General features: G+C 68.9%; 53 protein-coding genes. 18 read left to right on the top strand and 35 right to left on the bottom strand.

Annotated features, from left to right (window positions below; genetic code table 11):
• The 4 genes from O4U47_RS21985 to O4U47_RS21970 form a co-directional block, all read right to left on the bottom strand.
• The coding region (locus tag O4U47_RS21985; RefSeq protein WP_270679823.1) for a tyrosine-type recombinase/integrase at positions 1-940 on the bottom strand (940 nt) is incomplete at its 3' end.
• A gap of 37 nt (positions 941-977) precedes the next feature.
• On the bottom strand, positions 978-1,292 hold the full coding sequence (locus O4U47_RS21980; protein ID WP_270679822.1) for a helix-turn-helix domain-containing protein: 315 nt from the start codon (positions 1,290-1,292) through the stop codon (positions 978-980).
• A gap of 189 nt (positions 1,293-1,481) precedes the next feature.
• Positions 1,482-1,979: an XF1762 family protein gene (locus O4U47_RS21975; protein WP_270679821.1), complete on the bottom strand. Its 498-nt coding sequence runs from the start codon at positions 1,977-1,979 to the stop codon at positions 1,482-1,484.
• Positions 1,976-2,827, bottom strand: coding sequence for an adenine nucleotide alpha hydrolase family protein (locus O4U47_RS21970; RefSeq protein ID WP_270679820.1), 852 nt, complete (start codon positions 2,825-2,827; stop codon positions 1,976-1,978). The genes O4U47_RS21975 and O4U47_RS21970 overlap by 4 nt, the downstream gene beginning before the upstream one ends.
• Positions 2,828-3,093: 266 nt before the next feature.
• Between O4U47_RS21970 and O4U47_RS21965 the strand changes: the two genes are divergently transcribed.
• Positions 3,094-3,795: a hypothetical protein gene (locus O4U47_RS21965; RefSeq protein WP_270679819.1), complete on the top strand. Its 702-nt coding sequence runs from the start codon at positions 3,094-3,096 to the stop codon at positions 3,793-3,795.
• Positions 3,796-3,857: 62 nt separating this feature from the next.
• Here O4U47_RS21965 and O4U47_RS21960 read toward each other — a convergent pair whose 3' ends face one another.
• Complete coding sequence (locus O4U47_RS21960) at positions 3,858-5,207, bottom strand: hypothetical protein (protein ID WP_270679818.1); 1,350 nt, start codon at positions 5,205-5,207, stop codon at positions 3,858-3,860.
• Positions 5,208-5,603: 396 nt separating this feature from the next.
• Here O4U47_RS21960 and O4U47_RS21955 point away from each other — a divergent pair, with 396 nt between their 5' ends.
• From O4U47_RS21955 to O4U47_RS21925, 7 genes are all read left to right on the top strand, one after another.
• On the top strand, positions 5,604-5,954 hold the full coding sequence (locus O4U47_RS21955) for a pilin (RefSeq protein ID WP_270679817.1): 351 nt from the start codon (positions 5,604-5,606) through the stop codon (positions 5,952-5,954).
• A gap of 215 nt (positions 5,955-6,169) precedes the next feature.
• Positions 6,170-7,666, top strand: a complete 1,497-nt coding sequence (locus O4U47_RS21950) for a hypothetical protein (RefSeq protein ID WP_270679816.1) — start codon at positions 6,170-6,172, stop codon at positions 7,664-7,666.
• Positions 7,667-8,593, top strand: coding sequence for a PrgI family protein (locus O4U47_RS21945; RefSeq protein WP_270679815.1), 927 nt, complete (start codon positions 7,667-7,669; stop codon positions 8,591-8,593).
• Positions 8,593-10,374, top strand: a complete 1,782-nt coding sequence (locus tag O4U47_RS21940) for a VirB4 family type IV secretion system protein (RefSeq protein ID WP_270679814.1) — start codon at positions 8,593-8,595, stop codon at positions 10,372-10,374. Before O4U47_RS21945 ends, O4U47_RS21940 begins: the two co-directional genes overlap by 1 nt.
• Positions 10,374-12,689: a type IV secretory system conjugative DNA transfer family protein gene (locus O4U47_RS21935; RefSeq protein WP_270679813.1), complete on the top strand. Its 2,316-nt coding sequence runs from the start codon at positions 10,374-10,376 to the stop codon at positions 12,687-12,689. The genes O4U47_RS21940 and O4U47_RS21935 overlap by 1 nt, the downstream gene beginning before the upstream one ends.
• Before the next feature lie 13 nt (positions 12,690-12,702).
• On the top strand, positions 12,703-13,584 hold the full coding sequence (locus O4U47_RS21930; protein ID WP_270679812.1) for a replication-relaxation family protein: 882 nt from the start codon (positions 12,703-12,705) through the stop codon (positions 13,582-13,584).
• Positions 13,577-14,659, top strand: a complete 1,083-nt coding sequence (locus tag O4U47_RS21925) for a C40 family peptidase (RefSeq protein ID WP_270679811.1) — start codon at positions 13,577-13,579, stop codon at positions 14,657-14,659. Before O4U47_RS21930 ends, O4U47_RS21925 begins: the two co-directional genes overlap by 8 nt.
• 225 nt (positions 14,660-14,884) lie before the next feature.
• On the opposite strand, the gene O4U47_RS21920 is transcribed toward O4U47_RS21925, so the two are convergent.
• Together O4U47_RS21920 and O4U47_RS21915 are read right to left on the bottom strand one after the other, a co-directional pair.
• Complete coding sequence (locus O4U47_RS21920; protein ID WP_270679810.1) at positions 14,885-15,445, bottom strand: hypothetical protein; 561 nt, start codon at positions 15,443-15,445, stop codon at positions 14,885-14,887.
• A 207-nt stretch (positions 15,446-15,652) separates the two neighbouring features.
• Positions 15,653-19,411 carry a CHAT domain-containing protein gene (locus O4U47_RS21915; RefSeq protein WP_270679809.1) on the bottom strand — a complete coding sequence of 1,253 codons (3,759 nt, stop codon included), beginning with the start codon at positions 19,409-19,411 and terminating at the stop codon, positions 15,653-15,655.
• Between the two features lie 424 nt (positions 19,412-19,835).
• Here O4U47_RS21915 and O4U47_RS21910 point away from each other — a divergent pair, with 424 nt between their 5' ends.
• Positions 19,836-20,225, top strand: coding sequence for a hypothetical protein (locus tag O4U47_RS21910; RefSeq protein ID WP_270679808.1), 390 nt, complete (start codon positions 19,836-19,838; stop codon positions 20,223-20,225).
• Here the strand turns inward: O4U47_RS21910 and O4U47_RS21905 are convergent, their stop codons facing one another.
• From O4U47_RS21905 to O4U47_RS21815, 19 genes are all read right to left on the bottom strand, one after another.
• A complete protein-coding gene (locus tag O4U47_RS21905; RefSeq protein ID WP_270679807.1) occupies positions 20,226-21,107 on the bottom strand; it encodes an N-6 DNA methylase in 882 nt (293 codons plus the stop codon).
• Positions 21,108-21,188: 81 nt separating this feature from the next.
• Complete coding sequence (locus tag O4U47_RS21900; protein WP_270679806.1) at positions 21,189-22,382, bottom strand: DNA polymerase III subunit beta; 1,194 nt, start codon at positions 22,380-22,382, stop codon at positions 21,189-21,191.
• A 17-nt stretch (positions 22,383-22,399) separates the two neighbouring features.
• Positions 22,400-22,912, bottom strand: coding sequence for a hypothetical protein (locus tag O4U47_RS21895; RefSeq protein WP_270679805.1), 513 nt, complete (start codon positions 22,910-22,912; stop codon positions 22,400-22,402).
• Between the two features lie 44 nt (positions 22,913-22,956).
• On the bottom strand, positions 22,957-23,289 hold the full coding sequence (locus O4U47_RS21890) for a hypothetical protein (RefSeq protein WP_270679804.1): 333 nt from the start codon (positions 23,287-23,289) through the stop codon (positions 22,957-22,959).
• A 118-nt stretch (positions 23,290-23,407) separates the two neighbouring features.
• Entirely contained in the window at positions 23,408-24,094 is a 687-nt protein-coding gene (locus tag O4U47_RS21885) for a hypothetical protein (protein ID WP_270679803.1), read from the bottom strand.
• A gap of 111 nt (positions 24,095-24,205) precedes the next feature.
• Positions 24,206-24,571, bottom strand: coding sequence for a hypothetical protein (locus O4U47_RS21880; protein WP_270679802.1), 366 nt, complete (start codon positions 24,569-24,571; stop codon positions 24,206-24,208).
• A 34-nt stretch (positions 24,572-24,605) separates the two neighbouring features.
• Entirely contained in the window at positions 24,606-24,845 is a 240-nt protein-coding gene (locus O4U47_RS21875; RefSeq protein ID WP_270679801.1) for a hypothetical protein, read from the bottom strand.
• 659 nt (positions 24,846-25,504) lie between these two features.
• The gene (locus O4U47_RS21870; RefSeq protein ID WP_270679800.1) at positions 25,505-28,003 is read right to left on the bottom strand and encodes an OmpA family protein; all 2,499 of its coding nucleotides are present in this window, start codon (positions 28,001-28,003) and stop codon (positions 25,505-25,507) included.
• Positions 28,004-28,017: 14 nt separating this feature from the next.
• Positions 28,018-28,416, bottom strand: coding sequence for a pilus assembly protein TadG-related protein (locus O4U47_RS21865; RefSeq protein WP_270679799.1), 399 nt, complete (start codon positions 28,414-28,416; stop codon positions 28,018-28,020).
• Positions 28,413-28,844: a TadE/TadG family type IV pilus assembly protein gene (locus O4U47_RS21860; RefSeq protein ID WP_270679798.1), complete on the bottom strand. Its 432-nt coding sequence runs from the start codon at positions 28,842-28,844 to the stop codon at positions 28,413-28,415. Before O4U47_RS21860 ends, O4U47_RS21865 begins: the two co-directional genes overlap by 4 nt.
• On the bottom strand, positions 28,841-29,224 hold the full coding sequence (locus O4U47_RS21855; protein WP_270679797.1) for a TadE/TadG family type IV pilus assembly protein: 384 nt from the start codon (positions 29,222-29,224) through the stop codon (positions 28,841-28,843). Before O4U47_RS21855 ends, O4U47_RS21860 begins: the two co-directional genes overlap by 4 nt.
• The gene (locus O4U47_RS21850) at positions 29,221-29,397 is read right to left on the bottom strand and encodes a hypothetical protein (protein WP_017626876.1); all 177 of its coding nucleotides are present in this window, start codon (positions 29,395-29,397) and stop codon (positions 29,221-29,223) included. The genes O4U47_RS21855 and O4U47_RS21850 overlap by 4 nt, the downstream gene beginning before the upstream one ends.
• Before the next feature lie 13 nt (positions 29,398-29,410).
• A complete protein-coding gene (locus O4U47_RS21845) occupies positions 29,411-30,301 on the bottom strand; it encodes a type II secretion system F family protein (protein ID WP_270679796.1) in 891 nt (296 codons plus the stop codon).
• Entirely contained in the window at positions 30,298-31,179 is an 882-nt protein-coding gene (locus O4U47_RS21840; protein WP_270679795.1) for a type II secretion system F family protein, read from the bottom strand. The genes O4U47_RS21845 and O4U47_RS21840 overlap by 4 nt, the downstream gene beginning before the upstream one ends.
• Complete coding sequence (locus O4U47_RS21835; protein ID WP_270679794.1) at positions 31,167-32,477, bottom strand: CpaF family protein; 1,311 nt, start codon at positions 32,475-32,477, stop codon at positions 31,167-31,169. Before O4U47_RS21835 ends, O4U47_RS21840 begins: the two co-directional genes overlap by 13 nt.
• Positions 32,474-33,208 (bottom strand): hypothetical protein, encoded by a 735-nt coding sequence (locus tag O4U47_RS21830; protein WP_270679793.1) that lies wholly within the window; start codon positions 33,206-33,208, stop codon positions 32,474-32,476. Before O4U47_RS21830 ends, O4U47_RS21835 begins: the two co-directional genes overlap by 4 nt.
• Positions 33,205-33,846 (bottom strand): hypothetical protein, encoded by a 642-nt coding sequence (locus O4U47_RS21825; protein WP_270679792.1) that lies wholly within the window; start codon positions 33,844-33,846, stop codon positions 33,205-33,207. Before O4U47_RS21825 ends, O4U47_RS21830 begins: the two co-directional genes overlap by 4 nt.
• 38 nt (positions 33,847-33,884) lie before the next feature.
• A complete protein-coding gene (locus O4U47_RS21820; RefSeq protein WP_270679791.1) occupies positions 33,885-34,337 on the bottom strand; it encodes a hypothetical protein in 453 nt (150 codons plus the stop codon).
• Between the two features lie 404 nt (positions 34,338-34,741).
• Positions 34,742-35,299, bottom strand: coding sequence for a hypothetical protein (locus O4U47_RS21815; RefSeq protein ID WP_270679790.1), 558 nt, complete (start codon positions 35,297-35,299; stop codon positions 34,742-34,744).
• A 560-nt stretch (positions 35,300-35,859) separates the two neighbouring features.
• On the opposite strand from O4U47_RS21815, the gene O4U47_RS21810 reads away from it, so the two are divergent.
• The 7 genes from O4U47_RS21810 to O4U47_RS21780 all read left to right on the top strand — a co-directional run bounded on the left by O4U47_RS21810 (position 35,860) and on the right by O4U47_RS21780 (position 41,054).
• Positions 35,860-37,101: a helix-turn-helix domain-containing protein gene (locus tag O4U47_RS21810; RefSeq protein WP_270679789.1), complete on the top strand. Its 1,242-nt coding sequence runs from the start codon at positions 35,860-35,862 to the stop codon at positions 37,099-37,101.
• Positions 37,102-37,158: 57 nt separating this feature from the next.
• Entirely contained in the window at positions 37,159-37,419 is a 261-nt protein-coding gene (locus tag O4U47_RS21805; RefSeq protein WP_270679788.1) for a hypothetical protein, read from the top strand.
• Between the two features lie 56 nt (positions 37,420-37,475).
• A complete protein-coding gene (locus O4U47_RS21800; protein ID WP_270679787.1) occupies positions 37,476-37,787 on the top strand; it encodes a hypothetical protein in 312 nt (103 codons plus the stop codon).
• 275 nt (positions 37,788-38,062) lie between these two features.
• Positions 38,063-39,184 (top strand): radical SAM protein, encoded by a 1,122-nt coding sequence (locus O4U47_RS21795; protein ID WP_270679786.1) that lies wholly within the window; start codon positions 38,063-38,065, stop codon positions 39,182-39,184.
• Positions 39,181-39,312, top strand: coding sequence for a hypothetical protein (locus O4U47_RS21790; protein ID WP_270679785.1), 132 nt, complete (start codon positions 39,181-39,183; stop codon positions 39,310-39,312). The genes O4U47_RS21795 and O4U47_RS21790 overlap by 4 nt, the downstream gene beginning before the upstream one ends.
• Before the next feature lie 74 nt (positions 39,313-39,386).
• Positions 39,387-40,244 (top strand): GNAT family N-acetyltransferase, encoded by an 858-nt coding sequence (locus O4U47_RS21785; RefSeq protein ID WP_270679784.1) that lies wholly within the window; start codon positions 39,387-39,389, stop codon positions 40,242-40,244.
• Between the two features lie 12 nt (positions 40,245-40,256).
• Positions 40,257-41,054, top strand: coding sequence for a phosphotransferase family protein (locus O4U47_RS21780; protein ID WP_270679783.1), 798 nt, complete (start codon positions 40,257-40,259; stop codon positions 41,052-41,054).
• Positions 41,055-41,260: 206 nt separating this feature from the next.
• On the opposite strand, the gene O4U47_RS21775 is transcribed toward O4U47_RS21780, so the two are convergent.
• The 3 genes from O4U47_RS21775 to O4U47_RS21765 form a co-directional block, all read right to left on the bottom strand.
• On the bottom strand, positions 41,261-41,527 hold the full coding sequence (locus O4U47_RS21775) for a hypothetical protein (RefSeq protein ID WP_270679782.1): 267 nt from the start codon (positions 41,525-41,527) through the stop codon (positions 41,261-41,263).
• A gap of 63 nt (positions 41,528-41,590) precedes the next feature.
• Entirely contained in the window at positions 41,591-41,980 is a 390-nt protein-coding gene (locus O4U47_RS21770; protein ID WP_270679781.1) for a hypothetical protein, read from the bottom strand.
• 102 nt (positions 41,981-42,082) lie between these two features.
• Positions 42,083-42,322: a BldC family transcriptional regulator gene (locus O4U47_RS21765; protein ID WP_270679824.1), complete on the bottom strand. Its 240-nt coding sequence runs from the start codon at positions 42,320-42,322 to the stop codon at positions 42,083-42,085.
• 414 nt (positions 42,323-42,736) lie between these two features.
• Between O4U47_RS21765 and O4U47_RS21760 the strand changes: the two genes are divergently transcribed.
• Both O4U47_RS21760 and O4U47_RS21755 read left to right on the top strand, forming a co-directional pair.
• Positions 42,737-43,594, top strand: coding sequence for a helix-turn-helix domain-containing protein (locus O4U47_RS21760; protein ID WP_270679780.1), 858 nt, complete (start codon positions 42,737-42,739; stop codon positions 43,592-43,594).
• A gap of 28 nt (positions 43,595-43,622) precedes the next feature.
• The gene (locus O4U47_RS21755) at positions 43,623-43,826 is read left to right on the top strand and encodes a DUF397 domain-containing protein (RefSeq protein WP_270679779.1); all 204 of its coding nucleotides are present in this window, start codon (positions 43,623-43,625) and stop codon (positions 43,824-43,826) included.
• A gap of 491 nt (positions 43,827-44,317) precedes the next feature.
• Here O4U47_RS21755 and O4U47_RS21750 read toward each other — a convergent pair whose 3' ends face one another.
• From O4U47_RS21750 to O4U47_RS21725, 6 genes are all read right to left on the bottom strand, one after another.
• Entirely contained in the window at positions 44,318-45,652 is a 1,335-nt protein-coding gene (locus tag O4U47_RS21750) for an AbiJ-related protein (protein WP_270679778.1), read from the bottom strand.
• Between the two features lie 150 nt (positions 45,653-45,802).
• A complete protein-coding gene (gene cas6e, locus O4U47_RS21745; RefSeq protein WP_270679777.1) occupies positions 45,803-46,513 on the bottom strand; it encodes a type I-E CRISPR-associated protein Cas6/Cse3/CasE in 711 nt (236 codons plus the stop codon).
• Entirely contained in the window at positions 46,513-47,241 is a 729-nt protein-coding gene (gene cas5e, locus O4U47_RS21740; protein ID WP_270679776.1) for a type I-E CRISPR-associated protein Cas5/CasD, read from the bottom strand. The genes cas6e and cas5e overlap by 1 nt, the downstream gene beginning before the upstream one ends.
• Positions 47,238-48,431, bottom strand: coding sequence for a type I-E CRISPR-associated protein Cas7/Cse4/CasC (gene cas7e / locus O4U47_RS21735; protein ID WP_270679775.1), 1,194 nt, complete (start codon positions 48,429-48,431; stop codon positions 47,238-47,240). Before cas7e ends, cas5e begins: the two co-directional genes overlap by 4 nt.
• Positions 48,428-53,674, bottom strand: coding sequence for a type I-E CRISPR-associated protein Cse1/CasA (gene casA, locus O4U47_RS21730; protein WP_270679774.1), 5,247 nt, complete (start codon positions 53,672-53,674; stop codon positions 48,428-48,430). Before casA ends, cas7e begins: the two co-directional genes overlap by 4 nt.
• A gap of 128 nt (positions 53,675-53,802) precedes the next feature.
• Positions 53,803-53,970, bottom strand: a complete 168-nt coding sequence (locus O4U47_RS21725) for a hypothetical protein (protein WP_270679773.1) — start codon at positions 53,968-53,970, stop codon at positions 53,803-53,805.
• Between the last annotated feature and the right edge of the window lie 493 nt (positions 53,971-54,463).

Here is a 54,463-nt window from a genome sequence, read left to right as displayed (position 1 = left end):
TGAAGGTGAACCCCGGCAGGACCGGCCCCCGCAGCCACACCTGGTCGTGGCCGGGCTCACCATCCCAGGCTGGCCGCCAGAACCGGGCCCGGAAGTTTCCTCTCCGCATCCGGCCGCCCTGCGCCCCGGCGAACACCGGCACCCCGGGCTCGGTCCGCGTGAGCAGGTCGACATAGAGCGCGTTGAGGAAGCCGGGCAGCTGGATCCACCTTTTGCCCGCCGGGGTCTTGGGCCGCTTGGACTTGGACAGGCGACCTGAGGTCTCCTGCAGCGGGGTGCGCACCGGGACCGCGTGGTTGACCTCGTCGTACTCGTGGGCCTCCAGAGCGACCAGCTCCGACCACCGCGCCCCGGTGTACCCGTTGAGCAGGCACAGCACGAACCCGCCATAGCCCGCACTGCGGTGGAGCCGCATCGCCGCGCGCAGGATCTGAGCAGGGGTGGCCACGTGGCGCTCGGCGTCGTAGTCACCGGAGGTGATGCGGAGGCCGTTGCAGGGGTTGGCCGGGAGCCTGCGGGCGCGCACCGCGCTGTTGAGGACGGTGGAGAAGAGGGCGGCCACGGAGGCCACGCTGGGCTCGGACAGGTCCTCGTGGAGCTCGGTGACCCACTCCTGGATCTCGATGTGGCTGTTGAAGATGCCGATCAGCGGCCACTTGCCCCACCGCGGCAGGATGTGGGTCCTGAGGTAGGACCGGTACTTGGCCCTGGTGTTGACCGACAGCCGCGCGGCCGCCATCCACTGCTCGGCGAAGTCACCGAAGGCCATCTCGCGGTCCTCAGGGGCGATCCAGGTGCACGCCCGGACTTCGGCCTCCTGCTCCTGTCCCCAGTTCAGGGCCGAGTCCTTGGTTGCGAACCCGGACTTGGAGGCCCAGGTCCCGTCAGGCTTCTTGTGGCGAACGCGCCAGCTCTTCGGCGTTCGTTCGGCGTACGCCATGCACTTCCTCCCTTTACGCCATAGACCACTACAGGGATCATCGGCGCGGGCGGCGCCCGGTGACGGGCGCCTGCCCCGCCTCCCGCACGATCCGGTGCAGATCCTCAGCGCTGAAGCGCAGGTGCTTGCCGAGGAAGGTGCACGGCACGGCCCGCTGGGCAGCCTTCTTCCGCAGCCAGGACTCGGGCACCTTGAGAAGCTCGGCAGCCTCGGCCGGGGTATACACCTGGGGCGGCGCGGGATTCGCGCCGCGCTCAGCTCCGGAGGGTGCGGGAGCTGCAGGGTAGGCGTCACCGACAGCGTTGTCATCACGTTTCAGCTGGTCAGAGCGCTTTTCTTGCCTGCGCGCCACGGAGGCCTCACCTCCAGGCCAGGGCCACTTCGGCGCACGTCCGCAAGCCCGATAGAGAACGTTCCACGTCCCCGTCGGCGCCGCTCGTCGAAGCGGTACCGCCCATCCGGTCACGCCCCTCCGGCCAACGGCAACGACCGGCAACCCAGGACCGAATTCGGCAGCGAGGCGGTGGCTCAGGCGGCGTCCTCATGGCGCCTCCCACCGAACGCGCGCCGGACCGAGGCGCCCCGGTTGCCGGGGCGGATGCCAGTCCCCGCGCGGCGGCAGCTCCGCCGCCCGCCGCCACCCGGCAGCGCGCAGCGAGGTGCCGGGCTCGTCAGCTCGGGTGTAGGTGACCATGCGCCGGTACCCCAGCGCCTTTGCCGCCCGCCACGACGCTGCCAGGAGTCGGGAGCAGGCGTTCGGGGTGCCGTCGGATGCCAGGCGGGTGACTTCGAGCGTGCGCCCGTCGTCCAGCCCGCGGGCCACCGGCCGCCCCACGATCGCCACCGCCACCAGGACCCCGTCGGCATGCCGCAGCCCGAGGCTGAACTTGTGCCCGCGCGGCGGCCCCAGGTGCCGGTGCCACACCTCCACGAACGCCTTGGCCTCTGCCAACGGGACCGGCACCAGCTCCATGTCCTCGTGCCGGCGCCGGTTCGCAAGCACCGCGGCGGCCGAAAGCGCGAACCCGCCCCCGCTCACCACTCCTCCCCCTCGTCTTCACCGGGGCAGGCCCACGGCGAGCACCCCCGCTCCGCCGGTTCGGCCTCCTCCCCCAGATCCACCTCGCCGAGCGGGATACGTGCCGGATGCAGGTAGAACCTGCCCTCCAGCGGCATGCCGCGCGTTGCCGCGGCAGGGTGACCGTGCCGGATCGCGGCATCGAAGTCGACCGCGTCGGCGAACGCCTCCGGCTCCTGCGCCTTCAAGCGGATCCAGGAGGCGTTGGAGCGGTACGGGCAGCCGATGCACGCCGACTTCGGCGTGTCCCCCAGCCCGTGCAGGGCGAGGTAGGCGCGGCAGTCCTGCCGGGTCCACCCGATGTCCAGGAGCGGGAAGACGTTGCGCAGGTAGGCCACATCGGCGTCCTTGGCACGGTGGAACTCATCGGTGGAGATGCCGATGGCCTGCTCGGCATAGACGCCCTGCGCCACCCGTGCCGGGTGCGGGTAGCCTAGCAGGCCCCGTGCTTCGCGTTTGAGCGGGCGGACCTTGTACTCGGAGGTGCACTGCCGCCGGGACATGCCGCGCTGCCCGTCGGGCTTGGTGATGAACAGCGGCATGGAGGCGAACCGGTGCCGCTCGTCTAGGGCGTCGTGCCGGATGTTGCCGGCGGACACTCTCCGGATCGGGATCCCGGCAGCGGCGGCAACTCCTTCGAGGCGCTCCAGGTGCCGGTAGACGGCGGTCGGCTCCCAGCCGGTGTCGGCGAACAGGGCGTAGTCGAACCTGGGGATCGCCCCCTGGGCGGAGAGCAGGAGAAGGGCGCTGGACTGCACCCCGGCTCCCAGGGAGAGCAGGCGCAGCTTCGGCGGAGCGGAACGTTTCACGGCAACGGCGTCGGACCACAGCGAGCCTCACCAAAGACTCAGGCCCACCCGGCCCACCGCGCTCACCCACCCGGCGACGACGCGTTCGCGTACGCAGAGCGTGCGCATCCCTCTCGCCTCCACCTCTGCGTCCGGTGAGGCCCCGCATCCGCGCACGCCGGGCGAACGCGCCACATCAGCCCAGATCACACCCAACAAGTGTGCGTTGTTGCTGCTCAAGAGGCCGGTGCTTCATGAGGGCTCCTGACACCACAGGGAGGCTCGCAATGCCGACGACCCCGTTCTCCACCCTCCAGAACGCCCTCGCACTCCTCCTCGAAGACACCGGCCCGCCGGGAAGCGAGCTGGCCGAACTGATCGGCATGCCGCCCCACGACCTGTCCGCCGCCGCGGCAACCCAGCGGCTCCTGAAGGCCGACCGCCCGACCGCCGACAAGGTGTGGCGCGGCATCGTCACCCGCGCCCGCGAGGGCGATCCGGCATGGACGGTCATCGCCGTCGGGCTCGCACTGCCGGGTCTTGCCGCCGCCCGCCGGCGGCTCTGCCGCGACCTGCCGAATGAGGCCGCCGACATCGAGGCCGAGATGCTCACCGCGTTCCTGGCCGAGCTGAAGACCATCGACCCGGCAACACAGGCCCTGTGCCCGAAGCTGATCTACGCCGCCCGCAAAGCCGGCCAACGGCACCGCTACCGCGTTCTCAGCGCTCAGAGACACACCACCAGTTTCGAGGAGATGAACGCCATCCCTGTTCCCTCTCGATCGGAAGGCCCGCTTACCTTGCTCGCCTACTACGCCCGGAACGGCACGCTCACATCCATCGAGGCAGAACTAATAGCCCGCACTCGGATCGAGCAGTCGTCCCTCATCCACGCCGCCGATGAGCTCGGATTGTCCTACATCACTGCCCGCCGCCACCGTGAGCGCGCTCAGGTCCGCATAGTACAGGCTCTAGCCTTGCCTAATTGAGAATGTGGCCACCCGAACCAATTGCATTCAGCAATCAGGGGAACCAATGCCGTCATCCAAGGTCAGAATATGCGGAACTCAACCGCCGCAGCTAGGTCTTCGTAGGCATAGTAGTGTGGAGGCGGATTCTCCTCTTGGACCTTCCGAATAAATTCTTCCCAAACCGGTTGATCATCGGGGCGCAGGTGCGAAGTGGTTGCGTGCAGTGCCACCGCGTTGGCTGGCATCGCCGAAGCTTCCCGGCATTGCATGTTGTCGGCCCATGCGCTAAGTATGTCCGCAAGCTGGTCAGTGGCCAGGAACCGAGCACTTGGCAGCACAGCGTCAGTGGTGATCGCCTCGGCAGCTCGAAATCCCCGCGCTTCGCGGAGCATCCGGGCCAGGCGTCCAGTGAAGAAGGCGCTGGGCCGCCGACCGATCGCTTGAGCTCGAACGGCGTCGGAAGGAGTTTGCGCGAAGGACACCTCCAGAGTCGGAAACGCGGCGCGAACTTCCTCCAGAGAGGTCAACGAGAGCAACTCCTCGTCCGCCAACGACGGCTGTGTCTGAATCAGGTCGTTAATGCGAGTCCGCGTCTCCTCACCAATCGCTTCACGGAAGATGTCGAGATCTCCGAGGCGGCCGAGCGCGCGCACCATCTTCGCCCCCTCAATCCGAGCGAAGTCGTCCCGGAGGCCCTGCATACGCTCAGCGACCTGGCCGCGGTCGCGTTCAACGAAGGCATGAACACATGCGGCCATGCGGCGAGCCATCTCGATGGCGTTCACGGAGAGATCTCCGACGTCGAGTTCGAGCATGGCGTGCTTGACCGCCAGGGCAACCATCTGGCGTCGTGTCGCCTCCTTGGTGTGGTCGTAAAAAGTACGGGCAATGAAGCCCGGTGTGTCAGTGAAAGAGCTAGACGTTACATGCTGCTGGAATCGCTCCAGGGCCCGCTTGCCCTGACTGGGAGGTACAGTAAGAAGACAGTTCAGCGCTGAGGTAAGGTGAGCGCGCGCGTACTCCGTGGTCGGAGCGAAGAACTCGCCCAGGGGTGTCAGCGAGGGGTGGGCGCACAGATTACGGTCGTGCTTAAGCCGCTCCAGTTCCCTCAGATCGAGGGTGTCGATGATTTGCCGATCGAGAGCCTCCTTCAGAAGATCACTTTCGATCTTCTGCATCTGCGGGATTGCCACGCTGACATCCGTCAGGCTCCTCACATTCTCGATTTTTGAGGCGAATTCCTTCGCTTTCCCATCGCCGTCGTCAGCAAGACGCTCGAACTTCAGGATCAGATCGGCACACACAGCGGTCCAAGTCAGAATGATGGCCGACCGCGCCGAGCCGATGCTGTAGGCGCGCACGGCCTCGGCAACCAACGGCCGCACGTCGGGATTGTGGACCCTGCCCACCTGCTCTTGAAGATCGATCACGTTGCGCCCTTCTACCATCTTGTCGCCGTGTGGGGCGGATGTCGTACTGTCACCTGTCCGCGGCGGCAGCGAGTAACCAAGAACGGGGGACACACGCCTGATTCCATAGTAGCTCGGTAACGGACCATGCCCAGTCTTCGAGCCGCTGCAGCAGTCGAACTGCGACGATACGTGGCCCGGTTCAGAGAGCTCACTGGGTTGGGAGAGTTTTCCCTCTCTACTCTTCCTGATGAGCGCACTCGGCCTGCCTGTTCTGCATTAGAGATGAGGGCTCCTACGGGTGCCCCACTCCCCAGGGCGGGGAAGCAGCGAGCCTCCGGAGAACCCACCGTGCACAGGAAGGAGTAGTCGGCTTCCCCGCCTCCCCTGCTGGCCCCGCACCAGTGAGGAGAGCCGATGCCGAGCACACCGGGCGCCAGAGCCGTCTTCGTCCTGCTCCTCGCCGTCGCCGTGTTCATGCTGATCGCCGCCGCCCCCGCTCTGGCCGGAACCGCCGACACCGACCCCGGGGTCAGCGACCTGAACGAGGTCGTCACCAACATCCGGAACTGGCTGGTCGGGCTGCTCGTCGCGCTGGCGACGCTGTTCCTGACCATCGGCGGGCTGCGCTACCTGCTGGCCGGCGGCGACCCCGGGGAGGTGTCCAAGGCCAAGGACACCCTGAAGTTCGCAGCCCTTGGCTACGGGGTCGCGATCCTGGCCCCGCTCCTGGTGGAGATCCTGCGCGGCTTCCTGGGGCTGTCATGACCGGGCGGCGGTCGGTTCTCGTGCTGCTGGTGCTGACGGTCGCTGTCGCGTTTTCGGTCATGCCGAGCCAGGGGACCAATTCGGCCGCCGTGGTTGTGGCCGCTGAGGCGCCCGAGCCCTCTCCCGGTGCCCCGCCCGAGCCTCCGCCGGAGCAGCAGGAGCCCGAGCCCAGCCCGGAGCCCTCTCCCGAACCGGGACCCGAACCCTCACCGCCCGTGGAAGACCCCGACGCCCCTGCCGAAGAACCCTGCGGCCCCTTCGACTACGGGTGCATGGCCGAGGAGGCCTTCCACGGCTGGGTCCTCTCGCTGGTCACCAGCCTCATCGGGATGAAGCTGGTGGACACGGCTGTCGGCATGCTCTCCACCCCCATCCCGGCCGGCGGGATCGAGGAGGGCTGGCAGGTCTCCCTGGCGGTCACCAACACCGCCTACGTGCTGGTGGTGACCATCGCCGGGGTCCTGGTCATGACCAACCCGACCGTCCAGGCCTCCACCTCCCTCAAGGAGGTGCTGCCGCGGCTGGTGCTGGGCTTCGTCGGCGCGAACGCCTCGTGGTTCCTGTGCCGGATGATGGCCGAGTTCACCAACGCCGTGGTGGCCGCCCTCCTCGGGGATGCGGCGAGCCCGGAAGGAGTGGCCAACGCCTTCGCCCGGCTGGTGACCGACCCGGCCTCCGAGCTGCTCGTGGTGGTCCTGCTCTTCCTGGTCGCCGGCCTCCTGCAGCTGTTCTTCCTGCTGGCGGCGCTGATCCGCGTCATGCTGTGGATGCTGCTGTGCGCGGTGGCGCCGATCGCGCTGGCCTTCCACGCGCTACCGCAGACCGAGGCCATGGCCCGACTGTGGTGGCGGGCCGTGGCGGCGGTGCTGGTCATCCCCGTCGCCCAGGCCTTGGTCCTGCGCATCGCAGTGGCGGTGTTCCTGTCCCGGGAGCAGATGCTCGGCGCGGTCGACTTCAGGGAGGCCGCGGGGTCCGTGGTCGACGTCTTCCTGTTGATCTCGTGCCTGTACGTGTTGGTGCGCGTCCCGTTCTGGGCGTTCAAGCGGGTGTTCAACTACCAGGCCAGCCCGGTGGTGCGGGTGGCGAAGTTCGCGGTGAGCATGCTGGTCTTGCGCAGCATCGGAAAGGCGGTCGCCGCGGGCAGGGCCGCGAAGACGGCGAAGACCGCGGCTCCACAGGCGGCTCGGCACTCCGCCGCGGCCGCATCCCAGCAGAAACCGGCCACCGGCAAGCCGCGCTGGCACCAGCCCGAGCTCCCCCTCGACCTGCCCAAGCCGAAACCCACGCAGTCGCCGCTGCCCGGGATCGATCACGACATCGGCGCAGACCAGCAGCGCCGAAGCGGCAAACGCAGCCGCTGGTACCAGTCCCCTCTCCCCGATGACGGCCAGCAGACCGCGCGCAGAAGGTGGCGTCAGGATCCGGTCCCCGGGATGCCTCGAGCGCGGTGGCGCCAAGGCCCGATACCGGGCATGGCCCGCCCACGGCGCTCCAAGCAGGAGCCGCTGTTCGAGACCACTGCCGAGATGCGGCGTCCGCCCCGTCGGCCACCGCCTGCAGGGCCGTCCGGCTCGTCGTCGCAGACGTCATCGCAGGCGCCTCCCCCGCCACGCGAGCCGCCCAAGCCCTACAGTCGCGACCCCCGCAAGCGCCCCGTCCGGTCCAGGCCGCGTCGGGGGCGCCCTCGAAGGCCGAGGAGGGAGGAGGAGTAGATGCGTGTGCGCATGCCCGCCGACATCGAACGCGAGGACCGCATCCTGGCCGGGCTCACCGCCCGCCAGCTCGTGATCATCGGGGTCCCTGCCCTGGCGACGTGGGCGCTGCTGGCGCCGTTGCTGGACACGGCTCCGCTTCCCGTGCTGGTCGGCGTCGCCGTCCCGGTGTTGGGCGCTTCGACGGCCGCGGCGCTGGTCAAGCGGGACGGGTTGAGCCTGGACCAGCTCGCCTTGGCCGCCTGGCGGTTCCGGCGCTCTGCGCGCAGGCGCTCCACTCGTCACGGCGCTGAACAGGTCATGCCGAGCTGGGTCGCCGCCCAGGGCCCGCCCCTGCCTGCTCCTCTGGACCTGCCGGTCTCGGCCGTCGGTGAGGACGGGGTGATCGATCTGGCCGAGCACGGTTGCGCCGTTCTCCTTTCGTGCTCGACCGTCAACTTCCACCTGCGCACCGAGCAGGAGCAGGCCGCCCTCGTGGCCGGGTTCGGCGCCTTCTTGAACTCGCTGGCCTGCCCGGTGCAGTTCCTCGTCAGGGCCGAGGCGGTGCGGCTGGACCCGCTGGTCGCCGCGCTCGATGCGGCAGTGCCCTCGCTCCCGCATCCGGCGCTCCAGCGCGCCGCGCGCGACCACGCCGACTTCATCGACTCCCTGGCCGAGGGGCGGGACCTGCTCTACCGGCAAGTCCTGCTCGTCATCCGCGAGCCCGCCGGGAAGGGACGGCACGGCGCGGCGACGGTGAGGCGCCGGGCCGAGGACGCGGTCCGCGCCCTGGCGGCCGCCGGCAGCTCGGCGGCGATCCTCGACGGCGCCCAGGCGGCTGCCGTCCTGGCCGCGGCCGCCAACCCGACCGACCCGAATGCCGCACCGCCGGAGGGCCAGGCATCCCCGGAGGCTGTCATCACCGGGCCCGGCTGGAAGGAGGACTGATGCGCAGGAGGCGAGAGGCCCGCGGGGATGGGGGCGGAGTTCCGGAGGCCGATGTCGACATCGAGCCGCGCCGCATCCATCTCGGGGACGGGGTGGCGGCGTCGTTCGTCGTCACCGGGTACCCGCCCGAGGTGGGCTATGCCTGGTTGGAGCCTCTGCTGACCTACCCGGGCCGACTGGAGGTCTCGCTCCATGTAGAGCCCGTGCCACCCGCGGTCGCCTCCGTCCGCCTCAAGCGCCAGATGGCCAGGTTCGAGTCCTCAGCGCGGGCCGATGCCGAACAGGGTCGCCTGGAGGACTTCGAGACCGAAGCCGCGGCCGAGGACGCCCGACAGATGGCGGCCGCCCTGGCGCGCGGGGAGGGCAAGCTGTTCCGCGTCGGCGTCTACATCACCGTCCACGCCGCCACCGAGCAGCAGCTCGACGACGAGGTCGGGCACGTCCAGTCGCTGCTGGCCTCCCTCCTGCTCGATGCGCGTCCCACGACGTTCCGCCAGCTCCAGGGGTGGATCTCGGCACTGCCTCTCGGGGTGGACCTGCTCGATCAGCGCCGGAGCATGGACACCGCAGCCCTGTCGGCCTCCTTCCCCTTCGCCAGTCCGGACCTGGCCGTGGAGGCCTCGCCGACCGCGGTCCTGTACGGGCTGAACGCCGCCTCCTCCGGGGTGGTCGTCTGGGACCGGTGGGCCCTGGACTCCTACAACTCCGTGGTCCTGGCCCGCTCGGGGGCCGGGAAGAGCTACTTCTGCAAGCTGGACCTGTTGCGCAACCTGTATGCCGGGGTGAGCGCGGCCGTAGTGGACCCGGAGGACGAGTACTCCCGGCTGGCCGAGGCCGTGGGCGGCACGGTCATCCGGCTCGGCGCCCCCGGGGTCCACCTCAACCCCCTCGATCTGGCGCTGGACGAGACGGCCAAGCGCGACGCGCTGACCCGCCGGGCTCTGTTCTTGCACACGCTGCTCGCGGTGATGCTGGGCCGCCCCTTGGAGCCGCGCCGCCGCGCCGCATTGGACCGGGCGCTGGTGGCCGCCTACGCCAAGGCCGGGATCACCACCGACCGGCGCACCTGGAACCGGCCCGCCCCGCTGCTCAGCGACCTCTCCGAGGTGCTGCGCTCCGAGGGCGAGGACGGCCGGCAGGTCGCCGATGAGCTCGAGCCGTTCGTGACGGGCTCGCACCGGGAGCTGTTCGCCGCGCCGACCACCAGCCGCCCGGCCGGGCACCTGGTGTCCTGGTCGCTGCGCGAGCTGCCCGATGAGCTCAAGGCTGTCGGAACCCTGCTGGCGCTGGATTCGATCTGGCGCACCGTCGCCGAGGCCCGCGCTGACCATCCGCGCATGGTGCTGGTCGATGAAGGCTGGCAGCTCTTGCAGGCCGACGAAGGCGCCCGCTTCCTGTTCCGCTTGGCCAAGGCCGCACGCAAGAGGTGGGTCGGGCTGACGGTGGCCACGCAGGACGCCGGGGATGTGCTCGGTAGCGAGCTGGGGCGGGCCGTGGTGGCCAACGCCGCCACCCAGATCCTCATGCGCCAGGCGCCGCAGGCCATCGACCAGGTGGCCTCCGCCTTCGGCCTGTCCGAGGGCGAGCAGCAGCACCTGCTCACCGCCTCCCCCGGCCAGGCGCTGCTGTGCAGCGGGGACCGCCGAGTCGCCTTCCAGGTGGTGGCGAGCGAGGCCGAGCACCGATTGGTGACCACCGACCCCACCGAGCTGCTGGACACCGCGCACGGCGACGGCCCCCTTGCCGTGGATCTCGCTGCAGAGGAGGACGACCTGCTGTGATGGACATCTTCGTCGACTTGGGCCGCCTGCCGACGCTGCTCGCCGAGATCCTGCTCGGCGTCCTTGCTGCGGTCGGCTGGTGGCTGCTGGTGCTCGTCCCCGCCGTCATGGTCGCAGTGCATGCGGGGCGCATCGTGGTGGCCGTCGTGCGGATAGCGGCCTGGCAGCGCAACGCCCGGCTCGTGGAGATCCTGCCGCCCCCGACCACGGACCTGTCGGGGGCCGAGGCGCTGTGGACCCGGATGCTCGGGCTGCTGCGGCCCGCGTGGAAGCGCCTGCTGTTCGGCCAGCCCCACGTGGTCTGGGAGTACCTCACCGACTCCGACGGCTTACGCATCCGGCTGTGGGTGCCCGGGCCGATCCCACCCGGACTCGTCGAGCGCGCCGTCGAGGCGGCATGGCCGGGCGCGTCGGCCACCGCACGCCCGATCCCCGTCCCCGATCCCAAGCGCGCCTGTCACGGCGGCCTGCTGCGCCTCGCCCGCCCGGACCACTTCCCCTTGGCCACGCGGCACGAGGACGACCCGCTGCGCGCGGTGATCGGCGCGGCCGGCTCACCGGCCCCCGGTGAACAGGTGCTCGTGCAGGTCGCGGTACGCCCGGTCACCGGAGGCCGCCTGCGCCAGGCCAACACCGCCGCCTCCCGGCTCCGCCAGGCCCACGGCACCTCCGGGCTGCTCGACGCCATCACCCCGGGCAAGTCCTCCCGCGCCTCGCTGATGGCGCTGCGCCCCGAGGTCTCCGGCGAGGTCCACGCCATCCTCACCAAGGCGACCGCCCCACGGCTGGAAACACTGGTGCGCTACCTGGTCACCAGCCCCGGAACCACACCCGAGGAGACCGAGCGGCGGCGCGGCCGAGCGCACGCGGTCGCCGGGGCCTTCGCCGTGTTCACCCACTACAACCACTACGTGCGCGTGCGACTGCCCATCGTCGCCGGGCGCATGGCCGCCGCGCGCTGGTTCCACCGCGGTGACCTGCTCTCGGCCCGCGAGCTGGCCGCCGTGGCCCACCTCCCGGTCGACGACATGGTGCCCGGCCTGGAGCGCGCCCCTGCCCGGCCTGCATCCCCTCCGCCGGGCATCGCCGGAAACGCCCCCGACAGCCGCCTGCTCGGACGCGCCGAAGGGGCGCGCCCCCGGCCGATCGGCCTTCGCGTGGCGGACGCACGCCACCACATGCACGTCATCGGCGGCACCGGGACCGGCAAGACCACCACCCTGCTGAACATGATCCTCGACGACATCGGCAAGGGCCGCGGGTGCGTATTCATCGAGCCCAAGGGCGAGTCCGACCTCCTGCTCTCCCGGCTCCCCGAAGAGGCGATCGAGCGCGTGGTGCTGATCGACCCCGACGACAACGCCCCTCCCCCGCCCCTGTCCGTACTCTCCGGGCGGCGCGGGGAACGCGAGCGCTCGGCCGACATGGTCACCGGGATCTTCCGACGGATCTTCGCCGACTCCTGGGGGCCGCGCACCGAGGACATCCTGCGTTCGGCCTGCCTGACCCTGGCCGGGACCCCACACGCCGGCCTGGCCAACATCCCGCGCCTGCTGGAGAACGCGAGCTTCCGGCGCCGCGCCACCGCCCGCACCTCCGGCCCCGTCCTCAAAGGGTTCTGGTCCTGGTACGAAGACCTGTCCGAACAGGCCCGCGCGCACGCCACAGCCCCGCTGGCCAACAAGCTGCGCAGCGTGCTGCTGCGCGGATTCGCCCGCGACCTGCTGGCCAGCGGCAAAAACAGCCTCGACCTGCGCGGCCTGCTCGATGACGGTGCGGTGGTCATCGCCCGGCTGCCCAAGGGCGTTCTCGGAGCCGACACCTCCAGCCTCCTGGGCTCACTGCTGCTCGCCCAGACCTGGAACGCCGTCCTGGCACGCGCTCGCCAGGGCGAAGCTGAGCGCCGCGACATCGGCATCTACCTGGACGAGTGCCAGAACTTCCTGACCTTGCCCTACGGCATCGACGAGATGCTCGCCGAAGCGCGCGCCTACCGCGCCGGGCTCGTCCTGGCCCACCAGGACCTCTCCCAACTCCCCCGCGACCTTCGCGAAGCGGTCTCGGCCAACGCCCGCTCCAAGCTGTTCTTCGACGTCAGCCCCGAGGACGCCCACGTCCTGGCGCGCCACGTTCGCCCCAACCTCTCCGAGCACGACCTGTCGCATCTGGACGCCTTCCAGGCCGCCGCCCGCCTGGTCTCCCACGGGGCGCTGTCCCCGAGCTTCACCCTGCGGACCCGAGCGCTCCCGCCCCCGGTCAAGGGGCGGGCCACGCAGGTGCGCAAGGCCGCCCGCCGCCACAGCCCCGCCCCGTGAAGGAGGTACCGCCGTGCGCCTTTCCCCTCGCCCCGACCACCGCGACGTCGTCCGCCCCCGCACCACGCCCGAGGCGATCCACCGGCTCATCAGCCGCCTGACCCCGCGCGACCTGCGCATCATGCGCCTGGTTCACCGCCATCGCGTCCTGACCACCGACCAGATCGCCCGCCTGGAGTTCGCCTCTTACTCCTCGGCCAAGACCCGGCTGCTCACGCTGTACCGGCTGCGCGCCCTGGAGCGCTTCCGCCCCTGGACCCCGGTGGGAAGCGCCCCGTGGCACTACCTCCTCGACGCCCCAGGGGCGGAGATCCTCGCCGCCGAGCACGGCACCACGGCCCGAGAGTGGGGATACCGACGCGACCGCGTCCTCGCGGTGGCCTACCGCAGCTCGCTCGACCACACCATCGGCACCAACGACTTCTTCGTCGACCTGACCAACCTCGCCCGCGTGCGCCGCGCGCGCTTGGCGTGGCGGACCGCCCGCGAGTGCGAGCAGCAGTTCGGCGACGTCGTCCGACCCGACGCCGCCGGGCACTGGAGCGAAGGCGAGCACGCCGTGCTCTTCTTCCTCGAGTACGACCGTGGGACCGAACCGCTGCGCCGCCTGGCGGCCAAGCTCGACGCCTACCACGAGCTGTCCCGGCTGACCGGCCACCAGGGCACCGTGCTGTTCTGGCTCCCCTCGGCCAAGCGAGCCGAGAACCTCCACCGCTACGTCGGCGAACCCCCGGTCCCCGCGGCGACCGGGGTGCACGGCGCCCACCCCGCCGACCGCGTCTGGACGCCCTTCGGACAGACGTGGCAGCGCACACTCGCCGAACTGGGAGCGCCGGCCCCGCACCAGCCGTTCCTGCCCGGCTGGGAGGAGGGTGGGGAGGAGCCCGATGGGTAGCCCCGGCTGCCTGCTGGCGCTCCTGCTCGTCCCCGTGCTGCTGGTCGGCATCGCGATCTCAACGTTCACCGCAGCGCTCAGCGGCAGTGCCCCTTCCGCTTCCGCCCCACAGGGCGTGGAAGGAGTTCCGGACACGCTTCTGGACGCCTACGTGCGCGCCCCTGCCGCTCTGGAGCAGGAGTTCCCCGGATGCACCGGGATGCGGTGGCAGGTCCTCGCCGGAATCGGCAAGGTCGAATCCGACCTGCTCGCCGGGCACGACATCTCACCCGAAGGCGACGTCTCCCCGCCGATGATCGGCCCCCGCCTCGACGGCTCGGGCAACGGCGGCAACCTCACCCCGCACTACGACACCGACGGCGGCCGCTGGGACGGCGACACCGAATACGACCGGGCCGTCGGCCCGAACCAGCACCTGCCCAGCGGCTGGTCCACCTACGGCGCCGATGGCAACGCAGACGGCACCACCGACCCGCACAACGCCTACGACAGCGCCCTGGCCAGCGCCCGCGAGCTGTGCATGAGCGGCGGCGGGAACGTCGACTTCAACGACCGCGACCAGCTCTCCCGGGCCCTGTTCCGCTACAACAACGCCGACTGGTACGTGGACCAGGTGCTCACCGAGATCGACCGCTTCGACGCGGTTCCCGCCGCACCTGCTGCGGGCGACGCGCCCGGCCCGGCGGGCCAAGGCGAGCGCGCCGCGGTCGAGTGGGCACTTCAGCAGCTTGGAAAGCCCTACGTCTACGGCGCCAACGGCCCTGACGCCTACGACTGCTCCAGCCTGGTCCAAGGGGCATGGGCCGCCGCCGGGGTCGACATCCCGCGGGTGACCACCGACCAGTACCAGGCAGGCGAACGGGTCTCCCTCGACGCGCTCCAGCCCGGCGATCTCCTGTTCTACGACACCACCGACGCCGGCGCCCCCGGTCCGGCCCCATCCCACGTGACGATGTACATCGGCGAGGGCCAGATGGTGAACGCACCGTCCTCCGGCAAAACCGTCCGCACCGAGCCCGTACAGGGCGAGTTCTACAGCCCGCGCTTCATGGGAGCGGTCAGTCCACCCCCATAGCCGTAGGCCGCCGTGCTCGCTAGGCTCATAGACGGCCGAGGCGCTTGCTTTGCTTGGTCGCTTGGCGCACCTCACGGCCAGAGAGCCGACGGGTTCCCCGTCGGCTCTCCTTCCGCACTCATGGCCCGGGCGCCTATCCGCATCAAACCCAAGCAGCGGCATGGGCGGAACGCCGACCGCTCGGGGCGGGTGCTGGGGTGTGTGAGGCTGTGGGTCGGCCGGTTGTCACTTCCGGTCCGGGGCCTCCTTTGGGTCGGGCGTGCGGTAGGAGGGCAGCAGCCACTGCGGGTAGCGTCCCAGCGCGTTGGCGGCCAGCCACACCAGCTCGACGGCCAGCGCGGCCCCCGCCAGCCCGGCGGCGGTGATGCGCGGCCAGTCCAGGCTGTCGGGAATGCAGATCAGCATGATCCCGGCCAGGAAGGCCACCAATGCGACCCGGTAGGTCAAGCGGGCCCGGTGGATGTAGCGGTTCTCCAGGTCGGCGTCCATGGCCTGCACGCGCTCCAGGCGCGCCATCAGCTCCGCATCGGTTGCGGCGGCCGGGAACCAGGCCAGGCGCTCCTCAGGGGTTGCCGCATACCCCAGCCCGGCGGCGGTGAACTGCACGCAGAACACGAACCCGACCGCGGCGGCCACGAGCGCTACCAGCGCCCACCCTGTCAGCGGCGGCGGTTGTTCGGCGGTGACCAGCGTCGCGGTCGCGGCGAGGCTGAAGCCGCCCAGCAGCGGGGCGGCGATGGTGCCCATGGCCCGGATGGACTCGGTGCGCCCGTGCGGCAGCGGCACCTGCCACCTCGGCACCGCCCGGGCGGGCGGTTGCTCCGGGGTGGCTGGTTGGCGCTTCCGTTTGCGTAGGAGCCGCATCAGCGGGGCCGGGTGGGGCAGTCGGGCCGGTGGGTCGGCGGCGTTTCCCAGCAATAGGGGCAACGGGGCGGGTGCGGGGGGTCGCCGCGGTTGGGCGGCCCGGGCTGCGGCGGGGTGGTCACAGCGGTCTCACTTCTCCACTTCTTCTCCGGCGGGGATGTGCTGGACGGCCTCCCGGGCATCGGCGAGCAGGCGGCGCAGGACCTCCTCGGCCTGCTCGGGTGTGGTGAACGTAGCGGTCAGGGCCGCGAACCCCACCCCGTCCACCCGCTCGACCACCTCGCGCACCGCCGCAAAGGTGTCGGGTGCCGGTGCCCCACCCAGCCTGTGCAGGGAGAGTGCGGTGTTAACCAGAATCTGCGGGTGGGGTTTTCCGGTGGTCAGGGTTGAGAGCAGTAGGGCGGCCAGCTGGTGGGCCAACCCCCCAGCGACATCCCCTCCCCGGGCCAGGTAGCTGCCGAGGTTGTTGTGGCCGACCTTGACACTTTCGGGGTCGACCGGGCGTCGGCGGTAGAGGTAGCGCAGCGCGTCCTTCCCCCGGGCGGCTGCCTGCTCCACCCGGCCCCGCCTATGCTCCAGGTCCGCCCAGGCGCTGAATACCTTCCCCAAGCTGTCCCAGGCCTGGTGGGTCTCGTAGACGGTGCGGCATTCCTCCAGAAGAGTATGGGCCTCGGCCAGGCGGCCTAGGCCCAGAAGAGGGCTGTAGTCGTTGAACCGGGTGCGTGTGGCCTCCAGTTCACTTGCGCCGCGCCGTTGCTGGGAGGTGCGGATGCGGGCGGTCAGCTCCAGGCATTCCCGCCACCGCTCCAGCCTTACAGCGGCCGAGCGGGCGGTGTCGAGGAGCCCTTCGTGGACGTCCCACGTGTCGACGGTTTCGGTGGCGGGATCGGGGACGGGCAGGTGCCCGGCCTCCTCCAGCAGCGTCTGGACCTCCTGGAGCACCTGGGCATGTTCGCCCCGGGCGATGAGAATCTGCAGTCGCCTCCCCTGGTCTGCCAGCCGGGTCCAGGGGCCCTGTCCGGTCTTCTCACTGTGGGCGATGTCCTGCTCGGCCGTCTCCAACGCCTCACCCAGGCGCCCCTGGGCCCGGTAGTGGTCGGCCAGTCGGGTGGCGACCACTCGGGCCTGCTTGTGGTCACCTTCGGCCGCGTACCGGTCCCGCAGGGCTGCCAACCTCCGCTCGCCCTCCTGGGGGGAGGTGCGCAGCAGCAGCACCCCAATCAGGTACTCGGCACCGTTCTGGTGGTCAGTGCCCCGGGTGTCGCGGGCTAGACGCTCCAGCCAACCCAGCATCGCACCACGCACCGCGGCCGAGCCATCCCGGTTCAGGGCCTGCCCGATCAGCACCAGCGCGGTTCCGGTATCGCCGGTGCGGTGTAGGTAGGGCAGCGCGTGCCGCGCCGCCGCCACCACCCCCCGCCCCAACTGGCCACTGGTCTCGTTGTCCAACATGTATCTGGCGAGCGTGGCCCAGTAGGCGGCGAGTTCGTGGTCGACCGCCTCGGGCACCCCGTCGGGGGCGTGGTCGGCCAGGGCGGCGGCCACCTCCGGATGCACCCCCACCCGCACCACCTCTTCATCGAGGGGTTGGGTGGAGCACAGGGCCCGGGCCTCAAGCCCCTCCAGCAGGACGCGCCAGTTGGGCGCCGGGCCCTCCTTGCCCAGGCGCTCCCAGATGTCACCCCAGTTGGCGTCCAGCACCGCCGAGTTGCAGTCGTCGTCTTCCAAGCAGGCCAGCACCGCGGCCAGCAGATGCTCCGCTTCACGGGCCCCGTCCAGGGCCCGGCGGGTCCAGGTGTGCAGCACCCGAGTGAAGTCCTCCACTCCTGCGGTGGGCTCACCCCCGGCCAGGTAGGCTCCGGCGTCGACCCCGCCGCCCCACACCCGCTGCGGGTCCTCCAGGAACACCGCCAGCTCGTCGGGTGTGGCGGCGCGGGCCGCGGCCAGCTCGATCAGCTTAGGGTGTCCCTGGGTGGCCACCAGCAGGCGGCGCAGCAGCTCGCCGTCATCGGTGGTCGGATCGGCGGCGTAGGCGTCGAACAGGGAGCGCAGGCGGGGGTGCTGGCGGGCCAGCAGCACCGCCTCGTCCAACGGCAAAGGGTCCACCCGCTCCACCCGCACATGGTCGGGCAGGCCAGGGGGCCGGTAGCGGCTGGTCAGCACCACCCGCCCATAGCCTTGGTGCTCCATGGCGGCAGCCAGGAGGCTGCCCCACCGGGGGTCCTTCCAGTTGTTCTGCCCGGTCAGCAGGGGTTCGAGGTTGTCGATGACCAGCAGGATGGACTCGTCGCGGAACCAGCTGGTGAGATCAGGCAGGAACGCTTCCAGCTTGCCCGTGTCGCCGAGAAGGCGGGACATGTTCAGGCCGGGGATCTTGCGCTCCATCTCCCCGGCCAGGTTCGCCAGCGCCCCGTACACATCCCCTCTGCCCTCCTCCGGCACCTGGAACCACACCACATGGTCGAAGTCGTCGCAGCGCAGCCACACCAGTTCGGTGGCGATCGCGGTCTTGCCCGCCCCGGCCATCCCCAGGAACACCGCCCCGGGAACGCCGCTTTCATGGTGCAGCAGCCGGTGGGCGCGGGCCATCAGCGCGCCCCGCCCCACGAAGTGCTCTCCTGGATCAGGGAGGTTGGACCGTTTGCGGTGCTGTGCCTGCCTGCGCTCGCTCTCCTCCTGCGTGGAGGCCGTGCGGGCCGCGGGCGCGTCCAGTTCCACTTCCGCGGCGCCGGCCCCCACCAGCACCGGGGTCACCGCGCTGATCGCCGGGCAGCCGGGGGTCGGCGGGTCGGCGGCCGCCCGGGGCACCGCGTGGCCCATCGCCCGGCCCAGCGGGTTGGCCTTGCCCACCACCAGCTCGTACAGCGCGGCCGAGAAGTCGATGGCGAAGTCGTCGACGACCGGGTAGCGCATCCCCACCACCGCACACCCCAACTCCCGGGCGAGCGCGAGCGCCAGCGCCGACACCTTCTCCCCGTCCCCGCCGTCAGGGGTGTCCTGCTGCGGAGGATCGGAGGCGCGGCTCGGGGCGGCCAGGTCCAGCAGCCGCATCTGCTCGGCAACCTCGCCGTCGGCCGAGGAGCAAGAGGAGGCCACCACCAGCCGGGTCCGCCGCGCCAGCGGCACCAGGTGCTCGCACAGCTCGCCCGTCGAGACACGGCGGGCGGCCCCGTGCTCGTCCTCCAGCACGAACACGCCGCGCGCGCCGTGGCCGGACAGGTGCAGCACATCCCATCCCTGCCCGTCCTCCACCACCTCTTGGAGGCTCTCCAGGGTGGCGCCGTACTGGACCACGCGCAGCTCGACGGCCTTGCCCCGGGTCCTGGCGATGCCCTCCAGCAGCCGTTCCAGGCCGCGGCGCTCCTTGCGCAGGTTCAACGCCGTCTCGCCTTCGGGCAAGCTGAACAGCGCCAGCACCCGCAACCTCTCCCCCACCGGATCCTTGTCCACCTCCACCGGCTCCCCGACGGCCAGGTCCCAGACCAGCACGAGGCGGTGGGCGATCAGCGGCCGCCCGTCGAGCACGGCCGCCTCCAGCGGCCGGTAGGCCAGCACGCGGGCCTCGGGCGGGACCTCGACGCGCACCACGGCCCCGCCGCGCCGCCGCCCCAGGCGCTCCATGATCTGCGGCCCGTAGACTTCTTCGGCAATCCACTCCCCCAGCTCACGCAGGGTTTTCGCTTCCTGGTCCAGGCGGGTGTCGGGGGCGGTGGTGCGCGCCAGGTAGCCCGGCAGGTTGGTGAACGCCTCGAACTGCCACGGCCCGTACTCCAGGCGCACATCATGGCCCGCCAGCGGCTCACCGGTGGGGGTGGACAGGGTCCAGCGCCACCGCATCCGCCCGGCGGCGTGGGTGAACTCCGAGACCGACAGGACCAGGTCTTCCACAGGCCGAGACCTTCCTCAAAAAAAGGGGGCGGCGGCTCCCGCGACACACGAGGGAGGTACCAGCCTAGACACCCGCCACCCACCCCTACACGGATTCCCGAAAATCAACGCACTCACGGAGCAACACACCTGAGCCTCCCCATCTGCGCACACACCGGACGCGACCGAGGCACCCACAGGGCACGCCCAGCGACACCACGACACTGACCCGGCCGCCAGGGCCCCGAAGTCAGGGGCGCCACCGCGTCGACGCCGCCCCGACGGTGTGGCGGGCGCCGCCGGGTGTCACCCCACGGGGGTGGCGTGAACGGGTCGCGACATAGGTAAGGGCTCCACGCCGGTTCCCGCTGGCATGGAGCCCCTTGCTGGTTGGCGGGCAGGTTAAAGCTCACCGCGCTTCACGCCGGCGAGGAAGCGTCCAATAGTGTCCGGCATCGAGGGCCTGAAGAGCCGCCTGGCGGTAGGCGCGCGAGACCGCGCGCCTCCTGGCCGACTGGGCCCTCTCGCTCGAGGCCGCGCTGCGCCGATGCCCTTCCACATCGCCGGGTGGATCGCGACCATGGTCCTGTCCGGCCTGGGCGACACGGGGTATGTCAGCCTGTCACCGATTGTGCTCTGGCCCTTGCAAGGACGCGGCAAGCCGTACTGGAAGAAGAGGGCGAGCTACTCCGGGCGCGCTCGGTTGCGCGGGCCCAGCGAGCATGCGATCTCCCAGTTCAGGAACTGGGACATTCTGAAGCCACTTCGTTGCTGCCCCTACAACGGAGAGATCGCCCGGGCGGTGCTGGTCCTGCAGAATCGCGAATCACGGTGATCAGAGGTCAGTGTTCCGATTGAGCAGGTCCTGAGCTGCCCGGAAGGCTTCGACCACCGCTCTGTACTCCCGGAAGCGCTCCGCGATCGCCAAGGTCTCGTTCCGCTGGCCGATTGCCCACTCCAGAGCCGTATCCAGGTCTTCGGCGAGCGAATCGGAGACGGTGAGCAGCACCTTGGGCCCGAGCTCCCACAGGACGCTGTTCACGGCCGCGCACGCCACCGCGAGCGGATCGATGTCGGTCGCCAGCCACACGGCCGAAGCCGGGTCTCTGCCGCGGATGCGCATGGTCTGGGCGGCGGCCCGCAGCATGCCGCCCGTGCCCGCGGTGGGTTCGTAGACCCACGGCGCCTTGTCCAGGTCCTCCATGAGCAGGCTCGCCGCAGCGTCCGCGACGGGCGCAGGAGTGTAGTACTGGCCCCGTGCCGCGGCGCTCTTGGTTCCCCGCATCGTGGTGAGCAGGACGCCGAACAGGTCCACCTCCCAGCGGGTCTCCCGGACCCCGGTGAGTTCGAACGGGCCGGCCGCGATCGCCGCGCGGCCGGCGGCCCGTGCGGCTTCGCGCACGGCGTCCGTGGCCTGGTGGTGGCCGTGCCAGACCTCCAGCAGCGGCCACGCGGGGGTGGTCAGGTCAGGGCGGGTGCGGACGAAGTCCTCCCACTGCTGTCGGATGAACTCGGTGAACTGTTCGGTGTCCAGCGCCGTGATGCGGTCGGCCACCTCGGCGCGACGGTCAGGCGGCGGGGCGAGGAACGAGAGCGCGGCGACCACCGAGGCGGGGACTTCGAGTCGGCCGTGGCCATGGGCGCTATGCCATGTGGTCTCCACCGCGTCGGCGATCGCCTTCGCGCGACGCTCAGGTGCGTGTCGTGAATCGGACATGATCCTGCTCCTTCCGAACAGGCGTCCTCCAGAAGTGCGTAGAGCCCGGGGCCCTTGCCGCGCCCCCGGGCTCCGGCGTGCTCAGTCCGTGCGAACCGGCATGAGCAGGTGCTGGTAGGCCAGGTGCTCACCGGGGGCGCCGTCTTCGTCGGTGAACAGCACGGGCTTGACCGGTGAGGTGATGTGGAGTGCGACGTGCTCACCGTGGAAGCTGGACAGGGCGTCCCGGAGGAAGTCCGCGCGGAACTGCAGCTCGAAGGGGGTGGCGAGCTTGCCCGCCATCCGCACCGGGACCGGCGGGGCGGTGACGCGCACTGCGCCGTCGAGGACGGGGGTCACCGCGCATGAGCTCGGTTCGATGCTCAAGGCGAGGTGGCGGTACCGCTCCTTCTTCGCCGCGCAGATCGCGGCGGCTCGTTCCACAGCGGCGATCAGGCCCTTTCGAGGGACGACGACCGCCTGTGCTCCTGGAAGGTGAAGGAGGCGGTGGTAGTTGGGCAAGTCGAGCCCCGAGAGCCCGACCAAGGCGGTGACATCCCCGCTGGTGATGGAGGCGATGTTCGCTTCCAGGCCGATGGTGACGGTGGGCCCGGTCAGGTGCTTGATGAGGTGCTCCAGGAACGGGCCGGGAAGCAGCGCTTCGATGTTCGGCCCTTCCGTATCGACCACGGGGATGCGGGCGACGGCGAGTCGGTACCGGTCGGTGGCCGCCAGCTCGACACCGTCAGGCGTTCCGGCGAGGTGGAATCCCATCGTGGCCGGTACTTCCGTGTCCGTGCCGCGGGCGCACTTCACGCGGCACAGCTCGGAGGCGATCAGCTCCCGGTCGACCGTGACCCGGCTCCCGCGAGGGGTGTCCGGCAGCGGCGGGTATTCGTCGACGTCGTAGGTGGTCAGCGGAACGGTGCAGCCGTCGGCCCGCATGACCGCGGTCGACGATTCGACCGCGAGCATGATCGGCGTTGCGTCGGCCACGCACCCCTTTCCCTTGACCAGCGCCTTGAGCACACGAACGGCTTCGGAGTGGTCGACGACCATCCGGCCCGGAGCCTGCGCGGCGCCGGGCAGTGCGACCGTCACGGCGCACTCGTACTGGCAGCCCGTCAGGTGCACGTCGCCGTGCGCGTCGGCTTCCACCAGGACACCGCCCATCACGGGCAGGCTCGGACGCGAGTGGACGCCAAGGCCGGCGGCGGACAGGGCGGCGGCCAGCTCACCACGGGTGGTGGCGGCCGCCGGCCCGCCCATGAGGGCGGGCGCAGCGGTCGGGTTCATCGGATTCCCCTTTCTGGTCACGCGTTGCTGTGGGCGAGGTGTCGAGGAAGCGGCGACGGCGCGGAGCCGACGAGGTAGGTCCCCGGGCGGACCTCCTGTAAGGGGGCGTGCTCGAAGGGCTGCTTCGGGTACGGCATGTGCAGAAGCAGGCACCCGGCCAGCTCGGAATCGGCGTCTTCGGGGACGCGGGTCATGGTGAAGGTGAAGGCGCCGCGCGGGTCCCCGACAGAGATCGAGACGGTGACAGCGTCCTGTTCCTCTTCGAGCTGGATTGCGGCGGAGTTGCACCAGCTCAGCGGGAGCGGCTGGGCCTGGTGACCGGTCGGGGGCGAGTCGGCCGACGCGGGGCACTCCTCTTCGCCGTCGTCGTCGATCCATCCTGTGGTCGTCTGTGCGATCGGGTTACCGCAGGCAGCGCAGGCGTGGGAGTTGCCGCTCTCGTGGTCGAACTCGATCGCGATCGACTCGACGTCGAAGACGTCATCGTCCGTGCTGACCGCGGCTCCGTTGACGGTGAGAAGGGGGAACATCAATCCTCCCGGGCGGTCGCTTGGGGCGCCGTCGGCGCCCCGGTTCAGTTGTCGGCGCAGTGCCAGTTGGTCTGGCCTGCGTGCAGGTGCCACCCCTCTACGCAGGCGAAGTCGATGAGGACGGCCTCAAGCCGGGCCGCTAGCGTGTCCATCGCCTCGACACCGTCCGCGGCTAGGCAGGTGGCCCGGATCTGTGCGCCGTCGCCGTCGGGGAAGGCGTCGACGATCGCGCCGATGACTGGCATTGCTGATCCGGGGGCGGTCAGTGGGGTGATGGCTTCGGCGAGTGTCCGGGTGAGCCAATCGGGTGTGGGGTGGGACGCGGGGTCGGTGGTCTCAGGGGCGCGAAGAAAGATCTCGATGCTGAGCACAGCCATCCGAGCTCCTTGAAGGAACCGGGGTCGGAGGCGTGGGAGGTTCCGCCGTCCCACGCGCCGGCGCCCCTCACAGGGAGGTGGCGGGGCCGGTCCTTGCCTGAACCGGCCCCGGCGCGGGTCAGTCGGTGCGGCGGTAGAACTCGATCCAGGCGCGGGACGTGACGTCCCACAGTTCGGCGCGAACCACGCCGGGGTGGCGCGCGGCGCATTCGGTGGCGAGTGCGCGCACCATCTCCGGACGGTCGGGATCCGCTGTGGACTCCCAGAAGCCCGGGATGTCGAAGTCGTCGTAGTGCCGGATGAGGGTCCGGCCGCGGCGCTGTGCCGCGGCGATGGACTTGGACGTCTCGTGTTCGTCCGTGAGCGCCTCACCTACGGCCTCTTCGTCGGCCTGGTCACCATCGGCGGTGCGGCAGGCCGCGATGAACTCGCGCATGCGCCGCGCGCCGGCGGCATCGGCCTCTTGGAACTTCGTAGGGCCACCGCGGCCACCGTTGGTGAAGGCTCCCAGCAGGGTCCGGCCATCGCGCACCGTTCCGGACCAGGCGATTCCGGTTCCGATGTCCGTGCTGGACACCTGCGTTACGCGTACTTTCTCGGTAGGGACCATCAGGCCGCTGTGCGGCAACCTGATTGCGGCCATCTCTCCTCCCTTGTCGCTTTCAGCGGTGATCGCGCAGTGGACGCACGTTCCTTCGCCGCCGCAGTGGCATTCGGCTTCGCACGCGCGGCAGTCGTACAGGGTTCCGGGTTCGTGCGGGTAGTCCGCGTGGTTGAGCGTGGGATGCTGTCTGCACATCGGCATTCACCGCCTTGAATCGGTGTCCGATCAGGGGCCGCGATACTCGCGGACTCTGAACCGATACCGGGAAGGCGGATTCGGGGTGCCACCCGTGGCGGGCGGCACCCCGTTCACTCATCCGGCGCGATAGCCGGACAGGTCGTCAACTTCGGTGCCGCCTTCACCGATCAGGCACAGCCCGATCATGTCCGCGTTCTCCTCGCACCACGCGAACTGGTCTTGGCTGTAATCGGCGAAGTAGTCGTCTTCCGTGTCCCCCGGGCGCAGAGTGAGGAAGCCGAGTGCACGCGCGGCGACCTGGTCTTCCGAAACCCCCACGGGGGTCCGCATGTCCTTCCCCTCGAAGATGAGGGAGTCACCGCAGTAGAGGCGGTAGGACCAGCATTCCCGGGCTCCCACGCCGCAGGTTTCGAAGCCGGCGGGTTCGATGATCAGCGTGTGAGGGAGGATAGTGAAACCGTCGATGATGAATTCCGACATGGCACACCTCACCTAGGGGGCGAACTACTGGGGTTCAGCAGGGTTCGACTCGGGTTCCGCCGCGCGGACCGAAGCAGATGCGACGCTCGATCAAGGACAGATCGGCATCAGGCGACCGGTAGAGGTCGATGTAGCTTTCTTCGGTGACCGCGGGCGTCAGAACGCGTTCCGGCTCACGGAAGACGAAGTCGAAGTGCTGGCGCCACGCGTAACCTTCGTAGGTTCGGCTCCACAGCGCTTCCTTAGCCGCCTGCAGGGAGGGGAAGCGTTCCATGTCCTCTTGGAACGACGGAGAGTACCCGGGTCCGCCGTACCACAGCCCGTACCAGGCCATAGCATTCTCCGAGGGGTGATCTTACTTTGCTTGGTCACCCCTATTAATACCCGCGCGAAAGATCAATTAACAAGGCAGGAGAAAATATTCCGGCCGGCACTGTGGATCCAATGCGACGGTTTCGACGCACACTCTCGCTCACCGGCCCATGACTCGGAGAGCACATGAAGGTCACAGCAGGATGCGAGAAGACATTCAAAGAAAGCAATCATAGACAAGAGCAAGGAATGCGACACTCGATTCTTGCCCGTAAATCCGCACGCGCCGAGAACGAATTCGACCGCGCCACCGAACCACCCCGACAGAGTTTGCAGACCATGCTCCGCACCTGTCGGGCGGCACACGGACGACCCCCACACGCCGTCTGACCAGCGATTTCTTGACAGCGACGCCTTGGCCGCCATACCGCCTCAGGGAGAGCCGCACCCGCGGGCGTCCCGTTCGACACCTCAGTGGACACCCATTAGCAAAGGCATTCGCCCAGCAATTACCCCTGAGTGGAAACTCTGACAAAACGATCTACCAGGGCAACACGCACCGCACAAGCCAAGAAAAAAAGAAAGGAGGTTACCCCTGCCGCACCTCACACCTCCACCTTTCTATGATAGCTGTGCGCGCAATTCAGGTGCGACCTCCGCCCCGACTTCTCGCATGGCCAGTTCGTAGGCGGCGAAGGCCGTAGCAGCTGCCCCGGTGTCCCCTTGTTCGAGCAGGCATGTGACGAGCTTGCGGTGAGGTTGCTCAGTGAGCGGAGCGACCTGCACCGCCCGCCGCAGAAGCCGAACAGCCGTGTTCGGCTCGGAGTCGTCCGCCGCTGCGAGGAGGGCCTCGATCAGCCGTTGCCGCAGCCGCTCGCGGTGGAGCTCTGCCCAGCGGAAGTCGGAGTCAGCAGCGAAGTCCTCATAGTCAACCGTCGCCTGGAGCAAGTCGTCCGCCGTCCCGTCCGGCCCCATGGCCTTGTGCAGGTCCCACAGGTCCGTGCTTACCGCTTCGGGGTCGAGGCGGTAGTGGTCGTCGTGCAGGACGACCGTGGCCGTGCCTCTTGCGGAGGCGGTCTGGCGCACGGCTCCGCGCAGCGCGCTGACGGCGTCGTGGAAGCGCCGAGTGGAGCGCGTCGCGATGTCCTCGGGCCACATGTCCTCTACCGCGCGTTCGAGACGGACGCCGTCGGGATGCAGCGCGAGGTAGGCCGCGACCTCGTAGGCGGAGCGCCGCCGCGGAACGGCCGCCTTGCCGCCTACGGTCAGGCCGACCCGCCCAAGAACACGAAGGCGGACGGGGCGTTCAGGTGCTTCGGCTTCTGGCCCCTCGTCCTGTGTGCCTGCGGCCACCTGGCCGTCGTCAGAACCGTTCTCGCTGCCCGAGTCCATGGAGCGGTTTCGCTGCGCGTCGATGAGCGCGTCGATGACCTGTCCCCGTGTGGTGAGCGGCCAGGCCGTACCCGCCAGACCTCCGATGTCTCCATCGCCCTTGTGGACGTGGCCTGCGTGGTCGATTACAGCGACGCGCCCTGACCAGCGACTGAGGACGAGGGCCGCCACAGGTGCGCCCCCGGCGTCCAGCAGGTCGTCGACCTGTTGGGCCTCCTCCCGGTCTGCAGCGGCGATGAGCACGCTCACCTCGCCCTCGTCGTCGGCCTCACGGTTCGGCGGCTCGACGGGCTCTTGGTCGTCGTCTTCGTCCTCCTCCAGGTTGGTGAGCATCTCCGCGTGCAGGTGGGCGATGGCCTCGCTCAAGGTCGTCGTGATACGGATCCCTGGAGGTGCGCCGTCCCGGACGCGCTCAGCGGCGACATCTCCCAGAAGCGTGACGAGGCAGTCCTCCCGGAGCACGACTCGCAGCCCTTCGCGCTGCAGGGCCATGGCCAGGACCGTTCGTACGGCACCGTGTGCTCCGACTCCTGTGATCCCCAAGGCGCCGCGGAGTCGTCGAAGGGGGAACGTCTCCCCCTGCTGCTGTGGTGTGGGCGAATCGGCCTCGACCGGAGGGGGTGGTGACCACAGGGAGGTCGACGCGTGGGCGGGATCCTGGGCTGCGCCTGCAAGAGCCTCATCCTCGCTCTCGTCCCAGTCGTCCTCATCGCCCTCCCCTGGGCCTCGATCCCGGTCAGGGCGTGGGCGGCGGCCGAGGAGGTACCCGGTCGCGCCGGCGACGACGCCCGAGGCAGCAGCGGCCCCTGCTGCGGTCGCGGCCGAGGGGATCTCGACCACGACGACGGGGCGCTCGTCCGGTGCTTGTTCGGGAGGCTGCTCCGGCGCGGGTGATTCAGGGGTCCGTGCGGCCGGTGGAGGGCCGGAGGCGACGGTGTAGGTGATCTCGACCCGGCGCTGACCGGAGTCGGTGGCGTCCTCAAGGAGCTCGTCCGCTCCGACGCCCTGGACCACGACCTCGGGAGCGTCCGGCCCCAGCTCGGCGGTGAGGTGCTCGGCGACGGATTCGGCCCGTCGTTGGGAGAGCTGCTGGTTGTACTCGGGATCGCCGCTGGCATCGGTGTGTCCGGTGACGACGATGGGGACTCCGGCGGCGCCGTGGTCGCGGATCATTGCGATGACCGGGGCGAGGTCGGCTTCCATCTCGGGCGTCAGTTCGGCGGAGTCCAGGGCGATGCCGCTGAGGACTCTGCTCCGCTCGATATGGACCCGGCCCTCGGGGCCCGCTTCCTCGTGGGCGCCGCCTTCCGGGGCGGGCGGCGGTGCCCCTTCCTCGACCGGAACCTCCCCCTCATCGGCGTCGGCTGTCGCTGCGGGCTCAACGACGGCGTGGGCGACCGGTGTGGTGGCCGTAGCACCGACGGCGGTGGCCGCCAAGAGTTGAAGGGGGCCGAACAGGCGCCGCGCCGGGCGGTCGCGCATGCGCTGCCAGAGTTCGGTGGCGGCCGCGGCGAGGTACAGCCCCCAGAGCACCCACAACAGGCCGACGCCGAACGCCGTGGCCACACCTGGAGGAAGCGAGCCTCCGCGAAGGTAGGCCATCGCGCTGTCGGCGTCCCAGTCAAGGCGGGGCCAGCCGAGCACGGTGGTCGCCACGTAGGGAACTCCTGCGAGGACGGCAATGCTGAAGAGGAGTGCGCCGGTCTGCAGGACGATGCGTCGGGCCATGGAGGTTCCTCGGTTCAGGGGCCGGTGTGCGGTGCGGCGCTCGCGCTGGCCGCGAGGGTGCGGCTCCCCAGGGGCAGCAGCGTGAAGTCGTAGTCGAGTTGGGCGGTCACCGTGACGGCGTCCTCACCAGCGGAGACGGTGCCCGCGGCTCCGGCCTGGTCGAGGAAGTTCCGGGCCGCGCGCTCGGCAGCTCCGGGGTCGAGAAGGATCTCCTCGTCGGCCCGGTAGGCGGCCAGGTCGATCTGCTGTGCCCCGGCTCGGGCCGCCTCCTGCGCCAAGGAGAGGGCCCGGCTCCGCTCGGCCAGGGCCGATCCGCCTTCCCACACCAGGGCGAAGACGAAGACGAGGGTGAGGGCGGTGGTGGTGACGAAGGCGGTCACCTGCCCGGCGTCGGATCTGGAGCGTCCGCTCATGGGCGCCCCCGGTACACGTCGACCACGGCGTCGGCCTCGCCCTCGACGTCTCGGTGGAGGGGCACCCCGAGGCCGGTGAGGCCACTGAGGTCGGCCCGGCAGGTCAGCTCGGCTCTCACGGTGCCGCCGGGTTCCAGGGCGCCCGCCTCCAGGGTCAGGGTGTGGCTGCTGCAGCTCAGCTCGTGCGTACGCAGAGCGTCCGCAACGGCCCCTTCGGCGGCGACGCGAGCCTGCTCGGGGGTGCGTTCCAATGTGGCGGCGCGCGCTCCCGCGTGAGCGGCGGCGTCGACCGCCTGTGTCGCCGTCGTAAGGCGGTGGGCCAGCACGATCAGCAGGACGAGCAGGATCAGCAGCGGAGTGAGCACCGCCAGCTCCAAGGCCGCGCTCCCCCGCTGTTCTCCCTGGAGTCGGAGTTCTCGGCCGGTCATGGCGGGCTGGTGAACCTCTCCACGGGGCCCGAGCTCTCGTGTCGGATCGGCCAAGTTAGTCCGGGTAGGACGGACGGGACCTGCGCGGTGACGACGACGCGGGCCGCCTCGTCGTCGCGGTGCACCTCAACGTTGAGCCCGCGCAGGAGGCGCCCGCCGAGCTGTTCTCCTGCGTGTTCTCCGGCGGCCCGGCCGTCGGCGTCGGTGGCGTCGACGGCTCGGGCCTCGGCCAGGGCCGTGGTCGCGATGGACTGGGCCACCTGTGAGGCGTGGGCGACCAGTCCGGCCTGGATCACCAGGAGCAGCAGAAGCAGAAGGAGGGGCGTGGCGACCGCGAGTTCCGCACTGCCCCGGTCGCTGCGGGTGCGTGCGGCCCTCATTCGGAGAGCATGCTGACGATCTCGTCAGCCTTGTCGGTGACGGCGGGGGTGAGTACGGCGAAGACCGCGATGGCCAGGCCGACCAGCAGGGCGATGACGACGACGGATTCGGTGGAGTAACCCGAGTCGGGGCGGCGGGGCCGTAGCGGGAACACGGTGTGGGAGCGGTGCATGGGGATATCTCCGTCAGAGGCTGGTGAGGATGAGGCTGAGCGCCGGGTAGCCGACGAGGACGAGGAACCCGGCGAACAGGAGGACGACCGGCAGGCTCATGCGTTCGGTGGCGGCTTGGGCCTGGGCGTCGAGGGCCGCCAGGTGGCGGGTGCGCAGGGAGCGCGCTTTGGCGGCCAGGGAGGCTCGGACGCGGGCGCCGTCGGTTCCGGCGAGTTGGAGGCTGGCGGCGAGCTCGTTGAACTCGTCCAGGTCGTAGCGGTCTCCGAGGTCTCGGAGGGCGGACCATGGCGGGTCGCGGCGCAGGGCGGCGGCGCGCAGGGCGATCCGGATGCGCGCCATGGCCGTGCCCCCGGTGCGGGACGCCTCGTCCAGGGCCCCGCTGACTCCGGCGCCGCCGGCGAGGGCGACGACGACCAGGTCGGCGAATGCGGCGACGGTCTGGCGCATCTCCGTACGCCGCTTGGCGGCTTCGTCGCGCAGGGACAGGTCCGGGGCCAGCCAGAGTACGCCTGCGGCCAGGGCCCACAGCAGGAAGCCGGGCAGCGGCGCGATGGGCACGCCGGCCACCGTTGCAACTGCCCCGACCAAGGGCGGGAGCGCCACTCCGACCAGGGCGGTGGTGGTCTTCTCCGCCAGGTAGGAGGGAACGTCGCGCTCGCAGAGGACAAGTCGGGCGCGCGTCCGCATGGTGGGTAGCCCCATGGCCGCGAGTACAGGGATCCCTCGGCTTCCGAGGCGGGCCGCCCAACCGCCCGCCGACACCGCGGAGGGCGCGGGGCGCGGCGGTGGGGGCTCGGTCAGGAGGTCGGCCAGGCTCGGGCGCGCCCACCGCACGGCGATGAGCACCCAGGCTCCGGCGCCGATGAGCATGCCGCCGATCCCGGCGAGGAGGAGAGGGCTCATGTGCTCACCTGCGCATGGGGCTCGGCGCGCAGCACGCGTGGTCCGAGGTCGGTTCTCGACAGCCGGGCGAGCCAGGTCAGGGCGAGTGCCCAGAGCGCGCCGATGCCGGCCAGCACGAGCTGTCCGAGTGCGCCGTCGTAGGGGGCCAGGTAGGTCGGGTTGAAGACCAGGAGGAGGACCGCCAGGGCCAGGGTGGTGGCGGTGATGATGCGCATCGCGGTGTGCACCCGGGCCCGGGTGGCGGCCACGCGTACGAGCATCGCGGCTTGTTCCCGGGTCGCCTCGGCCAGCCCGGACAGCAGCGCCCCGAGGTCGGCCGCGTGCCGGGTGGCCGCGTTGCTCAGGGCGGCGGCCACCAGGTCCGCGGTCGGGGTGTCGACGGCTTCGGCGAACTCCGTCAGCGTCTTGTGCGGGTGGTCGGTGCGGATCCGCTCGGCCAGGCGCACCACGTGCTCCCGGATGGAAGCCGGAGCGATGGGAGCGGTGGCGGTGATGGCGCTCTGCAGGCCCGATGCCGCCGACATCAGGTCGCGCACCTGTTCGGTCCAGGCCGCCACGGCCTCGATGCGCTCCAGCCGCTCGTGGTGCTCGCGGTCAGGGCCCAGCAGGTCGGGCAGCCACCAGGCCGCCGCGGCCGCGAGCAGAGCGGCCACGGGCCAGCCGGTCACCGCCCAGGCCGCCGCTGCGGCACCGAGGACGCCGACGGCGCGCAGGGCGCGGCGGCGGTCGGTGAGCAAGCTCCTGACGTCCAGGGCCTTGCGCTCACGAGCGTTGCCTTCGACGGCGGCAAAGGCGCCGTTGAGCGTGAGCCATAGGCCGCCGCCGACGGCCGCTCCTCCGGCAATGCCGATCAGGGCTGCGGCGGTCACCCGGACCACCCCTGCATGTCGGGTTCGACCAGGCGGGCGATGTCGAAGCCCGCAGCGGTGAGCACGTCGATGGTGGGCGGGCTCGGCGGGGCGGCCGGTAGCCGTCCCGCCTCCCGGGAGCGGCGGTAGATCTCGTTGGAGGCCACGCGCGGGCCTTCGGCGCCGACGACCTCGCGGATGCTGGTGACCACGCGTTCCCCGGTAGGGGTGGCAGAGATGTGTACGACCAGGTGCACGGCGGTGGCGATGAGCAGGCAGGTGGCGTCGAGCGGGAGGCGCTCGGCGGACTGGGCCGCATAGGCGCCGAGCTTGGCGAACGCGCCGTCCGATGAGGCGGCGTGCAGGGTGGTCAGGCTGCCGTCGTTGCCCTGGCTCATCGCGTTGAGCAGCGGGACCGTCTCGTGGCCGCGGGTCTCGCCCACGATCACCCGGTCCGGGCTCATGCGCAGGGCCGCCCGGACGAGTTCGGCGACGGTGACCTCGCCGGCGCCTTCGACGTTGGGCGGGCGGGCGTGCAGGGCGACGGCGTCCGGGTGGGCATGGGGGTCGCGCTCCAGCCCGAGCTCGGGGACGTCTTCGATGGTCACGATGCGCTCGTCCGGCGGGATGTGGGATGCCAGGGCCCGCAGCAGGGTGGTCTTTCCGGCTCCGGTTCCGCCGGTGATGACGATGTTGCGGCGGGAGCGCACCGCAGCACCGAGCAGTCCGGCGGCCGCGTCGTCGAGGGTGCCCAGCTTGCGGAGTTCGCGAAGGGTGGTGGTCCGGTGGCGGTGGCGGCGGATCGACACCGAGGGGGTGTGGACCACGTCCATCACGGCGTTCATCCGGGAGCCGTCGCGCAGGGGCATGTCGAGGATCGGGGCGGCCGGGTCGAAGCGGCGCTCCCCGGCGGGGGATTCGGAGGCGATCCGGCGCACCAGGGCGACCAGCTCGTCGGGTGTGGCCACGATCGGCGGCCGCCTCTCGCGGCGCCCGTCGGCGTAGCGGACCCAGACCTGCGTGCCGGTCAGGTTGATGTTCTCGATGTCGGGGTCGTCCAGGAGGTCCTGGAGGGGGCCGGTGCCGCATACCTGGGCCAGGGTCGCTTGCAGGACCTGTTGCTCGACCTCGCGGCTGAGCACGCGGTCACCGCGGGCCAGCGCCCGTTGGGCGGCCTGGTCGAGGACCTCGCGGATGACGCGCTCGGCCCGGGCCGCGAAGTCCTCGGGGATTTCCGCGTCGTCGAGGTGAACGGTCGCGCTGAGGCGGCGCAGGGCTTCACCGCTGGTGTAGCGGACCCACCGGGCCACCAGCTCCTCGGTGCTCATGGGGCGCTCACCGCCCTGGAGTTCATCTGCAGGTCGAGCTCCGCTGCGAGTCGCCGGGCCGCAGCGAGCAGGGGCCGCCGACTCCACCGTCGCGGGGGTACCGAGTCGCCGCGCAGCAGGCTCGCGGACGGGCGATCGGCGGGGATGCGCGCTCGTACTGGCGCGCCTATGGCTTCTTGCAGGACCGCGTCGTCGTGCGGGCCGGTCGTGACCGCCAACTCGAGATTCGAGATCCCGGCCCTCAGAGCGGGAAGAGCGTCTCGGACCCGTTTGAGGTGTGCGACGTCGTCGTTGGCAACCAGGAGAGTTGCGTGAGCAGCGGCGGCCAGGCGCACGGCCGGCGACCTCGGGGCCATCCGCCCCAGGTCCACGACCACGATCCCGTTCCCCGAGTTCAACACCTCTGTGTTCTCGGCCAGCAGGGCGACGGCGTTGGCGGCGCGGTCGGCGGACGACGGTGCGGTGCAGGCACGCAGACCGCCAGGAAGTACCTGGGTGAAGTTCTCGGGGCGAGCACGGCGTTGAGAACCGTCAAGGCGGGAGGCAGCGGCTAGCTCGACCAGTCCGGGGGAGGCGGGAAGGTGGCGCCAGGCCGCGATGTCTCCTCCGGAGGCGTCGGCCTCGATCACCGTCGCGGTTTCTGGTTCCGGCCAGGCGGCGGCCAGTGCCAGGGCCAGAGTGGTGGCCCCGGGCGCGCCGCTGAGCGAGCAGACCGCAGCCACCCGGGTCATGGGACGCCTCCGCCGACTTCAACGACCGACAGGGCCTCGGCTGCGGCGGCCTGGGCGACGCGAGCGGCATCCGCGGCGTCGACGACAAGCTCGACGCGGGTGGGTTCCGAGGCGTCGCCGGACGGAGCGTGGATAGCCTGGACTCTCGCCGGGACGCCGACGGTCTCAGCGTCGCCTTCACCGTCGCCCTGTTCGGAGATGATCGCCGAGACCTGTGCGCCTTCCTGGAGGGAGGCGGGGAACTGCGCGGGCGACAGGACCGCCCCGATGGCGGCCTCCCCGTCCTCCAGGTGCGCGGGTTCGGCGGTGACGGATTCGGAGGGGATCAGCGACCGTTCGGGGACCGCGGTGGACAGGCGTTGGCCGACAAGGCCGTCGCGCTCTTCGACAGGGACGGCGGACAGCGCGTCGGCACCGGCGATGTGAACCACCTGCAGGTCGCCGGATTCCAGGAAGCGTCCGGCGGGAAGGTCGCGTGCGGCGGCCACGTATCCGCTTCGGTCGTCGCTCCGGTCGAGTGCGGCGCCGGCTGCGACGGCGCCGAGTGCCATCAGCACCAGCCCTGCGGCCAGTCGGCGCCATCGGCGCGCCCCGGCCTTGAGCCGGAGCTTTGAGCCGCGGCCGTCTGGTTGCGTCATTGCCGTACTCCTTCGACAGCTCTCGTGGGCGCGGGGTCTCAGGGGGCCGCGGCTCGCGTCTGCACCAGCCCTTGGGATTCCACGACGTCCACCTCGGTGTCGGCTTCGGTGAACAGCGGGGCGAGTTCACCGCCGGTACCGTCGGTCGCCTCCCAGCTCACCGACCAGGTCACCTCCACCTCGACCGTGTAGCCGCCGGTGGAGGCGCGGGTGTAGGTGTGGCCGCAGTCGGGAGAGGCGGAGGCGGGATCGTCGCGCCCGGGGTCGTAGGGGCGGCCGGGCCCGGAGCAGGTGACGACCTCGCCGTCACCCATGGACCAGTCCGCCGACGTCGGGGTCGCGGTCACCGAGACGGCTCCGCCGGCGACTTCGGCTTCGGCCGTCACGGGTTCCCATGCCGCTTCGTCGACCCACAGCCAGACCGGGACCTGCACCAGTACCGGGGCGTCCGCCCTGGGCGAGGTGTTCAGGCCGGGGCGAGGGAGGTGCATCGCGTCGCGGGCTTGGTCGGCGAGGGCGACGGGGTCGAAGGCCGGTTCGCCCCCATCGCCTCCGCCACCTGCTTCTCCACCAGGCACCGCGAGGGTGGTGGTGCAGTCCTGGACGGCAGCGCCTGGTTCCGTGCACACCGTTCCGGCGTAGACGCCACCGCCGCCGGGGACGGGCGCCCCACCCCGCTCGGCGGCACCGCTCGAGCCACTGCCTCGGCTGCCACCGCCGCCCCCGCGCCCAGGCGACCCTTCACCGGACTCGGCCCCGACGTCGCATCCAGGGCCTTTTCCATCGCTCCCGCATTCGACCTGGCCTGAAAAGTAGTCAGGTGGATCAGCCCAGGCGACACCTGCGGGGATAAGGACGACCGCGGCGCAGAGAGCTATCGGGCCGCCGACTCGCCTCAGCATGATCCCTGCTCGTAGATACGCATCTCCGAGATGCGCCACACGAGCCCGTCGAATCCAGCCGTGGCCTCTACCTTCCGGAGCAGCGGTTCACTCGGCGACTCCTCGATCAGTTCACCAGTCTCGGCATCCTCCCGGAGCCATTCGCTGGAGTCCATGCAGTCTTCGATCTCTGCGGAGGTCTCTTCCAGCGACGTGACCTCAGGGTCGTGAGTAGGCGCCCCGCGCGCGACGACGCCTTCCTCCGCCTCGGCTCCCAGACCGTGCTGGGCAAGCTCAGCGGCCTGCCCTTCGGCATAATTGTCCAGTTCCGAGAAGTCCGGGTCGGTAGTCCTCGAGGCGTTGACGATGACGCCCCACAGACCTTCGTAGGCGTCCAAGACCGCTTCACCCGGATCCGGCGACGCGGTGGGCGAGGGAGACGTCGATGAGGGCTCGTCCTGCGGTGCCTCCTCGGGAGACGCAGTGCAGGCTGCAGCGCTGATGGCGACCAGCAGTCCCGCTATGGCACGGCTCAGGCTCATCGGCTCCCCCACCAGCAATTGCACCATCACTCAGGGAAGCCTGACAGTAACGCAGCCACCATCCGACATCAAAGGCATAACTCCATTTACAGGGGACCCATAAGACCGATCTTACCGAAACGTAAGCCAATTATGCGAGGGGATTGAACCTTCATCTCGCGTCTCGCAACCTCTCTACAGAGAAGATCACACTCCGCCCTCAGAACGACACTCCGAAGCCACCAACGCAAGAAAATAACAGAAATGAAGTCAAGCACACACACAGCCCAATCAAGAAGCAGTCCATGCCACCCACACCAACGATCTCGCAGGTAAAAATTGAGGCGACTGCATTTACGTAGAGGGCACCCGGTGCGGCTCGCCCTCCATACACTCACCTGCTCAGGTCAGCCGACACCTACTCTGCTGCCACGGAGAACACCCCACCCTCCTACCTCGCTCCAAGGAGGACGACCGGCAACCATGCCAGCAGGTGACCGCCTATGCAGGTCCCACCCACTGGAATGCTGACTCCGTCGCCCCTCCCCCCTCGGCAAGCGCGGATCTCTGCCTATCCTGGGGGTGCCACGCGCCAGAAAGGCAGGCCCTGCATGTCCCTCGACCCCAGCCCGGACGTGCCCGAAGACATCACGTTCGGCCAACGCCTGAAGATCCTGCGCACCCGCCGCGGCATGAGCCGCGAAGTCTTCGGCGGGCTCATGGGCCGAACCGCATCCTGGGTGCGCGCACTCGAGACGGGGCGCCTGTCCGAGCCGAAGCTGTCAGTCGTGCTGCGCATGGCCGAGGTGCTACGTCTGCGCAATCTTTCCGACCTCGCAGGGGGCCAACCGCTCAAGCGCGAACTCATCACAGGCCCCGGCCACCCTCGCCTGGGTGCAGTACGCGATGCCGTCAACTCCCTGCCTGCTCTGACTTCGGCACCCGCACCGCCGGTGGCCCACCTGCGTGCCCGACTCGACCAGGCGTGGAGCGCCCGCCACCGGTCGCCCTTCCACCGCGAGGTTCTCGGGCGCCTGCTGCCGGACTTGATCACAGACGCCCAACTAGCAGCCCATCAGGAAGAAGATCCGGCCACGCGACGCCGGGCCCAAGCCATCCTGGCCGAGGTCTACGCCTTGTCCCAGTTCTTTCTCGCTTACCAACCCGCACAGGACCTGCTCTGGAGAGTGGCCGAACGGGGGATGGTCGCCGCCCAAGACTCGGGCGACGTGCACGCCCTTGGGATTGCGGCGTGGCTGATGGCACAGGCCCACAGAGACGCCGGCGACTGGGACGCCGCCGACACCGTCACGGCCCAGACCCTTCCCGTCCTGGAACAGCACGCCGTCGAAGCCGAGACGCCAGAGCGGGCCATGTGGGGTGCGCTGGTGTTCGAAGCCGGATACACAGCCGCACGACGTGGTGAGGCCGGGGTGGCCCGAGGCCGCTTGGACCACGCCGAACAGCTTGCCGAGACGCTTCCCGCTTCCTACTACCACCCGGTGACCAGCTTCTCTAGGTCGATCATGGGAGCGCACGCGACCACGATCGCCGTCGAACTACGCGCCGGCGGCGAATCGGTGCGCCAAGCCCGCGCCGCCGACCCGGCCTCGATCCCCTCCCGTCCCCGCAGGGCACGCCACGAGATCGAACAAGCCAGAGCCTACTATTTGGACGCCCAGCCCGAGGCGGCCGTGCGGGTGCTGGACGCGGCCCACGAAGCGGCCCCGGAGACGATCCGCTACAACGGCTACGCACGCAAGATCCTGATGGAGGAGATGGATTCGCGCGACCCGCGCAGACGAGAGCGCGCGAGCCTCTTGGCCGAGAAGGTGGGGATTCTGCAGGCGTGAAGCGAAGGCGCACATTCTGTGCGCTCCAGTCACGCCTGGGCGTCTTAGCGTCCGTACATGGACTCGGTATCCCCTGCGACCTGGTGTAGCGAGGATCTGGACAGGATCCGGGATGACTTCCCGGACTGGCGGATCTGGCGCTCGCGCAGTGGTAAAACCCTGGTCGCCACTCGGCTCGTCGATGATGACGTGGAGCCGACCATCGTCGCCAATTCATCCGCTGAGCTCCGCAGGAAGCTCCGCAGCCCGGGGAAGCGCGCCGGACGTGTGCTGACCGCCGAACAGGTGGCGGTGATCGTGGCGGCGCTGTCGCGATGAACGGGTGGGACGTCGCGAGGGTGAAGTCCAGCAGCGACCGGCACAAGGTGCTACACGTGGCGCACCGCCCCCATCCTGAACTTCCGGGGCGGATCGAGACGGTGGTCGCTCCCACCGAGTCGATGCTGCGTGACGCCCTGAGGGTCCACGGCGAGCTCGATGAACTCCGCAGGGTCTACGGCGCCGATTGGGTGTTCGGCGCGGACACGGTGATGCCCAACGGGGTGATCCGCTGGGTCTGGGCCGCACCACGAGCCCCCGGACATCCGGGCCTGCGCCCGGTCCCCTCCGCTCCCCACCTCAAGGCGCTGCTCGCCGAAGCGGCAAGGCAGCCCGCTCTGACCGGAAGGGAGGTGAGCCCGACGTGAGCCCCGCATTCCAGACCGGTCTCCTATGGACCGGCGCAGGAACTCCCGATCCCTGACCGCAGCTCGGTTCAGGGGCGCATCGTCCCCCGGCACGATGTCCCCCCTGCTGACCCGCCGGTCATCGCCACAGGTACGGCCACCTCCCTGCCGCTCCGACGAAGTCTCGAACTTCACCATCGTCCGCGCGCCGTTTCAAGGGGAGGGCGCGCGGGCCATGCCGCCCGTCCGACCTTCTGAGAGCCCGGTCGGGCGGGCGGCCCTCTGGAGGTTTCCTCATGCACGAGCTGATCGCCGCCCCCTTCCTCGACTCCCACCTGGTTCTTCGCCCCGGCAGCGGCAACGGGATGAAGATCCCCCGCCACCGCTACCTCGAGCTCACTGACGCCCCGGCCGACTCGCCGGTCCCCGGGTGGCTCGCCGCAGCAGCCGACCGCGCCTTCGGGCTCGACCTGAACGGCCGCCCTCTGTCGCCGAACGTGCTCGTCCGCCGCCCCTCCCCCTATGGCTATGTCCGCGCCTCCTACGAGCTGAACCTGGGGTGCAACTACGACTGCGAACACTGCTACCTGGGGCTGAAGCGCTTCGAGGGCCTCTCCTGGCCGGACCGGGAGAAGCTCTTGCACACCATGCGCGATGCGGGGGTGCTCTGGGTGCAGCTCACCGGGGGCGAGCCGCTCATCGACCGCCTGTTCCCCGACGTCTACCGGCTCGCCTACGAGCTGGGCATGATGATCAGCGTCTCCTCCAACGGCTCGCGGCTGTCCGACCCGCGCATCCTCGACCTGCTGACCACGCTGCGCCCCTACCGATTGACCGTGAGCGTGTACGGGGCCAGCGAGGCCTCCTACGACGGCATGACGCGCCGCCGCGGCTCGTACCGCAAGTTCCTCAAAGGGTTGGACGCCGCACATGAGGCCGGCCTTCCGGTCCAGCTGAGCGTCGTGGTCAGCGAACGCAACGCCGACGAGGTCGAGGCGATGGTGGCCATGGCGACCGAGCGCGGGTTCAGCCACCACGTCTACGTCAACATGTCGCCCACGATCCAGGGCGACGGTTCGGTCCTGGTCACCCAGTCCCAGGAGCACCTGCGTGAGCGCAAGCCCTTCTCCGGCTGCAATGCCGGGCACACGTTCTTCCACGCCGACCCGTTCGGCCGTGCCTCGATCTGCAAGATCGGCCGCGACGATGCCATCGACCTGATCACCGAAGGGACCGAGGGCCTTGCCCGGCTGGGTGAGGTCGCCGACCGGCTGATGCTGCGCACCGGCGGGTGTTCGGGGTGCGCCCTGTCGGGTTCGTGCACGGTGTGCCGGCCGCTGGCCAAGCAGTACCAGCAGGCCAAGGCCCCGTTGAAGATGTACTGCCAGCACGGGAGGCGAGAGGAGGTAGCCCCATGAGCGCGGTGTTCGTCGAACTCCAGAGGCCTGCGGAACCGGTCGAGGAGATCGAGTTCGTCCAGGACCTGGACCAGGTCCTGGAATCGGAGAAGTGCTCGTGCAATGCGGGTGACGACAACCCCTACTGATCAGCGCTGACACCCTGATGCGGGTCCTGGCCGTTCCTCGGCCGGGACCCGTTCGGTGTGAGTAGCATGTCGCCATGCGCGACCAGAGCGCCCCAGTGGGGCCGGTGTTCCCGGTCCCATACCTGCCCACGCTCGGGCCGGTCCACCCCGCGGCGGTCACTGCGGGGCTATGGGAGCAGGTCTTGGCCAACAACGGCACCGGCCGCTTCCTTGCGCACGATCCCGCCTCGCGCTGGGGCGGCACCAAGAACGAGCTCGTCCTCCACGAGGACGCAGCCCCGGACGGGCGCTCGGCGGGCGTGGCCGTGCTGTGCAGACGCCGCCGCGCGGTGACCGTCTACCACTACGCCGCAGAGATCGACTCCGAGCGAGAACGCGAAGCGGCGGCCAAGCTCGCCGCCGACCACGGAGCCGAAAGCGCCCGCCTGCTGTGGCTCACCCCGAAGGCGCCCCCGGTGCAGGGGCAGTGCCGCCGGATCTGGATGAAGACGCTCTCCGGCTCCGAGCCGCCCCCTGCAGAGCAGGTGCAACCCCTGAACACCCTTCCGCCGGCCCTTCGCGCCACCTGGCCCGACTTTGCCGACGCCACGGCCGGTGAGGGGTTCGCGGCGCTGGAGGCGCGCAGGCGCAACGGCCCTCTGGACGGCCCGCTCCTCGTGGTCACCGTCAGCGGGCGGATCGCGGGAGCGATCGGGCCGATGGCCGTACTTCCGGATCCGGTCGGCCGGCGGCGGCTGCTCCCGCAGTACTTCGCCGTCCTCCCCGGGCACCGCGGCCAGGGCCTCGGACGGGCGCTGTGGCGGGCGGCCATGGCCTGGGGCGCCCAAGCCGGCGCCGACTACCAGCTCCTGCAGACCGAGCTGGGCGGAGCATCCGACCGGCTGTGCGAGGACGAAGCGCTCCAAGTGATCGGCTTCGCCACCGCGATCTGAGGAAGGACCCCCATGGGAGTGGATCGACGCGGCTGGACGGCCCTGCCCCCGCAGGTCCGGCGCGCCGTCGAAGCCCACACGGGCTCGCCGGTCGTGGTCGAACCGGTCGGCAGCGGGGCCAACTCGGCGATCGCCGCCGTCGTGCACGGCCCCGACGGCCCGGTGTTCGTCAAGGGCCTCCCGGTGGACCACCGGCAGGCCTGGACGCAGGACCGCGAGGCCGCGATCGCCCCGCACCTGGCCGGAGTGGCGCCACAGATGCTGTGGCGCGTCCGCCTGGAGGGGTGGGACCTGATCGGCTGGGAGCACATCAGCGGCCGCAGGGCCGACTTCTCCCCCGGCTCGCCCGACCTGCCCCTGGTGGCCGAACTTCTCCGGCTGCTGGCCGAGAGGCCCTGCCCCGATGTCCCGCTCAAGCCGGTGGCCCGGTGGCGAGAACACGTCGAGGATCCCGGCGAGTTGGACCTGCTCGACGGGACGGCGCTGGCCCACACCGACCTGAACCCCGGCAACGTACTGGTCGCCGACGACGGCAGGGCGGTGCTGGTGGACTGGGCCTGGCCGACCCGCGCGGCCGCCTGGATCGATGCAGCCTGCTGGGTGGTGTGGCTCATCGCCTCCGGTCACACACCGGCCTCGGCCGAACGGTGGGCCGCGACGATCCCGGCCTGGAAGCGCGCCGACGAGCAGGCCCTCGGGGTGTTCGCGACGGTGCAGGCCCGGCTGTGGGCGGGCATCGCGACAGAGGCCGCCCCATGGACCGGACGCGTGGCTTCGGCGGCCGCGCGCTGGCAGGAGCACCGGCTGTGAACAGGAGGCCGGGCCCCTCCGCCTGACAGGGGCGGAGGGGCCCGGTGGGCGCGCCGTGCTCGCGTTCGGCACGCCCGGGGATGGCGCCGGGCCCCCTCTTGCCCGGCGCGCTGGTGGCCTGGTGGCGGTGGCCTGCCCGCAGGCGCTCCTCGGCACGGGGGTACAGGGGAGTTCAGCGCCCGCGGGTGCGCTTCCGCAAGGGGTGTTCAGTGGTCGCCGGGGCGGGCGGCGTTCTTCCACGGGGTGGGAAGGACCCCGCCGGAGCGCAGGTGCTCATCCAGAGCGGTGAGGGCGGCGTCGGCGATCTGCAGGGCCTCGTCGCGCTCATCGCCTCGGCCGGTCCCGTCTTCGCGCCCGTTCAGCGCTTCGGACAGGGCGTCGTAGAGGTCGTCGGCGTGCTCGGTGACCGGGTCGGGCTCGGCTGCCCGCGCACGCGGGAAGTAGAGGATTCTGGCTGAGGATTCGAATGCCATGACGGGCCTTCTCTCTGCTGTGCCGCCCACCCGGCGCGGTGCGTCCCCGGCAGGCGGCCTTGTTCACATCACACGAACCTTCCTCCACCAGCCGCTCTGCAGGCCCAGGCTCTCCAGCTCATCGCGCAGGGCTGCCGCCAGCACAGGGCGGAGCGGATCGGCTGCGCCGATGCCGTGTTCGGCGCGGAAGTCCTGTTCGTCTTCGACATCGAGGTGCACGGTGAAGCGGTGCTCGGTGCCGGTGGGCCGGTGCGGCCCGGCCGCGCTCAGGTGGGCGCGGGCGATGGGCAGCGCCGCGGCCAGCCGGGTCAGGTAGGCGGCCACGTGCGGGCCGGTCAACACGATCTCCACACCGGCTCCGAGAAGGAGCGTGGCGCCTGTGGGCCCGGTGTCGACGTGGATCATCGCCGGATGAGGCTCGCTGATTGCCAGGCCGGGGTCGGGAAGGTTCATCGCCGCTGTTCCTTTGATTGGTGAGATCGACCGTGATACCGCCGGACCCAGGCTCGTTTCGCATCGCCTCGAGGCTGACCGCAGCCTGGAGGTGCCCTTCGGCTAGAAGGTCCACTGCCGCTCAGTTCCCGGGTCCCCGAGCAGGGCTCGGACCTCGGCTTCGCGGTAGCGCCGGTGGCCACCGAGAGTCCGGACGCTGGTCAGCTTGCCTGCCTTGGCCCAGCGGGTCACGGTCTTGGGATCCACGCGGAACATGGCCGCCACCTCCGCAGGGGTCAGCAACGGGCTGTCGACTGTGCGGCGATCGTTCACGCTGCGGGCCTTCCATTCGAGTGGTGGCATCTGCCGGAACGGACTGAATCGCTTCGCCGTCGGCATGGTTGGTCACGTAGGGGCGGATACGGGAAGGACGGTGCCGCCGCCGACTGGTCGCTGCCCCTGCTCTCCTGATCCGGGTTCCTCGGCCGCTTCTGCGCTCACCAGCACCGCCGCGGCGCTCGTGATGGAAGCGGTCAACGGGGGCGCAGATCAGTGCCGTTGCGGGCATTGCTGGTGTCGCCATCGTCAATCACCTCGATCGGGCGAACCGGGTGTGGGCCCGGTCATGTCCAGCTAGCCTCGAGTGTGTCACTGAGATCACACGAAAGGCAACACCCATACTGAGATTTTCAGTTCGGGCGTTGCAATAAGTTGCCCCTCTCGGTGATCGCGCGGGACACTGAAGGCGCCCATCCCGCCCTGCGGAGGAGTCGCTCAGTGTCCGTCGGCAGCCCCATGGTCGCCCGCTTGGGCCTGGCCAACTTCCTTCGGCAGTCCCGAGGAGGACGCACCGCAGCGCAGGCCGCGGCGGTCGCCGGCTTCAGCAAGGCGACGCTCTCCCGCGTCGAGCGCGGCGAGACCTCCATATCCCCTGGGGACACCCAGCGGCTGCTCCAGTACTACGGCGTCCCCGACGATGTGGCCGAGACGTTCATCGAACTCGCCTACGCCGCCAAGAAGCCGGGCTGGTGGCAGCGGTACAAGGCCGCGATGCCGGACTGGTTCAACCTCTTCGTCGGTGTCGAGACTGCAGCCCACCGCATCCGCACCTACGAGGCGGACCTCATCCCTGGACTGCTGCAGATCCCGGAGTACACCCGCGCCATCGCCGAACAAGACATCCCGGCACCGGGCTCCACAGCAGAGATCGAGGAAGCGGTCAGCCTCCGACAGCGCCGCCAGGAGATCCTCACACGCGAGGACGCCCCCGCCCAGCTGTCCGCCGTCATCAACGAGGGAACGCTGCGGCGCCGCGTCGGCGGACCCGACGTGCTCCGCGCCCAACTCGAGCACCTGCTTGCGACGTGCGAACAGGACAACATCGACCTCAGGGTGCTGCCCTTCGCAGTCGGAGCGCACCCGGCCAGCTACGGCTCGTTCGTGCTGCTGGACTACACCGTGGTCGACACCGACTACGCCCTGGCCTACGTCGAGTACTGCGGCGGCGCCATCTACCTCGAAGCCGAAGAAGAGATCGCCCTGCACTCGGCCACCTTCGACGGCCAGCAGCAGCGCGCCGCCTCCCCGGAAGACACGAAGGAGCTGATCAAGGATGCGCTCGAACAGACCGGCTGACCCGCGAAGAGAAGGTTCGAACACCCCCATGAAGAACCGGGTCGCGACAGAGCAGCTCCGTTGGTACGTCTCCAGCTACACCGGAGGCAAGGGCAACTGCGTGCAGGTGACGGACCTCCCCGCCGGCGGCAGGGCGCTCCGCGACAGCAAGCACCCCGCGGGAGCGCAGCTCCCCCTGCCCCCCGCCGCCTGGACCGCCTTCATCAACGCGATTCGGCGAGAATCGCTCTAAGCATCGTCACGGCGCAGCGCCAGCCTTGTCGCACATACCGCCCGCAAGCCATCGACCTCGATGACTGGGGCCGCCACGACGTAGAACGCGGTGGCCTCGGACGTGGCCTGGTTCAACCACTGCTGGCAGCATGGAGCGATCGGTCTGGTCCCGCCTCTGGAGTTCGAAGCAGACTTCTACCAGCACAAGGAACCCCATTCTGAACCAGACCCTGGTGGACGAGCTGGCCGAGGCCGATGCGCGGCCTTGGCACGCGGAGCACTCCGGCGTGGCGGGCGCGACCGCCTACCGCCACCACGGCCTACAGAATTGGGCCGTTGCCCTGATAGGGGCCGGGGCCCTGCTCGTGCAGGTCGCGTCGACGCTCCCGGGAAAACGCTAACGCCTACTTCAAGGTGTGGAGAATGAACCAGCGCCAGATTTCGATCCGACCGAGCCTCGCTGACGCCATGACCTAAGTACACGGAGCGGAATAGTGCTACCTGGGGCCACTATTGAGCGCTACCCAAAAGCCGACCGAAGAACTCGGCGACCGTGCCCTCCGCCCGGCCTGACATCAGCTCGTGGCCGCTGAATCGATAGACCTCATAACCCTGGAGGCGCAGATCGCGATCACCGCGGACGGTCTCAGCGTAGACGGCAGGGCTGGGACGACCGTGCTTGGAGTAGTGCCGGTCACCGTCGACCTCGAGCACGATGCGGCGGTGGGCGGAGGGAAGCATGAGGAAGTCCAGCCGCTGGGTCAACATCACCTCGTCGCCCCGGGCTGACTTGGCGACAGGGTCCCAATGCAGCCACACCTCAGGCAGCAGCGCCGGTAACTTCTTCCCATGCTCATGTTGACGTTGTCCGCAAATCCGGTGGTACTCCTCGAACAGCGCCTGCTGCGGCGGAGAATTCACGGGTAGGGCACATCGAAGCCGTTGCCAGAGGCTGCCCTTGGCCTCCTCAAGGGAGAGCTGCTCTCGTTCTGCCCACCACGCTTGGAGGTCGTCCCACATCAAGCCTTCTTCTGGGATCGGGCGGTCGTAGCGGAGTACGTCGCTGGTCGATTCGACGATCTCGATTTCCTGGTCAAGGACCTCGCGTAGGCGCAGGTCGGGCTTGGTGGCCCTCGAAGCGAAAAGGATTAACTGTGGCGGACGGGCCCGTAAGCCCCTGGGAACAATGGAGAAGTCCGGGTAGCCGCCAGTGCTTCCGGTCTCGATGACCTTGAGTCCGTCGCGGGCCAGCGGCGGGGTGATCGCCTCGGCTAAGGCACGCTGGCGGCGCTCATTAGGATTGACGGCTCCGGAGAGGACACCTTCGATGAACAACATGAACCGGCGGTCCGAGCTGGTCAGCGCACCGAGCTGCTTGAAGAGGTCGAGCACCGTCCAGTCATCATTCCGGACCATGTGTCGCTCGATCTCACTGGCCAGGCTACTGCCGGTCCACAGGGCGAGCTCCGACTCCAGAACCCACAACTGCCTGAGCATGGCCATGAACCCCTCAAAGTCCTCCCAAATCGGGGTATTGCGCTCCAATGCGTCAGCGATCTCGCGCCGCACCCGCTCAGTGATTTCCGGCCCCGGCCGGCGTTCCCACAGCAGGTCCTGCGCCTGGTTGCGCTGCTCTGGTGCAAGTCCGCGGTCGAGGAAGCGCTCAAGCACAGCAGGGTACTGGTCCGGCTCGATTTGCGCGATCGCTTGTACCAGACGCTCTCGCTTCGTCGGGCCGGAGGTCTGCTCCCCAGCACCGGGAGCCACGACCGGTGGAACGGACAGCCCCAGGTCGGCACACACAGGACCGAGATCCTTGTGCCTGCAGGTATCCGCAAGGTCCATAACTAGTTTCCGCACAAGGCTGCTCAGTTTCTGGTCATGGCTGGGGTGTTTCACCATCGAGACCTCCGCCTCGGCTCTCCGATAGCGCCATAGAGGATTCATCCAGTGTCCAGGATGTGGGTCACAACAAGGGTTCAGAGATTCCCCAATTCAGGCGCATACAGATGGAGCAAGAGTCATCAGCCCGCACCCATAGGCTTTCGCGCGACCCAAGCCAATGGTAAGTGTGCGCCGTAGAGCATCGGGGTCGGTTACGCGGAGTTCTCCTTCGAAAGTGGCGGTGTACAAGGTAATGCGCCGCTGCACACCAATGGAGCACCCCGTCTTTTCGAAATGGAGTTTCTGTCGGTTACGGATTCTGAGGCTCAGATGGTCCGTAGCCGTGGCGGTGTCGGGAGTGGTTGGTGCGGCCAGCACTTCGAACCCTGCGCCTGTCTGTCGTTGAAGCAGCCATAGTTTCTGATGGTGGGGTGTGAGGTGCGCGGTCGGTTTGGTGGGTTCGGTGGGTGTGCGGCGGGTGTTGTGGACAGGGTTGGCGGTGAGCCGGAAGGACCAAATGTCGTTAAGGGCGAGCTGGTCGAGGAAGGGTTGGTAGTCGTAGGTTTGCCATCCGCTTGTGGTGGGCCAGCCTGCCTGCTCGACAAGGTGGGTGAGGTCGGGACGGGCTGGGCTGGTGATATAGAGAGTCACGCGGGTCGGGGAGTTTCGGTCCAGGCGCCATAGGACGCGCGGGCTGTTGTCACCTGAGCGTGGCGGGTCGGGAAAAGATGCCAGAATCGCGGCGTGGAGTACCTGGGGTGAGGACAGCAGGCGGCTTGCCTGGGGGCGTGCGGGGTTGAACTGGAACTCGGTCAGGTACATCACGCATCGTCCACTGGTTGGAGCAAGGAGGTGGGGTCGTGCTCTGGCGCGGCTTGCCTCGGCGGCTCGGCGTAGGGGTTGCGGACGTCGACTGTCGCTGAACGACTTCTGCGAGGGGTATATCGCCGGTGGCGGGGATCGAAGCTTATTGGCTGATCGTTGAAGTCTTGCCCCGAGTACTCACCAGGAAGGGCTTCGGTGTGCAGTGTCAAGGTAACCAGTGGTTGGTCTGTGTACTGCCGCTGATACCACTCGGCGGCGCGCCAGGGTTCGTCCTCCAGGGCTCCCAGCAGGGATGTTTCGCCTCGGGTGCCGAGGTTCAAGGGCCGCGTGGGGGGGCAGGAGCGCCGTCCGAGGTAGGGCAGGAATTCGGGGGCGTCCAGGGCGGTGTGCAGTGCGGTGATGAGGTCGCCGTCGCCTTGAAGCGCGGCGAGGAATACGGCGTCGGCGAGATAGTAGCGCTCAGAGACGGGCATTGCTGTTCCCGTGTGCGGGTGGTGGGCTGTTTGAAAGTCGCGGATCGGGGTTCCGGGCTGGTCGATGCGCACACCAAAGCGTAGGGCGGCGAGATCGGAGAGGTCTGTGTCGCGAGGTCGACCCTGGGCGGCGGCGAGGAGTCCGATGACGCCGCTCTTGGTGGGGGCGGATTCGGTGGTTCGCCGACTGAAACGGGCCGCAGAGCCCCAGGCTTGCAGCGGACCAGCCAATTGCAGCATGAGAACGGTCATCGATGCTCCACTAGCCGTTCGGTCGCGGCGGCACCGACTTCCTGGGTGAGCTGGGCCAAGGGCAGTTCAGTCCCTAGGCCAGCGAGGGGTTCGGTGTTGCGGTCAACGCGCAGGACCCAAGTATGCAGCATGTCATTGACACCGTAGGCGCGTTCGAGGGCGGGAATGTAGTCGGCCAGCGCCTGGCAGGCTGCGTGGAGGTGACCGTCACCTGTGGCGTGGACTGGTCGTTCGAACGCCCCAGCGAAGCTGACGGCGCGCGCCGTACGCAGAGTGATGATGACGGCATCCGGCAGGGTGTTGTGCCCAAAAGCGGTGATCTTGCCGGTGGGCAGTGAGGTGACGAAGCTGTGGACGAATGCATCTACGGCGCGGCACAGAAGAGTGGCGCTGAGATCGGCGGTGGGAGCACCTGCAGAAAGGTTGCGGGCGAGCTGGTCCACGTCTAGGGCGGCGTAGCGATAGAAGGTGGCCGAGTTGAACTCGACGGTGCCGATCATTGCCGCACTCGGTTCTGCGGGGGTGGTCTGGTCGTCGACGGCGGTATAGAAATCGGACTCGATTTCGACGGGGTGCACGCTGATGGCGTGGGCGACCTGGGTGGCCGCCTCAACATTGAGGTCGGCGGTTTCGGCGACCATCCGCCCGAAGAGCGCGATATCGACTGATGCCCCGGTTTGGGCGAGTTCGCGGGTTCGTTCCTTGATGTGCTTGTCCTGAAAATACTTGGCGATTCCGCCAGGGGTATTAACTCCGTCTGCGGCGAGGCGGGCGAGGCCATCAAGCTGCTGGGTGCTGAAGAAGAGAAGGGCCGCCGACTCTGGGACGGTGTCCTCCTCGCCGGCAGCATCGTCGCTTCGCCGGCGCGAGACCTCCACTTTGGAACCGGTGGCCGCCTTGATCGCCTCCCGGGCTGCCCTGGCGGCCTGGGCATGGGTCAGGGAAGAGTTCATGGCTGTGATGCGTGCCGCGAGGAGTGCTGCAGCCTGCTTGGTACGCACCCCGAGTTCGCCGGGTTCCAGGATCTGCGCCAGAGAGTGGCGTATGGCGCGCTTCCACGCCTGGCTAGATACCCGGGCACGCAGGGCCCCGCCGTAGATGCCGGTCTTGGGCGCTCCGACGTCGTCGCGGTTAGGGTTGCTCGGCGGGAGGGTCTGCAGGGCGTGTAGATCAACGATCGTGCGGTTCACATGAGGTCCTTCGCATGACTGGTGTTGGAACGCGTTGAGGGCTGGAAGGGGCTTCGCCTCTGACGGGCGTGGAAACCGCGCACCCATTCGTGTTGGACCTGGGACTGGCCGCCGGGTTGTTGCCAGCGATAGACCTGGGCAGCGAGCAGCCCATAGTCCAAAGGAATGAGCTCTTGGCGCAGCCACAGCACCAAGTCGAGCAACCTTCGGCGAAGGACAGTGAGCGATGATGCCCTCGTGGTGAGTGAGAACCGCCGGAACGCAGGTTCATCGGCTGCGCTGTTCCTCATCAACCGGGCGGTGGCGCCACCCAGCGTCGGTCCATTCACCACGTGCATATTGGCCTGTTGCCGTGCCTGTTGGTGAACAGCCCACAAGGTCATCACGAGGTGGACTGCGTTATCGACCCACGCCTTCTGGTCCTCGGTGAAAGCGGGCACATCGACCCAACCGAGATCCATACCCTCCCGGAGATCAGGAAGAAGGCTATCCAGGGGTGTGCCCGTAGCTTTCCGCAGCCGGGCAACGACAGTCTGGGCCTCGGGACGGGAGCGGCGATAACCGCGCTGGAGGAGGTCGATTCGCATGCTCGTGGTGTCACGCACCGTCGCTTGCATCGCATCCTCGTGAGTAGTGGAGGCCCACGCTGAGGAAGGGCGAGCGGCCGCGGCCCCCTGGCCCCTTGCGGCATGACCATCGGCAGTCTCCCCTTCACTGCTGCTGTCGATCGCGAAGCGACCAGACAATGCCTGGTTCACGCGAGCGCGGAACCGCTGTTCGGCTGTGGCGGCATCCACCAGGTGTACGGAGTCGGAGACGCGGTCGATTGTGCCCTGCCAGGCTGCCGAGCCTGCATGAGCGACCCACCTTTGCGCCAGGTCGGTGATGGTGCGATGCGCTTGCTGCTGCCAGGCTCGGCGCTCCTGCGCGGGGTCGCGGCTGCTTGCCAGGTCATGGAGCCAGTTACGAAACTCAGCGTCCAAGGCATGGAAGCCCTGCCATCGGGCATCTTCACGGGAGCGCCCGGGCGGCCGACCGGCCACGGTAGCAAGATCGGCGGCGAGATCACCCAGAGCAGTGACCACCGATTCGTTGTCGCTGACCGCGCCGAGCGCGGCTTCGGCATAGCGCAGGTCCTGCTCGTGCAGCAGGAGTCCAGGCAGAGGCACGCTGTCATCGATCAGCTCACTGATGACCGACTGCTGGGTGCCGTAGCGGACGCCGATCGTCCGAAGCCGCAGGAGATGACGGGGAGCGATCACGCCTTCGGTGATCACCTGGGCCACCCAATCCACCACTGCCGGCCGCAGGCTCTGCGGCTTGTCGCCGTCGGCCGCGCTGTTGCTGGGCGGGGTTGCGTCCCGGAGCAGCGTGGACAGGGATCGCCACGCAAAGGGGTCGGAATCGTGGGCACGGGGCATGTACACCGGCGATGTGTGGAGTCTGCGTTCTTGGGCCGGGCTGCGTGTCCAGGCGGTCATGGGCTCATGCTGGTGCTGGTTGACTGGGCTGAGGGGATCGCCGTAGCACAGCACCACACCGTGCACTCCCTCATGGTCGAAGTGCAGCCGCACCCGCCGAGACTGCCAGGTGTACATGTCCTGGGGGCCGCGAGGTCGGAAGGCACGCTCTTCCTCGCTCAACGGTGCCGGCCCAGTGGGGCTGTGGCACCACGCTGGCTGGCTGTCGCAAGCGGTGACTGGCCGGGCGGCGTCGCCGGGAATGAGGTTGAGCAGGAGCGTCTCGCGGAGTGTGGCGCCTTCAACGAAGACCCCCCCGAGGTGCCCCGCCCAGGCAACGCCTTGGGGATATCCCTTGTTGTTCTTCACGCGAGGGTCGCCTACTGCGCCTGACTTGATTCCGGAGGGATCAAAGGCATGAGCATGCACCAGCCATCGGGCGGCCTCGGCGAAGGTGAGGCGCTGAGCTCCGAAGGCCCGCGTTGTGAACAGGGACCTGCCGACCGGGACATCTGCCACGATCCGGTTCAGCGACGCCACCTCGTCCTTGGCTGTGCGCAGGTCGGCTGTCTGGAAAAAGGGAGTGCGGGGATGCAGGAGATCAAAACGCTCGCGGTGCCGATCCAGGTATTCGGCCACCACAGCGAATGGATCGTTGTCCGTCCACAGGTCTTCCCACTCATCCAGGTTGGCGGGCCGGACTGCGTCGTGTGCGATGGCCAGCAATAGCCGCACCAGCGCGAACTCCTGGGTAGCGACGTCACCGACCACACGCCGCACCGCCCCGGCTTCGGCGAAGATCTGCCGCAATGACAGGTCGGCTATCGAACCGTCCGACCGCTGAACGGGAATCCAGGGGCGTGAGGTGAGATCGAAAGACGCACTCTCCCCGACCAGACGGAGATCGGGAGAGGCCGCCGGTACGACCATCAGACCATCACCGGGGGTGTACTGCAGATCGTACCCCGCGAGTCGAGCCCGCCCCTCAGAATCCAAAACCAGGACCAGTTTCCCGGCCAGCCACAGGGAATGATCCACCTGCCATGCCGGGGGTGTCATCCCTGCCAGCTCCTGGATCGCCTGCTCTCGGATCCCCTCCTGGGAAAAAAAGTGGGGCAGTCTTAACCGGCTGGCCGCGACCACTCGCGCAACCGGCGGCTCGGGCAGACCCCCGCGCGGAACCGCTAGTCCGCCTCGTCCTTTCCCGAGCCAAGGCAAAGTTGTCAGAGTCCCGCCGTGAGACTGCTGAACAACAAGGACTTCCACAGGAGCCGGTTCGCCGCGAACCAAGGCCCGGCCTGCGGGGGTATCGGCGATATCCCCCACATCCGGCTCCGTCCAGCCGACCAGTGAGCGGCCAGGACGGCCAATATCCTTCATCAGCCACCTTTCGGCTGTGGCCCGCTCCTCAGCACTGCGTGACTGATATTCCTCCTGGGCGTGGGCGAGGGCCGGCGCCCAAGCAGCCGGGCACTCATGAGGGTCTTTATGGGCATTCCGGACAAGGTTGAAGGTGAACTCGGTCACGTCCACTGCACTGGCGTCCAGATACGGCTCAAGTGCCGCCAGCGAGCGCAGCAGCACATACCGATCATAGACATGGCATGCCTGCTGAACGGGTTCCGGTGGCAGTGCCTGCCAGTGGACCCCCGTGATCACGCAACGCCGGGGAGGCGCGGAATTCCGTCTGGATTCGGTGCTGTGGCGACGCAGTCTACCTATCCGCTCCAGTAGTGGCTTGGCAGGGGCGAGGTCGGTGACTAGTACATCGACGTCGAAATCGTCGAAGTGCTCGATGACCGGACTCGCCACAATAATATGCCCTGTGCCGCGCCGGTCTCTGAGGAGGTCGCCTATTTCGGACCTCTTGCGTTCCCAGTCGTCTGCGACAAGGCGGGAATGCGCGACCGTGACATGCGCGGTTCCAAAGCGCTCGCGGAGATGCTCCGCTGTGTGCAGAACACGGTCCACGCTGTTGCGCACCACCAGCACGAGGCGCCCCTCAGCGACCTCACCGGCGAGCCGATCAGCGAGTTGGCCTTCGTCCTCGTCAAGCTGCTCCAAGCGAATCGGTGCGGCCGGACTCGCCGACTGGACCGGGAGTCTAGTGGTGAGCCGGTTCCCGGGAGCGATCGAAGTCAGCAACGGATATCCCTCTACTCTCCCGAGCTGCTCGGTATCGGGCGAAGCTCCGGCATAGGCTTCGGCCAAAGCGCGACGACGCGGGGCCGAGAGGGCAGTACTCGATATGATCACGGGGACCCGATAGCCGGCCAGCCATGTCAACGTCCGTTCCAGGAATGCATCAGTGGGAGCACCGCATGAACCCGGATCCTCGATCAACACCACCTTAGAGGCCAGCGCCAAGTGGCGCAGAGCAGCATGGCGACTCTCCACTGCTGCACCGAGAAGCTGATCGATCGTCCCTACGACAAAGGGCGCCAGAAGTTCGCGCTTAGGACCCCGGAGCCAGCGGTGAGCGGCCAGCTCTTCCGAGAGGGACGGCGCACCAATCACAGACGAGGAAGCCCCTGGATCACCATCCGCATCCAGCCCCACGATGGTGGGAATCCAATCGACTGGGAACTCTTCACCCTCCTGGCCGACCCCTGATTCCGTGTGAAACTGCCGAGAGGTCTTGTGATCTCTGCGAGGCAGGCGGGAAAGCCACGCGCGAAGTCGAGATTCCATTCCCAGGGCAGCCGAAAGTGTAGGCATCGCGATGAATAGCCCACCAGCACCGCTTCGTGCGGCAGCAATCTCGGTCGCTACTAGAGCAGCATTGGTCTTCCCTTCGCCCACTGGCGCTTCGAGTATTACCAGTCCTGGCTGCGAGGATTCCCGGGCCAGGCATATCGCCTCCTCCCACAGAGGATCCATGTTCTCGTCAGCGGAAGGGGCGACGCGGGTCGCGAAAACTTCGGCAGCTGTCCCGCGGGGCTCGACAGGAACCCAGGGCTCGGGGAGATCCAGCGCGCGCCATGCAGCGGTGACCCGGTCAGCTGTGGATACGGTCAGCTCCAAACCATTGTCATAGGGAAAGCAGTCTTGAGTGCTAACAATCCAGTCCACAAGCGTCACTAGGGCAGCCAGGACGACCTGAACAGGCTGGGCAAGTCTCACCGACCGCCACTCTGAAAGCCGATCACTTACACCGCAGACATCTGCGAATTTTACCAGAAATTCGCTTTGGACTTGTCGCCATCGCTCTCCACTCGCACCGTGAGCGCGAATCGAAAAAGAATCAGAATCGAGATCATTGATCTGGGCAAATGAAGGAAAAGCTCCATGATGCCCGCCAATGATAGCACCAAGCTGCATGGCCGAGCGATTCGACCATCCATATTTTTCCGTCACCCACTCCTGGACGAGAAATTGCCCAGCCAGCGCATGAGGAGTGCTCCCATGACGATCCATTTCCTCGCGGCGAGCCACCTCAAGCCCAAAACCCTGCATCCGACCAGCAAGCCAGTCAACCTGGCAGGCAAACGATGGAGTCGCCTTCCCGATGTCGTGAATAGAAGAAAGCCAGGAAAGCAGGCGCCGGGCATCGCTTTCACCACCAGGCAATGAATCAGAAACGAGGCGACGAACCCCCCGAGGAAGCCATGATTTCCAAATCATGTCCGCCATGGCCGCACTATCTGCCATGTGCCGCCATAATGACATCCATTCATTTGAATTAGGATCGTATTTCGCCCAGATGACACGAGCGGCATCAGAGAATTGGTTGCCGAAGTCATTGTCAGAAGTAATAGAACAACTCAAGGGTTCACTGACCACTAAGCCCCCTCGGCTACTTTAGAGAAGACCGTCGCAGGCCCAGGGCCACCACAGCAACGGCAACCTCGAACGCGTGTCGAGGGTGGCGGACCGGACTCCGTGGCCCGCCACCCCATAGCTAGACCGGTCTACGACTCCCTCTTCGGCGCCCAGCAGCAGCCCTGCAGCTTCCATCCCAGCCACCCGAGGACCGTGACCACAAGCACCAGCACCACCACGGCGACGCGGATCCCGGCATCCGCAGGCAGCTGCGAGCCGGTGCCCGCGACCAGAACCGCGCCCAGCAGCCCGGCCACGGTCCAAGAGCCTTCGCTGCCGTGACCTGCAGAATCACCATGTACCATCTTGGGTATACCTCGTTCCATAGAGGTCAGGCCGGGCTCTCGTCGCACTCTCCAGGCGGCAACGAGAGCCCGGTTTTTCTTGTGGGACACCGTGTGGTGGGGCGCGTCGCGCCGCACCACACGGTGTGACGAGTTTAGCAGTGAGGCAGGACCTCCGTGTTGTGATGACGAGACGAGCACTTATTAGCTTCGACGTGCCTTGCTCAGTTGATAGATAGAAGCCCCGCCTACGCGGGGAGCAACGCTAGATCCGCTTCGGCCTGCATAGCTCAGGGATCACCCCAGCAGACGCCGGGAGCAGGCGGCCCCGGACGGGCCGCGACTTACGTCCAAGTCTATCGGGCATGGACCTGAGGGGCGCTGGGTGGGTCTGGTGGCAGCGTACGGGAACACTAGTGTCCTGAGTCGTTAGTTCGTTGGCGGCTGTAGGGTGGGGTGATGCCTG

The organism is Nocardiopsis suaedae (genome assembly GCF_027706745.1).
GTDB classification, from domain to species: Bacteria; Actinomycetota; Actinomycetes; order Streptosporangiales; family Streptosporangiaceae; genus Nocardiopsis_A; species Nocardiopsis_A suaedae.
Note: the sequence above shows the minus strand (reverse complement) of the source record. Positions and strands in the feature narration are given on the sequence as shown.

Bases quoted from the DNA above. Each gene is read 5' to 3' on its own strand.
- O4U47_RS21810 (WP_270679789.1), top strand. From the start codon at position 35,860: ATGTCCCTCGACCCCAGCCCGGACGTGCCCGAAGACATCACGTTCGGC.
- O4U47_RS21790 (WP_270679785.1), top strand. From the start codon at position 39,181: ATGAGCGCGGTGTTCGTCGAACTCCAGAGGCCTGCGGAACCGGTCGAG.
- O4U47_RS21940 (WP_270679814.1), top strand. From the start codon at position 8,593: ATGCGCAGGAGGCGAGAGGCCCGCGGGGATGGGGGCGGAGTTCCGGAG.
- O4U47_RS21850 (WP_017626876.1), bottom strand. From the start codon at position 29,397: ATGCACCGCTCCCACACCGTGTTCCCGCTACGGCCCCGCCGCCCCGAC.
- O4U47_RS21855 (WP_270679797.1), bottom strand. From the start codon at position 29,224: ATGAGGGCCGCACGCACCCGCAGCGACCGGGGCAGTGCGGAACTCGCG.
- cas5e (WP_270679776.1), bottom strand. From the start codon at position 47,241: ATGACCGTTCTCATGCTGCAATTGGCTGGTCCGCTGCAAGCCTGGGGC.
- O4U47_RS21875 (WP_270679801.1), bottom strand. From the start codon at position 24,845: ATGGAACGCTTCCCCTCCCTGCAGGCGGCTAAGGAAGCGCTGTGGAGC.
- O4U47_RS21750 (WP_270679778.1), bottom strand. From the start codon at position 45,652: ATGGACCTTGCGGATACCTGCAGGCACAAGGATCTCGGTCCTGTGTGT.
- O4U47_RS21755 (WP_270679779.1), top strand. From the start codon at position 43,623: ATGAAGAACCGGGTCGCGACAGAGCAGCTCCGTTGGTACGTCTCCAGC.
- O4U47_RS21860 (WP_270679798.1), bottom strand. From the start codon at position 28,844: ATGACCGGCCGAGAACTCCGACTCCAGGGAGAACAGCGGGGGAGCGCG.
- O4U47_RS21905 (WP_270679807.1), bottom strand. From the start codon at position 21,107: ATGTCCGATTCACGACACGCACCTGAGCGTCGCGCGAAGGCGATCGCC.
- O4U47_RS21895 (WP_270679805.1), bottom strand. From the start codon at position 22,912: ATGTTCCCCCTTCTCACCGTCAACGGAGCCGCGGTCAGCACGGACGAT.
- O4U47_RS21900 (WP_270679806.1), bottom strand. From the start codon at position 22,382: ATGAACCCGACCGCTGCGCCCGCCCTCATGGGCGGGCCGGCGGCCGCC.
- O4U47_RS21780 (WP_270679783.1), top strand. From the start codon at position 40,257: ATGGGAGTGGATCGACGCGGCTGGACGGCCCTGCCCCCGCAGGTCCGG.
- O4U47_RS21935 (WP_270679813.1), top strand. From the start codon at position 10,374: ATGGACATCTTCGTCGACTTGGGCCGCCTGCCGACGCTGCTCGCCGAG.
- O4U47_RS21765 (WP_270679824.1), bottom strand. From the start codon at position 42,322: ATGCCACCACTCGAATGGAAGGCCCGCAGCGTGAACGATCGCCGCACA.
- O4U47_RS21830 (WP_270679793.1), bottom strand. From the start codon at position 33,208: ATGACCCGGGTGGCTGCGGTCTGCTCGCTCAGCGGCGCGCCCGGGGCC.
- O4U47_RS21775 (WP_270679782.1), bottom strand. From the start codon at position 41,527: ATGGCATTCGAATCCTCAGCCAGAATCCTCTACTTCCCGCGTGCGCGG.
- O4U47_RS21890 (WP_270679804.1), bottom strand. From the start codon at position 23,289: ATGGCTGTGCTCAGCATCGAGATCTTTCTTCGCGCCCCTGAGACCACC.
- O4U47_RS21965 (WP_270679819.1), top strand. From the start codon at position 3,094: ATGCCGACGACCCCGTTCTCCACCCTCCAGAACGCCCTCGCACTCCTC.
- O4U47_RS21785 (WP_270679784.1), top strand. From the start codon at position 39,387: ATGCGCGACCAGAGCGCCCCAGTGGGGCCGGTGTTCCCGGTCCCATAC.
- cas6e (WP_270679777.1), bottom strand. From the start codon at position 46,513: ATGTACCTGACCGAGTTCCAGTTCAACCCCGCACGCCCCCAGGCAAGC.
- O4U47_RS21925 (WP_270679811.1), top strand. From the start codon at position 13,577: ATGGGTAGCCCCGGCTGCCTGCTGGCGCTCCTGCTCGTCCCCGTGCTG.
- O4U47_RS21955 (WP_270679817.1), top strand. From the start codon at position 5,604: ATGCCGAGCACACCGGGCGCCAGAGCCGTCTTCGTCCTGCTCCTCGCC.
- O4U47_RS21835 (WP_270679794.1), bottom strand. From the start codon at position 32,477: ATGAGCACCGAGGAGCTGGTGGCCCGGTGGGTCCGCTACACCAGCGGT.
- O4U47_RS21795 (WP_270679786.1), top strand. From the start codon at position 38,063: ATGCACGAGCTGATCGCCGCCCCCTTCCTCGACTCCCACCTGGTTCTT.
- O4U47_RS21820 (WP_270679791.1), bottom strand. From the start codon at position 34,337: ATGCACCTCCCTCGCCCCGGCCTGAACACCTCGCCCAGGGCGGACGCC.
- O4U47_RS21885 (WP_270679803.1), bottom strand. From the start codon at position 24,094: ATGCCGATGTGCAGACAGCATCCCACGCTCAACCACGCGGACTACCCG.
- O4U47_RS21825 (WP_270679792.1), bottom strand. From the start codon at position 33,846: ATGACGCAACCAGACGGCCGCGGCTCAAAGCTCCGGCTCAAGGCCGGG.
- O4U47_RS21880 (WP_270679802.1), bottom strand. From the start codon at position 24,571: ATGTCGGAATTCATCATCGACGGTTTCACTATCCTCCCTCACACGCTG.
- O4U47_RS21845 (WP_270679796.1), bottom strand. From the start codon at position 30,301: ATGAGCCCTCTCCTCCTCGCCGGGATCGGCGGCATGCTCATCGGCGCC.
- O4U47_RS21805 (WP_270679788.1), top strand. From the start codon at position 37,159: ATGGACTCGGTATCCCCTGCGACCTGGTGTAGCGAGGATCTGGACAGG.
- O4U47_RS21865 (WP_270679799.1), bottom strand. From the start codon at position 28,416: ATGAGCGGACGCTCCAGATCCGACGCCGGGCAGGTGACCGCCTTCGTC.
- O4U47_RS21870 (WP_270679800.1), bottom strand. From the start codon at position 28,003: ATGGCCCGACGCATCGTCCTGCAGACCGGCGCACTCCTCTTCAGCATT.
- O4U47_RS21770 (WP_270679781.1), bottom strand. From the start codon at position 41,980: ATGAACCTTCCCGACCCCGGCCTGGCAATCAGCGAGCCTCATCCGGCG.
- O4U47_RS21945 (WP_270679815.1), top strand. From the start codon at position 7,667: ATGCGTGTGCGCATGCCCGCCGACATCGAACGCGAGGACCGCATCCTG.